Origin of the sequence: Winogradskyella undariae, assembly GCF_013285155.1 — a bacterium.
Taxonomy (GTDB): Bacteria; Bacteroidota; Bacteroidia; order Flavobacteriales; family Flavobacteriaceae; genus Winogradskyella; species Winogradskyella undariae.
The window spans coordinates 57672-115342 of record NZ_JABTEL010000001.1 but is presented as its reverse complement, the minus strand read 5'-3'; the positions used below and the strand labels follow the sequence as shown (position 1 = coordinate 115342).

The 57671-nt window shown below is 31.7% G+C and carries 53 protein-coding genes and 1 pseudogene (1 of these 54 only partly in view); 31 read left to right on the top strand and 23 right to left on the bottom strand.

Annotated features, from left to right (window positions below; genetic code table 11):
- Positions 1-42 precede the first annotated feature (42 nt).
- The 5 genes from HSX10_RS00490 to HSX10_RS00470 all read left to right on the top strand — a co-directional run bounded on the left by HSX10_RS00490 (position 43) and on the right by HSX10_RS00470 (position 7774).
- A complete protein-coding gene (locus tag HSX10_RS00490) occupies positions 43-1077 on the top strand; it encodes a flavin-containing monooxygenase (RefSeq protein ID WP_173586236.1) in 1035 nt (344 codons plus the stop codon).
- 99 nt (positions 1078-1176) lie between these two features.
- A complete protein-coding gene (locus HSX10_RS00485; RefSeq protein WP_173586235.1) occupies positions 1177-1569 on the top strand; it encodes a hypothetical protein in 393 nt (130 codons plus the stop codon).
- Positions 1570-1640: 71 nt separating this feature from the next.
- Complete coding sequence (locus tag HSX10_RS00480; RefSeq protein WP_173586234.1) at positions 1641-5963, top strand: CusA/CzcA family heavy metal efflux RND transporter; 4323 nt, start codon at positions 1641-1643, stop codon at positions 5961-5963.
- A 2-nt stretch (positions 5964-5965) separates the two neighbouring features.
- The gene (locus HSX10_RS00475) at positions 5966-7114 is read left to right on the top strand and encodes an efflux RND transporter periplasmic adaptor subunit (protein WP_173586233.1); all 1149 of its coding nucleotides are present in this window, start codon (positions 5966-5968) and stop codon (positions 7112-7114) included.
- A gap of 105 nt (positions 7115-7219) precedes the next feature.
- The gene (locus HSX10_RS00470) at positions 7220-7774 is read left to right on the top strand and encodes a DUF3575 domain-containing protein (RefSeq protein WP_173586232.1); all 555 of its coding nucleotides are present in this window, start codon (positions 7220-7222) and stop codon (positions 7772-7774) included.
- Between the two features lie 75 nt (positions 7775-7849).
- Here HSX10_RS00470 and HSX10_RS00465 read toward each other — a convergent pair whose 3' ends face one another.
- The 3 genes from HSX10_RS00465 to HSX10_RS00455 all read right to left on the bottom strand — a co-directional run bounded on the left by HSX10_RS00465 (position 7850) and on the right by HSX10_RS00455 (position 11618).
- Positions 7850-8953: a hypothetical protein gene (locus HSX10_RS00465; protein ID WP_173586231.1), complete on the bottom strand. Its 1104-nt coding sequence runs from the start codon at positions 8951-8953 to the stop codon at positions 7850-7852.
- A 161-nt stretch (positions 8954-9114) separates the two neighbouring features.
- On the bottom strand, positions 9115-10656 hold the full coding sequence (locus tag HSX10_RS00460; RefSeq protein WP_173586230.1) for a glycine--tRNA ligase: 1542 nt from the start codon (positions 10654-10656) through the stop codon (positions 9115-9117).
- A gap of 77 nt (positions 10657-10733) precedes the next feature.
- Positions 10734-11618, bottom strand: a complete 885-nt coding sequence (locus tag HSX10_RS00455; protein WP_173586229.1) for a DUF8428 domain-containing protein — start codon at positions 11616-11618, stop codon at positions 10734-10736.
- Positions 11619-11689: 71 nt separating this feature from the next.
- Between HSX10_RS00455 and HSX10_RS00450 the strand changes: the two genes are divergently transcribed.
- A complete protein-coding gene (locus HSX10_RS00450) occupies positions 11690-12367 on the top strand; it encodes a ComF family protein (protein WP_173586228.1) in 678 nt (225 codons plus the stop codon).
- Between the two features lie 56 nt (positions 12368-12423).
- Positions 12424-14037 (top strand): Ig-like domain-containing domain, encoded by a 1614-nt coding sequence (locus tag HSX10_RS00445; protein ID WP_173586227.1) that lies wholly within the window; start codon positions 12424-12426, stop codon positions 14035-14037.
- Here HSX10_RS00445 and HSX10_RS00440 read toward each other — a convergent pair.
- The 4 genes from HSX10_RS00440 to HSX10_RS00425 all read right to left on the bottom strand — a co-directional run bounded on the left by HSX10_RS00440 (position 14012) and on the right by HSX10_RS00425 (position 17214).
- Positions 14012-14800 carry an amidohydrolase gene (locus HSX10_RS00440; protein WP_173586226.1) on the bottom strand — a complete coding sequence of 263 codons (789 nt, stop codon included), beginning with the start codon at positions 14798-14800 and terminating at the stop codon, positions 14012-14014. The two genes, HSX10_RS00445 and HSX10_RS00440, sit on opposite strands and share 26 nt — an antisense overlap.
- A gap of 2 nt (positions 14801-14802) precedes the next feature.
- Positions 14803-15462, bottom strand: coding sequence for a hypothetical protein (locus tag HSX10_RS00435; protein ID WP_173586225.1), 660 nt, complete (start codon positions 15460-15462; stop codon positions 14803-14805).
- A gap of 5 nt (positions 15463-15467) precedes the next feature.
- Positions 15468-15995 (bottom strand): hypothetical protein, encoded by a 528-nt coding sequence (locus tag HSX10_RS00430; RefSeq protein ID WP_173586224.1) that lies wholly within the window; start codon positions 15993-15995, stop codon positions 15468-15470.
- 76 nt (positions 15996-16071) lie between these two features.
- Entirely contained in the window at positions 16072-17214 is a 1143-nt protein-coding gene (locus HSX10_RS00425; RefSeq protein ID WP_173586223.1) for a methionine aminotransferase, read from the bottom strand.
- An 84-nt stretch (positions 17215-17298) separates the two neighbouring features.
- Between HSX10_RS00425 and HSX10_RS00420 the strand changes: the two genes are divergently transcribed.
- Positions 17299-19431: a S46 family peptidase gene (locus tag HSX10_RS00420; RefSeq protein WP_173586222.1), complete on the top strand. Its 2133-nt coding sequence runs from the start codon at positions 17299-17301 to the stop codon at positions 19429-19431.
- A gap of 693 nt (positions 19432-20124) precedes the next feature.
- Here the strand turns inward: HSX10_RS00420 and ahcY are convergent.
- Complete coding sequence (gene ahcY, locus HSX10_RS00415; protein ID WP_173586221.1) at positions 20125-21441, bottom strand: adenosylhomocysteinase; 1317 nt, start codon at positions 21439-21441, stop codon at positions 20125-20127.
- A 133-nt stretch (positions 21442-21574) separates the two neighbouring features.
- Here ahcY and HSX10_RS00410 point away from each other — a divergent pair, with 133 nt between their 5' ends.
- The 8 genes from HSX10_RS00410 to HSX10_RS00375 all read left to right on the top strand — a co-directional run bounded on the left by HSX10_RS00410 (position 21575) and on the right by HSX10_RS00375 (position 29215).
- Positions 21575-22201, top strand: coding sequence for a 4'-phosphopantetheinyl transferase family protein (locus HSX10_RS00410; RefSeq protein ID WP_173586220.1), 627 nt, complete (start codon positions 21575-21577; stop codon positions 22199-22201).
- A 94-nt stretch (positions 22202-22295) separates the two neighbouring features.
- On the top strand, positions 22296-23036 hold the full coding sequence (locus tag HSX10_RS00405; protein WP_173586219.1) for a phosphoglycerol geranylgeranyltransferase: 741 nt from the start codon (positions 22296-22298) through the stop codon (positions 23034-23036).
- A gap of 31 nt (positions 23037-23067) precedes the next feature.
- Entirely contained in the window at positions 23068-23328 is a 261-nt protein-coding gene (locus tag HSX10_RS00400; RefSeq protein ID WP_173586218.1) for a hypothetical protein, read from the top strand.
- A complete protein-coding gene (gene pnuC, locus HSX10_RS00395) occupies positions 23312-23941 on the top strand; it encodes a nicotinamide riboside transporter PnuC (protein WP_173586217.1) in 630 nt (209 codons plus the stop codon). The genes HSX10_RS00400 and pnuC overlap by 17 nt, the downstream gene beginning before the upstream one ends.
- On the top strand, positions 23902-24468 hold the full coding sequence (locus HSX10_RS00390) for an AAA family ATPase (RefSeq protein WP_173586216.1): 567 nt from the start codon (positions 23902-23904) through the stop codon (positions 24466-24468). The genes pnuC and HSX10_RS00390 overlap by 40 nt, the downstream gene beginning before the upstream one ends.
- Positions 24465-26024: a DUF4301 family protein gene (locus HSX10_RS00385; RefSeq protein WP_173586215.1), complete on the top strand. Its 1560-nt coding sequence runs from the start codon at positions 24465-24467 to the stop codon at positions 26022-26024. Before HSX10_RS00390 ends, HSX10_RS00385 begins: the two co-directional genes overlap by 4 nt.
- A complete protein-coding gene (gene arfB / locus HSX10_RS00380) occupies positions 26024-26428 on the top strand; it encodes an alternative ribosome rescue aminoacyl-tRNA hydrolase ArfB (RefSeq protein WP_173586214.1) in 405 nt (134 codons plus the stop codon). The genes HSX10_RS00385 and arfB overlap by 1 nt, the downstream gene beginning before the upstream one ends.
- 570 nt (positions 26429-26998) lie before the next feature.
- Positions 26999-29215: a TonB-dependent receptor gene (locus HSX10_RS00375; protein WP_173586213.1), complete on the top strand. Its 2217-nt coding sequence runs from the start codon at positions 26999-27001 to the stop codon at positions 29213-29215.
- Here HSX10_RS00375 and HSX10_RS00370 read toward each other — a convergent pair.
- A complete protein-coding gene (locus tag HSX10_RS00370) occupies positions 29212-29643 on the bottom strand; it encodes a hypothetical protein (protein ID WP_173586212.1) in 432 nt (143 codons plus the stop codon). The two genes, HSX10_RS00375 and HSX10_RS00370, sit on opposite strands and share 4 nt — an antisense overlap.
- Positions 29644-30010: 367 nt before the next feature.
- On the opposite strand from HSX10_RS00370, the gene greA reads away from it, so the two are divergent.
- Both greA and HSX10_RS00360 read left to right on the top strand, forming a co-directional pair.
- Entirely contained in the window at positions 30011-30484 is a 474-nt protein-coding gene (greA, locus tag HSX10_RS00365) for a transcription elongation factor GreA (RefSeq protein ID WP_173586211.1), read from the top strand.
- 82 nt (positions 30485-30566) lie between these two features.
- Positions 30567-30956, top strand: a complete 390-nt coding sequence (locus HSX10_RS00360) for an HIT family protein (protein WP_173586210.1) — start codon at positions 30567-30569, stop codon at positions 30954-30956.
- Positions 30957-30958: 2 nt separating this feature from the next.
- Here HSX10_RS00360 and HSX10_RS00355 read toward each other — a convergent pair whose 3' ends face one another.
- Both HSX10_RS00355 and HSX10_RS00350 read right to left on the bottom strand, forming a co-directional pair.
- Positions 30959-31315: a hypothetical protein gene (locus HSX10_RS00355; protein WP_173586209.1), complete on the bottom strand. Its 357-nt coding sequence runs from the start codon at positions 31313-31315 to the stop codon at positions 30959-30961.
- A 253-nt stretch (positions 31316-31568) separates the two neighbouring features.
- The gene (locus HSX10_RS00350; RefSeq protein ID WP_173586208.1) at positions 31569-32723 is read right to left on the bottom strand and encodes a sensor histidine kinase; all 1155 of its coding nucleotides are present in this window, start codon (positions 32721-32723) and stop codon (positions 31569-31571) included.
- 123 nt (positions 32724-32846) lie between these two features.
- On the opposite strand from HSX10_RS00350, the gene HSX10_RS00345 reads away from it, so the two are divergent.
- From HSX10_RS00345 to aat, 3 genes are all read left to right on the top strand, one after another.
- Positions 32847-33716 (top strand): flavin reductase family protein, encoded by an 870-nt coding sequence (locus tag HSX10_RS00345; protein ID WP_173586207.1) that lies wholly within the window; start codon positions 32847-32849, stop codon positions 33714-33716.
- A gap of 45 nt (positions 33717-33761) precedes the next feature.
- Entirely contained in the window at positions 33762-34139 is a 378-nt protein-coding gene (locus tag HSX10_RS00340; RefSeq protein ID WP_173586206.1) for a DUF3127 domain-containing protein, read from the top strand.
- A 213-nt stretch (positions 34140-34352) separates the two neighbouring features.
- The gene (gene aat / locus HSX10_RS00335) at positions 34353-34991 is read left to right on the top strand and encodes a leucyl/phenylalanyl-tRNA--protein transferase (RefSeq protein WP_173586205.1); all 639 of its coding nucleotides are present in this window, start codon (positions 34353-34355) and stop codon (positions 34989-34991) included.
- On the opposite strand, the gene HSX10_RS00330 is transcribed toward aat, so the two are convergent.
- Positions 34972-35535, bottom strand: coding sequence for a DNA-3-methyladenine glycosylase I (locus HSX10_RS00330; protein WP_173586204.1), 564 nt, complete (start codon positions 35533-35535; stop codon positions 34972-34974). The genes aat and HSX10_RS00330 overlap by 20 nt on opposite strands.
- A gap of 78 nt (positions 35536-35613) precedes the next feature.
- Here HSX10_RS00330 and HSX10_RS00325 point away from each other — a divergent pair, with 78 nt between their 5' ends.
- Positions 35614-36228, top strand: a complete 615-nt coding sequence (locus HSX10_RS00325; protein WP_173586203.1) for a thioredoxin family protein — start codon at positions 35614-35616, stop codon at positions 36226-36228.
- A gap of 94 nt (positions 36229-36322) precedes the next feature.
- Here HSX10_RS00325 and HSX10_RS00320 read toward each other — a convergent pair whose 3' ends face one another.
- The 6 genes from HSX10_RS00320 to HSX10_RS00295 form a co-directional block, all read right to left on the bottom strand.
- Positions 36323-36931 (bottom strand): hypothetical protein, encoded by a 609-nt coding sequence (locus HSX10_RS00320; RefSeq protein ID WP_173586202.1) that lies wholly within the window; start codon positions 36929-36931, stop codon positions 36323-36325.
- 189 nt (positions 36932-37120) lie between these two features.
- Entirely contained in the window at positions 37121-37822 is a 702-nt protein-coding gene (gene truB / locus HSX10_RS00315) for a tRNA pseudouridine(55) synthase TruB (protein WP_173586201.1), read from the bottom strand.
- Positions 37822-38613 carry an undecaprenyl-diphosphate phosphatase gene (locus tag HSX10_RS00310; RefSeq protein ID WP_173586200.1) on the bottom strand — a complete coding sequence of 264 codons (792 nt, stop codon included), beginning with the start codon at positions 38611-38613 and terminating at the stop codon, positions 37822-37824. The genes truB and HSX10_RS00310 overlap by 1 nt, the downstream gene beginning before the upstream one ends.
- Before the next feature lie 56 nt (positions 38614-38669).
- Complete coding sequence (locus HSX10_RS00305; RefSeq protein ID WP_173586199.1) at positions 38670-38933, bottom strand: DUF3098 domain-containing protein; 264 nt, start codon at positions 38931-38933, stop codon at positions 38670-38672.
- 94 nt (positions 38934-39027) lie between these two features.
- Positions 39028-40053 carry a TlpA family protein disulfide reductase gene (locus HSX10_RS00300; RefSeq protein WP_173586198.1) on the bottom strand — a complete coding sequence of 342 codons (1026 nt, stop codon included), beginning with the start codon at positions 40051-40053 and terminating at the stop codon, positions 39028-39030.
- An 18-nt stretch (positions 40054-40071) separates the two neighbouring features.
- Positions 40072-40950: a cell division protein FtsX gene (locus HSX10_RS00295; protein ID WP_173586197.1), complete on the bottom strand. Its 879-nt coding sequence runs from the start codon at positions 40948-40950 to the stop codon at positions 40072-40074.
- Between the two features lie 127 nt (positions 40951-41077).
- On the opposite strand from HSX10_RS00295, the gene HSX10_RS00290 reads away from it, so the two are divergent.
- The 5 genes from HSX10_RS00290 to HSX10_RS00270 all read left to right on the top strand — a co-directional run bounded on the left by HSX10_RS00290 (position 41078) and on the right by HSX10_RS00270 (position 47736).
- Entirely contained in the window at positions 41078-44119 is a 3042-nt protein-coding gene (locus HSX10_RS00290; protein WP_173586196.1) for a leucine--tRNA ligase, read from the top strand.
- A gap of 124 nt (positions 44120-44243) precedes the next feature.
- Positions 44244-44666, top strand: a complete 423-nt coding sequence (locus HSX10_RS00285) for an FHA domain-containing protein (protein ID WP_173586195.1) — start codon at positions 44244-44246, stop codon at positions 44664-44666.
- 338 nt (positions 44667-45004) lie between these two features.
- Positions 45005-46105: an alanine dehydrogenase gene (ald, locus tag HSX10_RS00280; RefSeq protein ID WP_173586194.1), complete on the top strand. Its 1101-nt coding sequence runs from the start codon at positions 45005-45007 to the stop codon at positions 46103-46105.
- A 109-nt stretch (positions 46106-46214) separates the two neighbouring features.
- A complete protein-coding gene (locus HSX10_RS00275; protein ID WP_173586589.1) occupies positions 46215-46910 on the top strand; it encodes a zinc metallopeptidase in 696 nt (231 codons plus the stop codon).
- 106 nt (positions 46911-47016) lie between these two features.
- Positions 47017-47736, top strand: coding sequence for a Bax inhibitor-1/YccA family protein (locus HSX10_RS00270; protein WP_173586193.1), 720 nt, complete (start codon positions 47017-47019; stop codon positions 47734-47736).
- A 63-nt stretch (positions 47737-47799) separates the two neighbouring features.
- Here HSX10_RS00270 and HSX10_RS00265 read toward each other — a convergent pair whose 3' ends face one another.
- Together HSX10_RS00265 and HSX10_RS00260 are read right to left on the bottom strand one after the other, a co-directional pair.
- The gene (locus HSX10_RS00265) at positions 47800-49344 is read right to left on the bottom strand and encodes an Rne/Rng family ribonuclease (RefSeq protein WP_173586192.1); all 1545 of its coding nucleotides are present in this window, start codon (positions 49342-49344) and stop codon (positions 47800-47802) included.
- A 471-nt stretch (positions 49345-49815) separates the two neighbouring features.
- Complete coding sequence (locus HSX10_RS00260; protein ID WP_256928803.1) at positions 49816-50133, bottom strand: HU family DNA-binding protein; 318 nt, start codon at positions 50131-50133, stop codon at positions 49816-49818.
- A gap of 109 nt (positions 50134-50242) precedes the next feature.
- Between HSX10_RS00260 and mutY the strand changes: the two genes are divergently transcribed.
- The 4 genes from mutY to gldD all read left to right on the top strand — a co-directional run bounded on the left by mutY (position 50243) and on the right by gldD (position 53824).
- The gene (gene mutY / locus HSX10_RS00255; protein WP_173586191.1) at positions 50243-51283 is read left to right on the top strand and encodes an A/G-specific adenine glycosylase; all 1041 of its coding nucleotides are present in this window, start codon (positions 50243-50245) and stop codon (positions 51281-51283) included.
- 90 nt (positions 51284-51373) lie between these two features.
- Positions 51374-51817: a single-stranded DNA-binding protein gene (locus HSX10_RS00250; RefSeq protein WP_173586190.1), complete on the top strand. Its 444-nt coding sequence runs from the start codon at positions 51374-51376 to the stop codon at positions 51815-51817.
- Between the two features lie 20 nt (positions 51818-51837).
- Positions 51838-53157 carry a gliding motility-associated protein GldE gene (locus HSX10_RS00245; RefSeq protein ID WP_173586189.1) on the top strand — a complete coding sequence of 440 codons (1320 nt, stop codon included), beginning with the start codon at positions 51838-51840 and terminating at the stop codon, positions 53155-53157.
- Between the two features lie 100 nt (positions 53158-53257).
- The gene (gldD, locus tag HSX10_RS00240; RefSeq protein WP_173586188.1) at positions 53258-53824 is read left to right on the top strand and encodes a gliding motility lipoprotein GldD; all 567 of its coding nucleotides are present in this window, start codon (positions 53258-53260) and stop codon (positions 53822-53824) included.
- A 339-nt stretch (positions 53825-54163) separates the two neighbouring features.
- On the opposite strand, the gene HSX10_RS00235 is transcribed toward gldD, so the two are convergent.
- The 3 genes and pseudogenes from HSX10_RS00235 to HSX10_RS00225 form a co-directional block, all read right to left on the bottom strand.
- Positions 54164-56761: a TonB-dependent receptor gene (locus tag HSX10_RS00235; protein WP_173586187.1), complete on the bottom strand. Its 2598-nt coding sequence runs from the start codon at positions 56759-56761 to the stop codon at positions 54164-54166.
- A 162-nt stretch (positions 56762-56923) separates the two neighbouring features.
- Positions 56924-57409 (bottom strand): annotated as a pseudogene (locus tag HSX10_RS00230) (phosphoglucose isomerase-related protein); the annotation flags it as partial.
- Positions 57410-57505: 96 nt separating this feature from the next.
- Positions 57506-57671: the 3' portion of a TonB-dependent receptor gene (locus HSX10_RS00225; protein ID WP_173586186.1), read on the bottom strand. It continues 2495 nt past the right edge of the window; the window shows 166 of its 2661 coding nt (coding positions 2496-2661); the start codon falls outside the window, past its right edge — the gene reads right to left on this strand; its stop codon occupies positions 57506-57508.

Here is a 57671-nt window from a genome sequence, read left to right as displayed (position 1 = left end):
TTTAAAAACGGTATACTGCGTAAAGACCAACAAAACTCATTAATGAAAGACTTTGTAATTGTAGGAGCTGCACAAGCAGGCCTTTCTATGGCTTATTTTCTTAAACAAAAACAGAAAGATTTTTTAATCATTGATAAAGAAAAAGAGGTCGGAGCTTCGTGGCTTAAACGCTGGGATTCTTTAAAACTATTTACACCTACCGAGTTTAACCACTTAATAGGAATGGATTTTCCGGCCGCAAAAGGTCATTATCCAGACAAATATGAAATAGCTTCTTATTTTAAGCAATATGCCGAAAAATTTGAATTCCCTATTCAATTAGAAACTCTAGCTGAAAGTATTGAAAAAATTGATGATGGTTTCCTTATCAAAACCAATCAACAAGAAATCACTTGTAAACAGGTTATCATTGCTACAGGTCCATTTCATATTCCTTTTACACCTAAATTTCACAAAAACCTTTCAGATACTATATACCAAGTTCATAGTAATTATTATAACAGTCCAGAACAATTACAAAAGGGTCCGACTCTTGTTGTTGGTGGCGGAGATAGTGGATTTCAAATTTTAAACGAAATATCGAAGAACACAACCGAAACCACATATTTTTCGGGTAGCACAGACATAAGAACACTTCCTCAGGAGATTTTAGGAAAAACCCTTTGGTGGTGGTTTACTAAAACAGGATTTTTAAGTTTTAGTAAAACATCGTGGATTGGTAAAAAGATCAATCAATCTAAACAACCCATTATAGGAACGGATGTAAAAAGCATTATAAAACGAGATAATGTAGAAGTCGTTGGCCATACACTTGACACGGATGAGAACATTATAAAAACAGCAACCAAAGAACTAAACAATATTAAAAACATTATTTGGGCTACAGGCTACAAACCAAATTTTAAATGGATAAAAAATATTGAACTTTGTAAAAATGGATATCCAATTCACCAAAGAGGAATTAGCACCACAAAGGGACTTTATTTTATTGGTTTACCCTGGTTACACACTAGAGGTTCTGCTACTTTAGGCGGCATAAAAAAAGATGCAACTTATTTAGCGGGTAAGATTTTATAAATAGCTAACAAAATAAAAATATTTAAGACAACTATTTGCTTTAACCCATGTAACCTTTATTACATAAACACGCCTAAAAGTTTGTATCTTCGTGGTGTTATGAGCAAGCTAATCGCTTTTACATACTCACTTTTGATTCTTATTCAAAGTTTCAACATTGGCTTAGAAGATCTTTCTAAGTTCGGTATATTAATGGAGCATGCTGACTATCATAAAGAGTTGTATGGCGACACATTTATACAGTTTTTAGCAGAGCACTATGGTAACGCAATATACCAGCATGATAACGAAGAACACAAAGAGCATAAAAATTTACCTTTTAAAGATGCTCACCACACATGCTCTCATACTCAAATCCCCTTTATAGACTTAACGGTTACTTTAACAATTAATAAACAAGATTTTATAAAAATCCCATTCAATTTTCACTATACAGAATCTCATACAACTTATGAGAAATCTTCTGTTTTTCAACCACCCAAGCACGCATAATTCACTTTAGATTATAATCCTGTTTTTTTTTTACAAAACAGGCATCCATTATTTTTTAATTTTTATGAATTATGTTAGAATACATTATTAAGTTCAGCTTAAAAAACAAGCTGATCATCTTCCTGTTTACAGCATTTATTATTGGGTTTGGATTTTTATCACTCAGTCAAATTCCTATTGGAGCAGTTCCTGATATCACCAACAATCAAGTACAAGTCATTACCACATCTCGCAATTTATCAACGCAAGATGTAGAACAATTTATTACTTATCCGGTAGAATTAGAAATGGCAAATTTACCAGGAGTAGAAGAAATTCGTTCGGTATCAAAATTTGGCTTATCTGTTGTGACTATTGTTTTTGAAGATGATATGGGAACTTTTCTTCCCAGACAACTGATTGCTGAAAAAATAAAATCTGCATCAGAAAAAATCCCTGAAGGTTTTGGTAATCCAGAAATGGGACCTATCACCACAGGTTTAGGAGAAATATATCAATACATTTTAGACGTTAAACCGGGTTATGAAGATCAATATTCGGCAACCGACTTAAGAACCATTCAAGATTGGATTGTAAAGCGTCAACTATCAGGAATACAAGGAGTTGTTGAAATCAATACTTGGGGAGGATTTTTAAAGCAATATGAAGTTGCAATTAATCCAAACAAGCTAAATGCAATGCATATTTCTATATCAGAAATCTACGATGCACTTGAAAAAAATAATAGTGTTGCTGGTGGTGGGTATATTGAAAAAAATAATGAATCCTTTTTTATTAGAGGTGAAGGTTTAGTAAAAACCTTAGACGATATTGAAAACATAGTCGTTAAAAACACCTCAACACCAATTTATATTAAAGATGTTGCTAAAGTCGGATTTGGTAGTGCAACACGCTTTGGTGCTATTACCGGAAATGGTGAAGGCGAAAAAGTTTTAGGTCAAATTATGATGATTAAAGATGGAAATTCTAAAGCCGTCATCGATGCCGTAAAACTACGCATAGAATCCATAAAGCATACTTTGCCAGAAGGTGTATTTATCAATGGCTTTTTAGAACGAAGTGAACTCATTGGAAAAACTACATTTACAGTCTCAGAAAATTTAATCCTTGGCTCTCTCATTGTCATTTTTGTAGTGGTTTTACTACTCGGTAATTTACGCTCTGGATTAGTAGTGGCTTCAGTCATTCCTTTGAGTTTATTATTTGCCATTTCCATGATGAACGTATTTGGAGTCGATGCCAATTTAATGAGTCTTGGCGCCATTGATTTCGGAATCATTATCGATGGAGCTGTCATTATTGTAGAATTTATTGCTTTCAGAATTATCACTCAAAGCGACAAACTAAAAGCACTTAATAAAGAAGAAAAACAGACCGAAATTGACAATATAACCCTAAAAAGTGCTTCAAAAATGATGAATTCAGCCATTTTTGGACAATTAATCATCTTAATTGTTTTTATTCCTATTTTAACTTTAAGTGGTGTAGAAGGTAAAATGTTTAGACCCATGGCACTCACCTTTAGCTTTGCTTTAATTGGCGCCATGATTCTATGTTTAACTTATGTCCCGGTAGTGGCTTCATTGTTTTTAAAACCAAGCCCACCCTCTTCAAAAAATGTATCGGTTAAGCTAATGAATTTTATTAAAAAAAGATACGAACCAATTATCAATTGGGCTTTAAGACACAAGAAAATTGTACTCATTCTCTCTACCGTTTTATTAGCTACGAGTGTTTTTATATTTAGCAGAATGGGCGGTGAATTTGTTCCCACATTAGACGAAGGTGATTTTGTAATACAACCTATATTAAAAACAGGAACTTCTCTCGGAAAAACCATTGAGACAACTACAAAAATAGAACAAATTTTGTTAAATAATTTCCCTGAAGTCGACCAAGTAGTTACGAGAATAGGTGCTGCAGAAGTTCCAACGGACCCAATGTCTATGGAAGAAAGTGATGTTATTATTAAGCTAAAACCTAAAAAAGAATGGGTTTCAGCAAACAGTAAAGATGAATTAGCTAATAAATTTAAAGAAGCATTGTCCATCATCCCTGGTATGGAGGTCGAATTTACCCAACCCATTGAAATGCGATTTAATGAACTTATTACTGGGGTTAGAGCCGATGTTGCTATTAAAATTTTTGGAGAAGATTTATCCATTTTAGCAAAAAAAGCAAATGAAGTAAAAACCTTAATTCAAAATGTGCAAGGTGCTTCGGATATTACGGTAGAAAAAGTGGAAGGTTTACCACAAATGAGCGTTGTTTTCAACCGACATAAAATAGCAAGGTATGGACTCAATATTTCAGATGTAAATCATTTGATTTCAATGGGATTTGCTGGGGAAACGGTTGGAAATGTCTTTGAAGGAGAAAAACGTTTTGACCTCGTTATCCGTTTAGATGAGAATAGCAGAAAAAATCTAGCGAGCCTTCAAAATTTATATATTGATGTTCCAAACGGAACTAAGGTTCCATTAAGCGAATTAGCTGATATCAAATATACCGAAGGACCCGCTCAAATTTCTAGAGATGATACTAAAAGACGAATTGTAGTTGGTATAAATGTTAGAAATCGAGATTTAGAATCGGTTGTAGATGATGTTAGAACAATTCTAGATACCAAATTAAAACTTCCCGTAGGTTATAATATTACTTATGGTGGCCAATTTGAAAATCTACAAAGTGCTAAAGACCGACTTTTAATTGTGGTGCCAATTGCCTTAGCTTTAATTTTTGTGCTATTGTATTTTGCTTTTCATTCGGTAAAAGAAGCTTTAATTGTATATTCTGCAATTCCACTAGCCGCAGTTGGTGGCGTCTTACTGTTATGGTTACGCGACTTACCGTTTAGTATTTCGGCAGGTGTTGGTTTTATTGCACTTTTCGGTATTGCAGTACTTAATGGAATTGTACTCATTGAACACTTTAAATCCTTGCACGATGAAGAGGGTATGAATGATATTGATGCACTTGTAAAACGAGGAACCACAGAACGCTTAAGACCCGTATTATTAACCGCATCTGCTGCTGCCTTAGGGTTTTTACCTATGGCAATCTCTACCAATGCCGGTGCAGAAGTACAACGTCCGTTAGCAACAGTAGTGATTGGCGGTTTATTTACTGCCACCATTTTAACCTTAGTTGTATTACCCGTTTTATATGCTTGGCTTAAAAATAGAACAGCTCCTAAAACGAATAAAACAGCAATAGTAACTATTATCGGTTTTCTATTTATATGGAATAGCAATGCGCAATCACCTCTAACCGTTGAACAAACTTTAGATTTAACAATAGAAAATAACGCGAGTTTAAAGGCTTCAAATTTAAAAATCGAAAAAAGCAATGCATTTGTAGGAAGTGCTTTTAGTTTTGACAAAACAGCTTTGTATTATAATTATGACGAAAGCAACCTCGCTTCAAACAACAAACCTTTAAAGGTGTTTAAAATTGCTCAAGACTTTAAATTTCCAACCGTTTATTTTGCTGATAAAAAAGTAAATAAGGCTTTGGTTAATTTAGAAGAATCTAGATATAATATTCAACTTCAAAAAGTTAAAAAGAAAGTTTATTCTAGCTATTATCAATTGCAATATGCTAAGCAACGTGCAAAAACCTATCGCTTTTTAGACAGTCTTTATAAAGATTTCGCACAGAAATCAGCACGACGTTTTGAACTAGGTGAAACCAATTATTTAGAAACTATTACCGCAGAATCTAAGCAAAAACAAATCCAAACGTTATACAAACAAGCTTTACAAGATATTGAATTTTCTAAAGAACAATTAAAAGCTATCGCTCAAGTCGATACTATTACTATTATAGATCAAGATTTAGAAAAACTTGAATTAAACAGTCCATCTCTTGATGATAATTCAGGATTAAGCTATTATGAAAATGCTAAAAACTATCAAGATGCGCTTTATAAATCTGAAAAGCAAAGTCTTTTACCAGACCTTAGTTTCGAATATTTTCAAGGAACAAATGACCAATTAAATGCGAATCTTAGAGGCTATCAATTTGGACTAAAAATACCGTTGTTATTCTTTGGAAATTCATCAAAAATTAAAGCTTCAAAAATCGCTAAAGAAATTATTACTGAACAGAAACAAGATTATAAAATACAGTTAAATTCTGAATACAAATCGCTTTTAACGACACAAAACAAATATGAAGAAGCCATTAGTTATTACGAAAAGCAAGGCAAGCGTTTAAAAGATGAAATTATAAAAACAGCCAACAGAACCTTTAAAGAAGGAGAAATTGACTTTTTTCAATACATCCAAAGTTTAGAAACAGCAACAGACATTGAGCTAACTTATTTAGACAATCTAAACGCATACAACCAAACTGTTATTAACATTAATCACCTTATTTTAAATATCTTTTAAAGATGAAACATCTATATTTTATAATATTCGCAGTACTTATTACAGCCTGTGGAAACGACAATAACAATACATCGGAACCTATATCAACAGATGAAGGAGATCACGACCATATCTCTATTACAAAAACACAATTTGAAAGTGAAAAAATGGTTTTTGGAAGCTTAACTGAATTAGATTTTAACGAAAGCATAAAAGTTAACGGTATAATTGATGTGCCACCACAAAGTAAATCTAGTATTTCTACTTTTATAAGTGGTTACATTACCAATACACCATTACTTATTGGTAGTGAGGTAAAAAAGGGACAACTTCTAGTAACGCTTCAAAATCCAGAATATATTGAAATTCAACAAAATTATCTCGAAGTTACAGAACAACTAAATTACTTAAAATCGGAATTCAACAGACAAAAAACATTGTTTGACGAACAAATTACCTCTGAGAAAAATTATCTCAAAGCCAAAAGTTTATACAAAAGTAATTTAGCACATTACAATGGCTTGCGTAAAAAACTACAGATGATGAATATTAGTCCTAAACGTGTAGAACAAGGACAAATTTCTTCGACCATAAACTTGTATGCACCAATTTCTGGTACTGTAAGCAAGGTAAATATAAGTAATGGTACCTATGTTTCTCCAAGTGATGTAATTTTAGAACTTGTAAATACAGATCATATTCATCTAGAACTCGCAGTTTTTGAAAAGGATATTATGAACGTTAAAAAAGGACAACAAATCCGTTTCAAAATCCCTGAAGCTTCTAAAGATACTTTTGATGCAGAAATTCATTTAGTCGGTACAACTATTGATGCTGAGACGAGACGTGTACAGGTACATGGACATGTAGAAAATGAAGATAGCAACTTTATTGTAGGCATGTTTGTAGAAGCTGAAATCATTACTGAAAGCACAAAAAAATTAAGCCTCCCAAAAGAAGCTATAATCCCCTTAGAGGACGGAAATTATGTTTTAGTTTTAGATGAAGAAAATGAAGATGAGTTTCATCTAAAAAAAATAAAAGTAAATTTAGGAAAACAAACAGAAGATGCTGCAGAAATTCTAAATACAGACAATTTAAAAAACAAACAAATATTAATAAAAGGTATTGGTATGCTATTGAATGAAAGTGAAGGTGGTCATAGTCATTAATGGATTTAGGTGTTTTTTAGATTCAACTTTTTATTATATTTGATATATCTATATGATACAGTTATCATTATAACCTAGTATTATTAATCAATCTTAAATCAACTTATGAAGAAATCACTTTTTATGCTATTGCTCCTTTTTTCTATTTGTACACTAAGTGCACAACAACAAAACGATAGTATTGCTTCTTTATATGAAAAGCAAAATGAAGTTAAATTAAATGCTGTAATGCTGCTTGCTGGTGTTTTTGAAGCAAGTTATGAAAGAAATCTTAATGAAGAATCTTCTGTTGGTATTTCTTTTTTAACACCATATGACAACGAAAATTCAGATGCTGATATTAATTATTACATTTCTCCTTATTATAGAGTTTTCTTTGGAAAAAAATATGCGGCCGGTTTTTTTATTGAAGGATTTGGAATGTTAAATTCAATAGACCGAGATTATGAAGTTCAAGAATCAGGGATGTACTATACTTATGAAGAAAAAAGTGTTACCGACTTCGCACTTGGCTTTGGCTTAGGTGGTAAGTGGGTTACTAAAAGCGGGTTTGTATTTGAACTTGTTGGAGGAATAGGTAGAAATCTTTTTCAAAATGATTATGATGATTCTCAAATTGTTGGAAAATTCGGATTCAATTTAGGTTACCGTTTTAATTAGATAAAATTATTTATAAAAGTATAATGCCCAAACTTTAATAGTTTGGGCATTTTTAGGTTTTATTGAGTTTAAGCTTCAATAATACTTTATTTTTCTGCTCCACACATATAATGGTTCATCATTAACTATTTTTATAATTTTAATCCAATTACCTTTTTTATCTAAATCATATTTGTAATCAATATTATAAGTTTTTCCTATTTCCTCAATTGTTATGTGAACTATATAATTATCATCATATATTCTAGTTACTGTTTTTTCTTTTCTACCTGAAAATATACTTTCCTCTTTTATTTTTAAGTCTAATTTATTGTATTTAAATATGGCTTTATAATGATAAGAAGTATCTGATGGTGTATTGTAAATAGTTCTTTCAATTATATTATCATTATCATATTTGTAAATAGTCTTACTTCTTATAATATCACGGTCATTATATCTCTCTTCATAAATCAAATTATCATTTACGTCATACTTTAGTTTTTTAATATTTCTCCATGTCCCCGTGGAATCCCTAGCGAATAATCGACTCCCATTTTTATTTTCTCGCCATTTTCTAGGAATGTGTTGAAATTCCCTAATCAATTTATTTTGTTTATTATAGTTTTTATAATCTGAATTTACATACCCAAATGCATCATACCTTGATGTTTTAATTAGATTACCAATGGAATCATATTTAAATAGTAAATAATAAAATAAATCAGTTTCATCACTATATGTAGAAATAGAGCTTCTTAATTTACCATTATAATCATAAGTATACTTAACTAAATTATGCTCATAATCAAAAAATGTTTCTTTTTTTTCTGAAAGATTCCCTTCTTTATTATAGGAATATTCATATTTCATTACAAAATCCTCATCTTTATCTCTCCAAATTTCATTTTTTGGTTTTCCATTTTTTAAAAATTCTTTTTCATAGTTAATATAAGCAACATCAGGGTATTTAAACCAAAATGCATGAAATTTGTCTTTTAAATTTTCTGGCGTAAGAATTGTTGCATGCCCATAATCTCCATCCCCTTCCATAAATGTATAGTTCTGCTTATTCTTTTTTAAAAACTCCACTTTTTCTTTAACATATCTAGGATTACCATAAATGGTATCTATATTTTTTTGAGAATAACAAGTAAACGCAAAAAGAAGAGCTAACAAAGTAACAAAAGATGTTTTCAAAACTTATATTTTAGTATTAAATCAAAAGTATCTATTTTATTTATAAATAAAGAACAACAATGAGTGAGTACAACTTTTCCATGACTAAAAATAAAAAAACGCCCAAACTTAATAGTTTGGGCGTTTTTTGTAAAAGAGATTCCTGCGTTTGCAGTAATCTGTTATTTCATTCTCTGTAGCCAATGCTTTACATCAACCTCAGCTTTAATGATATCTTTTAAATCTTCAATCTTCACACGTTTTTGTTCCATCGTATCTCTATGACGAATTGTAACTGAGTTATCTTCTAAAGTATCGTGATCTACAGTAATACAAAATGGTGTTCCGTTTGCATCTTGTCTTCTGTAACGTCTTCCAACGGTATCTTTTTCTTCGTATGCAACATTAAAGTCCCACTTTAAATCTTCTACAATTTGTTTTGCAACTTCTGGTAAACCATCTTTTGCTAACAAAGGAAATATTGCCGCTTTTACAGGTGCCAATACTGCTGGTAATCTTAAAACAGTACGTGTTTTTCCATCTTCTAGCTCTTCTTCTACTAAAGCGTTAGAAAACACAGCCAAAAACATACGATCTAAACCTATAGAAGTTTCTAAAACGTAAGGTGTATAGCTTTCTTTATCTTCTTGATCAAAATACTGAAGTTTTTTACCAGAAAATTCTTCATGTTGCTTTAAATCGAAATCTGTACGAGAATGAATCCCTTCTAATTCTTTAAACCCAAATGGGAATTTGAATTCGATATCAGTAGCCGCATCTGCGTAATGTGCTAATTTTTCATGATCGTGAAAACGGTAATTATCAGCGCCCATCCCTAGAGATAAATGCCATTTCATACGTGTTTCTTTCCAATGCTCAAACCATTTTTTTTGTGTTCCTGGCTTAATAAAAAACTGCATTTCCATTTGTTCAAACTCACGCATTCTAAAAATAAATTGTCTTGCAACAATCTCATTTCTAAAAGCTTTTCCTGTTTGTGCAATTCCGAAAGGAATCTTTAAACGCCCTGTTTTCTGAACGTTTAAGAAATTCACAAAAATACCTTGTGCTGTTTCTGGTCTTAAATATAAGTCCATTGCAGATTCTGCTGAAGCACCTAATTTAGTTCCGAACATTAAGTTGAATTGCTTAACGTCTGTCCAATTACGACTTCCTGCAACAGGACAAGCAATTTCTAATTCTTCAATTAAAGCTTTTACATCTGCTAAATCTTCATTTTCTAAAGATTGACCCAAACGTTTTAAGATAGAATCAATTTTTTCTTGATAACCAACAACACGTCCGTTAGTCGAAAGAAATTCTTCTTTATTAAAGGCTTCACCAAAGCGTTTTTCTGCTTTTTTAACTTCCTTTTCAATTTTTGCTTCAATTTTTAAGCAATAATCTTCAACTAAGACATCGGCTCTATAACGTTTTTTAGAATCCTTATTATCAATTAAAGGATCACTAAACGCATCTACGTGGCCAGAAGCCTTCCATGTGGTAGGATGCATAAATATTGCGGCATCAAGACCTACAATATTTTCATTCATCTGTACCATGGCTTTCCACCAATAGTCTCTAATATTTTTCTTTAATTCTACTCCATTTTGAGCATAATCGTACACTGCACTAAGTCCATCATAGATTTCACTACTCTGAAACACGTAACCATACTCCTTTGCGTGAGAGATTACTTTTTTAAATTGATCGTCGTTTGCCATAATACTGCAAAAATAGAAAACCGCTCTGATTAACAGAATGGTTTTACAAAAATTATATCGTTAATTATATGTATTTACTATTTTAAAACAAGACTTGTACTCGCGAGCTTAGTATTTTTATGAAAAACATTCACAAAATAATGCCCTTTGGTTAACGGTTTTTCGTTTTCACTGGGTATAATAGCTGTACAAACTTCTAAGTTTTTATTAGCATAGTTAACAACTTCCTTCTTACTATAATTTAAAGTATCATCCCCAAAAACCAATTCTCCTTTATCTGAAACAACATTACCTTGTGGACTTACAATTTGTATGTAAATATCTTTTTCTCCTTTTAGTGTTAAAATATTTTCTGATAACGTAATGCAAACATCGATAGCATTGGCACGTCTTGCCTTTTCCGTTAAACGCTTTTTACCAGACTTAAGTTTATAAGATTGTACACTAACATTACTAGCCTTTAGTACTGCAGCATCATTAATAGATCTATTTAAAACATTATTTGTTTTTTCTAAATCACTAATTGTTGTTGTCTTTTTTTTAATAGTATTTAAAGCGTAGTGTTTCTCTTGTTGCAGTTTTTCATTTTCATAATTTAAAGAATCAATAGTGCTAAGAAGCACTTTGCTTTTAGATTTAAAAACAGCAAGCTGACCTTTAAATTTAGTAATTATAGATAAGTTTCCTCTAAGTAATCTTAGAGAATCTAATGCATTCTTAGTTTCTTGCTTTGCTTGTTGTAGCTGAGCAGACATAAGACTGTAATCTTCACTAAGTTCGTCGTAACTGGATAAAAGCTCTGATAATTCAGTTTCTATTAAAACTTTTTCTTGATTTAAAAAAGTCTCGTAAGATTCAATGGATTTGTATTTATCAAAACTATAGGCTCCTAAAACGGTTAAGACAATTAATAAAGAACTTATAATTAATCTATAATTTAATAGCTGAGGGTTAACTATCATAATTAATTTTATTAATTTGAAGCCAAAATAAAGGTTCTTATAGTGTAATCCTTATTTTAATCGTTTAAGTGATGAAAAACTTGTTAAACTTGTTCTTTCCAATGGTTTGCGAAGCGTGCAACGATGCTTTAAGTGATAACGAAGTACTTTTATGCACTTCATGCAGACATCATTTACCCGTTACTAACTTTCATTTTAATAATGATGAAACCGTTAAAAAAACAGTTTATGGAAGAGTAAAATTAGAAAATGCAACTGCTTTATTACACTTTTCGAAAAAAGGAATTGTACAACAAATACTTCATAATTTAAAATACAGAGGTCATGAAAGTATTGGGGAATTCTTTGGTAAATGGCTTGGTGCCGAATTAGCAACAATAGATGTTTATAAAAATATAGATGTCGTTATACCGGTTCCTTTATACAAGTCTAAGCTAAGAAAACGGGGCTATAATCAAGTTGCTAAATTTAGCCAAGAAATTGCAAAAGCTTTAAATGCAGAATATAATGACAGTGTTTTAATAAAAATAAAATCAACAAAAACACAAGTTTTTAAAGCAAGAACTACACGATGGAAAGATGACGGAGCCTTATTTAATATTTCTGAGAATAAATCTTTAGCTGGCAAACATATTTTATTAGTCGATGATATTATTACAACTGGCGCAACCGTAGAAGCCTGCGCGGCAGTTTTGTTAAAAATTCATAATATAAAGTTAAGTCTCGCCACTTTAGCAATTGCAGATTGATTTTTTCGTTACTTTAATTTATAGTTGTTTCTTTGTATTAAATTATTATAAAATAGATGCGTTTATCTTTTATTCGAATTATAAGTATACTGTTAATTTCAATTAGTATTGTAAGTTGTGCTAATCGCGGTACACCAACTGGTGGAGAAAAAGATATTTTACCTCCTGAAATAATATCATCTAACCCAAAAAATTTCTCAACTAATTTTAAAGGTGATGAGATTATTATACAGTTTAATGAATATGTTCAAATAAAAGATCTTCAGAAACAACTTATTATATCGCCTCCAATGGATAATGCTCCTGTCGTTTCTCCTGCAAGTGGTGCTAGCAAAACAATATCTATCAAAATAAAAGATACGCTAGATGCTAATACTACTTATGCTTTTAATTTTGGAGAAAGTATAGTGGATTATAACGAAAGCAATCCTTATCCTTATTACCGTTATGTGTTTTCTACAGGAAATACTATTGATTCATTATCCGTAAAAGGATTTGTTGAAGATGCTTTAAAAAAAGAGCCCGATACATTTATTTCTGTAATGCTTTATGAAGTAGACTCTACATATTCGGATTCTATCGTTTATAAAGAAAAACCAAGATACATAACGAACACATTAGACAGTCTTACAAGTTTTAGTATCGATAACATCAAAGAAGGTACTTATAAACTAATTGCTTTAAAAGATGAAAATTCGAATTATATCTTTAATCAAAAAGATGATAAAATAGGTTTTAAAGAGGGGTATATTACTGTACCGTCAGATTCGACTTATGGCTTAAAATTATTTAATGAAGACGTAAACTTCAAAGCTATTAAACCAACACAAGATGGTGAAAAACGAATCATTTTCCCATACGAAGGTGATTATGAAGCCATGAGAATTAATGTCCTAGGTGAAACGCCTGAAGGTTATAAAACTAGAATTGTAAAAGACAAAGAAACGGATACTTTGTATTATTGGTATCAACCAAAGTTTGAAATTGATACTACATTTTTCACAGTGACTAATGGAAAAAAAATAGACACTTTTAAACATCGTTTTAGAGCATTAAAAAGCGATTCTTTAAAAATTACAGCTTTAACACAAGGTGCTATTAATTTTGAAGATGAATTTACTCTTGAAGCTAATATACCTTTATCTAAAATTGATACCACAAAAATTAAAGTTATAGACAAAGATTCTTTAGCTGTAACTTATAAGGTTGAATATGATTCAATCTACAATAAATATAGATTTCCCATAGATAAAATAGAAGGTCAAGAATATAATTTCACTTTACTACCAGGTACATTAACTGATTTTTACGAAGATACCAATAAAGACACTCTAAATTTCAAAATTAAAACTAAAATGAAATCTGATTATGGTAACATTAGAGTGAACCTAATTAATGCTAAGCTACCAATGATTGTTCAGCTAATAGATAATAATGATGTGGTTTTATTCGAACGTTATGCTAAAGATATTCCTGTTGTAGATTTCACAAATTTGACTCCAAAAAAATATAAAATGCGAGCTATTTTTGATACTAATGAAAACGGAAAATATGACACAGGTAATTTCTTATTAGGAATTCAACCTGAACGTGTCAGTTATCCAAAAGAAGAATTAGATGACGTGCGTGCTAATTTTGATTTCGTTATTGAATTTGAACTTTTAGACTAAATCCGTCTCCGTCATTTAAAAAGTTTAATTTTTCTCGGTATTTTTTAATAGCGTCTTTATGTAATGTAACGAATTCTATAGTTTCCTCGTTTTCAGAAATATGATCTAATCTATTCCCTAAAACGTCGTAAACCACTGAGTGCCCAGAATGTTCATAATTATTCCCGTCGAGTCCTACTCTATTAACACCAATACAATACGTCATATTCTCTATGGCTCTAGCTTGTAACAAAGCATCCCAAGCTTTAATCCGAACTTTTGGCCAATTGGCAACATATATCAAAAGGTCGTAATCCTCAACATTTCTAGCCCAAACAGGGAAACGTAAATCGTAGCATACCAACGGACAAATTTTCCAACCTTTATAATTGAATATTACTTTTTCTGAACCAGCAGTATATACTTTATCTTCACCTGCTAAAGTGAATGTATGTCGTTTGTCATAAGTCGTAATTTTACCAGAAGGCTCTACACAAACCATACGATTATAGAAATTATTATTTTCAGAAATCACAAGACTCCCCATAATAACTGCGTTTTTTTCTTTTGCTAATTGCTTTAACCATAATATTGTTTCACCATCCATTGGCTCCGCAACTAATTCTGGCTTCATGGTAAAACCAGAAGTAAACATCTCTGGTAAAACAATAAGATCAACACCCGTTATGGTATTGATCTTATCATTTAGTAAACGTCTATTTTCTTTTGGGTTTTCCCAAACTAAAGACGTTTGTATTAAGGCTACGTTTAAAACGTTAGACATATTTATAATTTTCGTTTCGCTTTATTTACTTTGTCAGTAAGCTTCTCTAATTTATCCATCCACTTATTTTCATCGACAGGAGACAATTCACCTTTTCTTTTTAACTTCTCGTATTTTTTTTGAGCTTTGTCTAATTTATCTTCAGCTTTTGCCAAATTAGCTTCTAATTTTTCTTCTTTTTCTAATGCTTTTTCAGCTTTCTTTTCTGCTTTCTCTGCCTTTTTCTCAGCTTTCTCAGCAGCCTTTTTTTCCTTTTCTAACTCCTTAGCAGCATCTTCTTTTTCTTTTACGGCTTTAGCTTCTTCTTTTTCAAGCTTTTTTGCTGCAGCTTCCTTTTTCTTTATCGCTTTTTCTTCTTCTTTTTTCGCTTTAGCATCAGCAACTTTAACCTTCTCTTCTTCAGCTTTTACTTTTGCCGCTTCTTCTTTTGCTTTAGCTTCTTCTAATTTTGCTGCTGCTTCTACTTTAATTTTTTCTGAAATTGTAGCCGCTTCTTTAAAAATAACTGCTTTTTCTTCTAAACTTAAAGTTTCTGTCACATCCTTTCCTTCTAAAAAGATTTTCTCACTTTTAACCTCGTAGATTTTCCCTTCTTTGGTTACTTCTTGCGCGTTTAAAAACAACGCAAATACTAGACTTACACAAGTTAATATATATTTCATAATTTTTATTTATTTAAGTTATTCATTTTTTCTTTTGCTTCTTCAAACTCTTTTTCTAAATCGTCTAATTCTTCAGACCATTTTTCCTCATCATTAGGAGATAGCTTTCCTTTATCTTTTAATTTTTCAAATTTCTTCTGTTTATTATCTAAACTCTTCTTTGCCTTTAAAAAATCTTTACGTGCATCTTCTTTATCTTCAATCTTTTTTTCTAATACCTCTTGTTGCTCCTCTAGTTTTTCTTGTTTTGCTTCCGCCTCTTCTTTTGCTTTTTTCAACTCTTTTTGCTGTGCCTTAAGAGATTCTTGCAACTGCTCTGCTTCTGCTTTAGCTTTATTATTTGCTTTTAGTGTCGCTTCTATTTCTGACTTACGTTCCTCCGATAAAGTTTCTGTAACATCGGCACCATCGTTTTTAATAGAATTACCTTTTATTTCATAAACTTTTCCATCTGTCATAATAACACGATCACTACTACCACAAGACAGCATTAAACTTATTAAAAAGAAAATAAATACATATTGAAATTTCATATTATATATAATTTTTGTTTCTATAATTTAGACACTAAAGAATTGATAGCGTCACTACATTACGAAAGTTTTAACATTAAATCCTATTCAAAATTTCAGCAGCTTGTATTAAAGTTTCTTCTGTTTTTGCAAAACAAAACCGTAACACTTTATCATCCTCATTATTAGTATTAAATACAGACAATGGAATAGCAGCTATTTTAAATTCTTTTGTTAATCGTTTTACAAAATCTACATCATATTCATTTGTAATATCACTATAATCTAATACTTGAAAATAGGTGCCTTTAGAGGCTTGAAATTTAAATCTAGATTCTGAAATTAAATTTAAGAACAAATCTCGTTTACGCTGAAAAAAAATATTCAAACTTAAATAACTTTCTTCATCTTTCATATAATCCGCAATCCCTTTTTGAGACGGATGATGCACTGAAAACACATTAAATTGATGTACTTTTCTAAATTCGGACATTAATTCTTCAGGAGCACAACAATACCCAATTTTCCAACCCGTATTATGAAACGTTTTTCCGAAGGAAGCCGTAATAAAACTACGTTGTTTTAAATCCTTAAATAAACAAACACTCTGATGTTGTTCTGCATCAAATATAATATGTTCATAAACCTCATCACTTAAAACTATAATATTAGTGTTTATAGTTATTTTTTGAAGTTGAAGCATATCCTCTTTAGACCAAATTGTCCCACTTGGATTATGAGGTGAATTGATAATAATCATCTTTGTTTTAGATGTTATTTTTGAAGCAACCTCTTCCCAATTCACTTTATAATTTGGTGCTGATAACTGAATAGCAATTGGTTTCCCTCCATTAATTTCAACTGCAGGCTCATAACAATCATAAGCAGGTTTGAAAATAACTACCTCATCATCTTTTCTAATAAATGTAGAAATAATCGTATAAATAGCTTGTGTTGCTCCTGCTGTTACTGTAATTTCTTTTTCTGGATGGTATTTACTTTTATATAACAACTCATATTTATGAGCAATAGCCAACCGCAAATCTAAATTCCCAGCCATTGGTGCATATTGATTATAGCCTTTATTCATGGCGTCATAAACCAAAGTATTCAGTTTCTGAGAACTAGGATAATTAGGAAAACCTTGCGATAAATTAATTGCATTATACTCTTTAGCCAAAGCACTCATAACAGTAAAAATCGTTGTCCCTGTGTTTGGTAATTTAGATGTGAAATTCATAAAAAAAGTAGGCTTTATGTACAAAAACATTAAAGATATAAAACAAGCTTTTCTATCTTTACAAAAACTAAAAAAATATTGAATATGCGATTTTTTAAAATTCTTTTCTTTTTCGTTGTTTTTCAAGTCTCGGCACAGCAAGGAGGCATGTGGATTCCTTCACTTTTAGAGGGTATGAACGAAGATGAAATGCAAAGTTTGGGCAGTAAATTAACAGCTCAAGATATTTACGATGTTAACAACTCAAGCTTAAAAGATGCCATTGGCCATTTTAATGGTGGCTGTACAAGTGAAGTTATTTCAGACCAAGGTTTAGTACTTACCAATCACCACTGTGGTTTTAGCCAGATACAATCGCACTCTTCTTTAGAAAATGATTATCTAAAAGATGGTTTTTGGGCCATGAATTTAGAAGACGAATTACCAAATGAAGGTTTATTTATTGAGTTTATTGTGAGTATTCATGATGTTTCTGATGTGGTTTTAAAAGGAATTACAGCTAACATGACGGAAACAGAAAAACAATCTATAATTTCTAAAAATAGTAATGCTGCTTTAAAAACTTGGCCAAAAGAAACCTGGCAAGATGTAAAGACAAAAGCATTTTTTGAAGGCAATCAATATTTTCTTTTTGTAACAGAACGTTTTGAAGATATCCGTTTAGTAGGTGCACCACCAACAAGTATTGGTAAATTTGGTAGCGATACTGACAACTGGGTTTTCCCAAGACATACCGGTGATTTTTCTATGTTTCGTATTTATGCAGATGCTAATAACCGTCCTGCAAAATACAGTAAAGACAACCAACCTTACAAGCCTAAACATTTTCTTCCGATCTCTTTAGATGGTGTTGAAGAAGGTGATTTTACGATGGTATTTGGTTTTCCTGGTACAACTAGCGAATATCTACCTGCAGTAGCAATTGAACATATTACAGAGGAATTTAACCCAACAAACATCGCTATTCGTGAAGCGGCTCTAAAAGTTATTGACCAAAAAATGAAAACTAGCGATGATGTGCGTATTAAATACGCTTCTAAACAAGCTAGAATTGCTAATGCTTGGAAAAAGTGGATTGGTGAAAACTTAGGAATTAAGAAAACTAATGCTGTTGAAAAACGCAGAGAATTTGAAGCTACTTTTACCAAAGCTTTAAAAGAAAAAGGACTAGAGGACAAATACGGTCATATCCTTCCTGAATTTGATAAACTATATAAAGATTTTGCACCTATAGATATTAAGAGAAGAAACTTTATTGAAGTCTTTTTCACTACCAATGAATTAATGCAAATGACATTTAGAGCTTACCAAATTGAACAAGCTTTAATTGAAAACCCTGCAATTCTTGAAAACGCTAAAGCAAGTTTAACAGGAACTTTAAAAGGGATTCATAAAAACTACGATGTTGACGTTGACAAAGGAGTCTACCTTAATGTAATGCCGTTGTATAGTAAAGATGTAGATGCTACAATTTATGACAAAACAGCCTTTACTCATTTAGACTCTGCTCTAAAATTATTAGAAGGTGATGCTGATACCGTGATAAAAAACCTTAATAATGATGCCGCTTTTGCTTATGCAAAACCAATGATTACAGAATTTTTTGATTCAATTAATAAAGATTACGAAGCAAAGAATGCACCTATCACAGCTTTACAAACCGAATACATGACTGCATTAATGGAAGCCTTACCTAACGAACGTTATTTCCCTGATGCTAACAGTACGCTGCGTGTTACTTACGGACAAGTTAGAGGTTATTCGCCAAGAGATGCTGTGTATTACAACCCAGTGAGTTATTTAAATGGTGTGATTGAAAAATATATTCCAGGTGATTATGAGTTTGATGTGCCACAAAAACTAATTGAACTTTACGAAGCTAAAGATTACGGGCAATATGCAGATAGCAACGGAAAGGTACCGGTTTGTTTCTTAGGTACGAATCATACCACAGGGGGAAACTCTGGAAGTCCTGCTATTGATGCTGTAGGAAACTTAGTTGGTTTAAACTTTGACCGTGTTTGGGAAGGAACAATGAGTGATATGAATTACGATCCTGAAATTTGCCGAAACATTATGGTCGATTTACGTTACGTACTTTTCATCGTAGATAAATACGCAGGTGCACAACACTTAATTGATGAAATGACCTTAGTACATCCTAAAAAAGATGATTCTAAGAAAAAGAAAAAACGCAAGAACAAAAAGAGAAAGTAGGCCGTAATTAAGTCCTAAGTTAGCAATTGCTAACTCTAAAATATATTAGACCTCACTGATTATTAAAATCTGTGAGGTCTTTTTTATACTTAATAAACACTTCTCGATACGATTTGTCGTGCCTCAAAATCACTCGAAGTGACGATAACAGTAATCATTATAATTCTTGTTTAACGCAAGCCGTCAGTTCAAGTGGAATTGCTTTTTCTGCAATTTTATATCGAGAACTAATCAAATTAAAACTCAACAACTCCTAAAAACTAAAACAACACTTCTCGATACGATTTATCGTACCTCAAAAATCACTCGAAGTGACGAAATAGTAATCACTATAATTCTTATTTCACGCAAACCGTCTGTCCGAGTGGAATTGCTTTTTCTCCAATTTTGTATCGAGAACCAATTAAATTAAAACTCAATAACTCCTAAAAACTAAAACAACACTTCTCAATACGATTTATCGTACCTCAAAAATCACTCGAAGTGACGATAACACTAATCATAATAATTCTTGTTTAACGCAAGACGTCAGTTCGAGTGAAATTGCTTTTTCTGCAATTTTGTATCGAGAACCTTTTTTTAATTTAAAAGAAAAAAAACCCCAAACACTAATGCTTGGGATTTTTAAAAATTCAATTTCAATTAATGAGATTGCTTCATCGCTAAAAAGCGTCTTGCAATGACACTCATTGATTAATATCTGTAATGCTCTGGCTTATAAGGCCCTTCAACTTTTACACCAATATAATCCGCTTGGTATTCTGCTAATTCAGTCAACTCAACACCAATTTTTTCTAAGTGTAATTTTGCTACTTTTTCATCTAAATGCTTTGGCAACATGTACACGTCATTTTCATAACTGAAACTGTTTTTCCAAAGTTCAATTTGCGCTAAAGTTTGGTTTGTAAATGAATTACTCATTACAAAACTTGGGTGACCTGTTGCACAACCTAAGTTTACTAAACGTCCTTCTGCAAGTAAAATAATATCGTTTCCGTTGATGTTATATTTATCAACCTGAGGCTTAATAGTATCTTTAGTATGACCGTGTTTCTCGTTTAACCAACCTACTTGAATCTCATTATCAAAGTGACCAATGTTAGCAACGATAACTTTATCTTTCATTGCTTCAAAATGCTCAGCTCTTACAATATCTTTGTTACCTGTTGTTGTAATAATAATATCAGAATTACCAACTACAGTTTCTAATTTCTTAACTTCAAAACCGTCCATTGCAGCTTGTAATGCACAAATTGGGTCAATTTCAGTAACTGTTACAATAGAACCTGCACCTTTAAAAGAAGCAGCTGTTCCTTTACCAACATCACCATAACCACAAACAGTTACACGCTTACCAGCTAACATAATATCTGTTGCTCTACGAATTGCATCTACTGCAGATTCTTTACAACCGTACTTATTATCAAATTTAGATTTTGTTACAGAATCATTTACGTTAATAGCAGGCATTGTTAATGTACCATTTTTAACACGCTCATAAAGTCTGTGAACCCCTGTTGTAGTTTCTTCAGAAAGACCTTTAATTCCAGCAGATAATTCTGGATACTTATCCAAAACCATGTTCGTTAAATCACCACCGTCATCAAGAATCATGTTTAATGGTTTACGATCTTCACCAAAAAATAAAGTTTGTTCAATACACCAATCAAACTCTTCTTCTGTTAATCCTTTCCATGCATAAACAGCTGTACCAGCTTCAGCAATTGCTGCAGCAGCTTGGTCTTGCGTAGAGAAAATATTACAAGAACTCCAAGTCACTTCAGCACCTAAAGCTTGTAATGTTTCAATTAAAACCGCTGTTTGAATCGTCATATGTAAACAACCTGCAATACGTGCTCCTTTTAAAGGCTGCTCATTTTTATACTCTTCTCTAAGACTCATTAAACCTGGCATTTCTGCTTCAGCCAATTTAATTTCTTTTCTTCCCCATGCCGCAAGCGACATATCTTTTACCTTATTCGGTACGTAAGCAATTGTTTTTGCACTCATATTCTTTTTCTCGTTTTTTATATATTATAAAACGCCTTTGGGTTTAACACTTAAATAGTTAAATTCGCTAATCTAAAAATGTCAAAACAGACATAGGCGATGCAAAGATAATCAATAACATTAAGAATTCTAAATGCCACTTTATAAAACCATTAGTGTTAACTCACAAACTACTGTTAAAATCTGGAAGATCGAAGAATCTTATGATGATTTAATTTCTCCTATTGATTTAAAACCAGACAGTTTAAAACGCGTTTTAGGCATGAAAAGCGAACTACACCAACGTGGTTTTTTAAGTGTGCGTCATCTACTTAGAGCGTTTGGTTATACCGATCAAGATTTATTTTATGACGACAACGGAAAACCACATCTTAAGGATGGAAAGCATATTTCTATTACACATTCGTTTACATTTTCTGGCGTAATAGTTAGTAATAAAGAAGTCGGAATTGATATTGAAAAGCAGCGTGAAAAAATAGGTGTTATCTCTCATAAGTTTGTCGATTATGAAACTAATTATATAAAACCTACTGACCAAGATTACATTAATAGACTGACTATAATCTGGGGAATTAAAGAATCACTTTACAAACTCTTTGCAACTCCAGGTATGTTATTCAAAGAGCATTTTTTGGTCATCCCATTTATGCTTAAAGATGGTAAAACCGTGGCTTGGATAGATTATAAAAATAAAAAATACAGATACGATACGGCCTTTTTAGAATTTGAAGGATTTACTTGTGCTTATGTCGTTCCCTAAAAAAGAACATAGACAAGACAATTACATGCTAGAGTTTAAAAAAGAATCAACTAGGTAAAAAACATTTAAACCTAAAACTCCATTTTTGGAATAAATGAAATACTACAATACTATATTAAAGACAATTAAGACCCATAAGAAAAACTTAGCCGTTCTAATTGATCCTGACAAGATGAAGATTAATTCCGTTTCAAATTTTATTGAAAAGGTGAATCAATCTATCGCTACACATATTTTTGTTGGGGGAAGTGAAGTTAATGAAGGATTAACCGAAGCTTTAGTTATAGAAATAAAAAAGCACTCAACTTTACCTATTATATTGTTTCCTGGAGATATCATTCAAATTACAGATCAAGCAGATGGAATTTTATTTTTATCTTTAATCTCTGGAAGAAACCCTGATTACTTAATTGGCAAACATGTTGAAGCAGTTTCAAAATTAGCCAAAACAGATCTCGAAATTATTCCCACAGGATACTTACTTATTGAAAACGGAAAAGAAACAGCAGTACAACGTGTTAGCGAAACAAAACCAATAAGCAGAAATGCTATAGAAACAATTAAGGATACAGCAAAAGCAGGAGAATTATTGGGCATGAAACTCATTTACCTCGAAGCTGGTAGTGGTGCCACACATGCTATTGAACCTCATATTATTTCAGAAGTTAAACAAAAAATAAATATTCCATTAATTGTTGGTGGCGGCATAAGAACTAAAACAGAACTAGAATCAGCTTACAATGCTGGTGCCGATTTAGTAGTTATAGGAACCGCTTTTGAAGATGACGAAACATTTTTTGATGATTTAAAAAAAATCACTAAAACATATAATTAATTATAAATTCACCGCCTTTGCGGCAATCACAATGAAAATATCTATAGAATTACAATTATCACCATTAAAAGACGATTACGAACCACACATTATTGATTTTATTAAGCATTTAAGAGCTTCAGAATTCACAGTTTTAGAAAACCCTTTAAGCACACAAATCTATGGTGATTTCGATACCTTAATGCCTTTTCTAACGCAAGAAATAAAACGATCATTTGCTGATATAGATATTGCAGTATTGCAAATGAAAATCGTAAAAACGGATAGGAGTGACTATGAACCACATTTTTGATTTTTTTTTAGAACCCTATCGTACAGCAACAACTCTTAATATTATCATTGAAATAATTGCTGTTGTTTTTGGTATAGCAAGTGTTTGGTATGCTCAAAAAGAAAATATTTTGGTGTTTCCAACCGGGATTATTAGCACCATTCTATTTGTTTATTTGTGTTATATATTTACACTTTACGGCGATTTAACAATCAACATTTACTACACATTAATGAGTATTTATGGTTGGTATATGTGGAAATATTCTGATAATGGCAACGAATTAGCCGTCACAAAATCATCCATAAAAGACTGGGTAAAAGCCGGATCAATTTTCGTAATAACAATGATTTTTGTAATTTGTGTGTATCTCTATTTTAATCGTTTCGATAGAATTACAGATTATATAGATACTATAACCACAGGTATTTTCTTTGCAGGAATGTGGTTAATGGCCAACAAAAAAATAGAGAATTGGATATTATGGATTATTGCAGATCTTATTTCTATCCCTTTATATTTTGTAAAAGGCTTAGGATTTACTGGAGTTCAATTTATAATATTTTTAATCTTAGCTGTTCAAGGCTATAACGCATGGAAAAAAAGCTTAGACAAGAACCCTCAGACTGTGTAAAAATAGTTTTATTCGGCCCAGAATCAACAGGGAAAACAACGATATCTCGCCAATTAGCAAGACATTACAATTCTATTTGGGTCCCTGAGTATGCTAGAGAATACTTACAAGACAAATGGAACGACGAACGTAAAACTTGCGAACCAAAAGACCTACTTCCAATTGCAATAGGGCAAATTAAATTAGAGAATGAGTTAAGCAAAAAAACAAATTCTGTTTTAATTTGCGATACAGATTTACTAGAAACAAAAGTTTATAGTGAAGCCTATTACCAAGGAAGTTGCGACCCCATTTTAGACAAGTATGCTAAGAACAATATTTATGATTTATATTTTTTAACTTATATTGACACACCGTGGGAAGCTGATGATCTGCGAGATAAACCCGATGAAAGGGAGCGCATGTTTAAAGCTTTTGAATCCGCATTAAAGAATCACAATAAACCTTATGTGCTTTTAAAAGGAAATGAAAAAGAGCGATTACAATTAGCGGTTAAGCACATAGATGAATTAATAAAGAACAAATGAATTTTACTGATAAAGACCTTAAACAAATAGATACTAATAATTTGACCTTAGCCAAGGTTGAAAAACAAATAGGAATTTTTGAAACCGGAATTCCTTTTACTAATGTCTCTGCTGCAGCAACATTAAACAAAGGTATTATGCCTTTGACAGAATCTGACATGAAAGATTTTGTAGCTCTTTTTGAAGCCGAAAAAGACAACAAATCACTATTAAAATTTGTACCTGCATCTGGTGCAGCAACTAGAATGTTTAAATTTCTCTTTCGGTATATCAGTGAATATAATGAGAATGAACAATCTCTTAATGCGTATATAAATAAGAATAACTTAAGAGAATTATCCTTGTTTATGGTGGGCTTGGAGAAATTCCCGTTTTATAAACAAGTTGCAGGATTATTAAAATCTGAAGGTATAGATTTAGAAACTTTATCTAGTCAAGAAAAAGTATGGCATTTTGCCAAAGCAATGTTAGATAAAAATGAATTAAATTTTGGTAATCAACCCAAAGGATTACTTCCATTTCACTACTATAAAAACGATTACATCGCTACTGCCTTCGAAGAACATCTTTACGAATCAGCCTTATACGCTACAAGTAATAACACAGCAAGATTACACTTTACAATATCAGAGAGTCATGAAGCTAAGTTTACTGAAGAATTTAATAAAATAAAAGATCGTATTGAAGCAGAAAAAGGAGTGAAATTCAATATTTCATTCTCTTATCAACAACATGCCACAGACACTATTGCTGTGACTATGGAAAACAAACCCTTTAAAGAAGCTGACGGTTCGTTATTATTTAGACCTTCTGGACATGGAGCACTTCTAAAAAACTTAAACGCTATTGATGCAGACGTTATTTTTGTAAAAAACATAGATAATGTTGTCGTTAATAAATACAAGGAAGAATTAGCAGGCTTTAAAAAAGCTTTAGCAGGAATTTTATTAAAACTACAAAGCAAATCATTTGAATACTTACATGATTTAGACGCTAATAAAGTTGACGAAGGAACCTTAGTTGCTATTGAAAATTTTATAACATATAAATTAAGTATTAAAATATCTGATGAGTATTTTAAATATAAAGATTGTTATAAAATTCAATACTTAAAAGAAAAACTAAACCGTCCAATCCGCGTCTGCGGAATGGTAAGAAATGAAGGCGAACCAGGAGGTGGTCCTTTTTGGGTAAAGGATGAAAAATCTAATCAATCACTTCAAATTGTAGAATCTGCTCAGATTAATTTAAAAGACTCAAAACAAGAAGAAATCCTTAAAAACGCAACACATTTTAATCCTGTAGATTTAATTTGTGGAATTAAAAATTACAAGGGCGAAAAATTTGATTTAGAAAACTACGTCGATCATAATGCTGCTTTTATAACCAAAAAAACAAAAAATGGTAAAGCATTAAAAGCGCTAGAATTACCAGGGCTTTGGAACGGAAGTATGGCACATTGGAATACTATTTTTGTAGAAGTACCTATCAGTACTTTCAATCCTGTAAAAACGGTTAATGATTTGCTTAAGCCACCACATCAAATAAAAGCATAGTGAATATTCAAATTTTAAAATCTGAATTAAACTATAAGTACGTCCGAAGCTCAGGAAGTGGAGGTCAACATGTAAACAAGGTATCATCTAAAGCCGAATTATATTTTGACCTTAACAATTCTGTAGTTTTTAGCGATGAAAAAAAGCAAAAGCTTTCTGAGTATTTTGGTAACCGATTAACAAAAGATGGAATCTTAATTCTAGCCTGTGATGAAAGTCGAAGCCAATTTAGAAATAAAGCTTTGGTAACCCAACGCTTTATAGCATTAATTGAAGAAGGGTTAAAGAAACAAAAACTACGTATTAAAACAAGAGTTCCTAGAGGCGTAAAAAAGAGACGTTTAAAAAACAAACGTATTAATGCTGATAAAAAAGCAAATAGAAAAACACCTAATATAGAATAGCAAATAAAGAGATCATTTTCAATTAATTACTAAGACTTAAAATTGCATTTTCAAACCTAATCTAAACCTTTATCGAAAAAAACAAAAAAACTCACTCTAACTGATATAAGCTTCGTATTCAATATCAACCTCAGTGTTTTTACATTTAAAAAAAATCATAAATCATAATTCTAAAATCATAAATCCTTTCTATCTTTGCCGCGTTCTCAAAAAAGGGGTGCTAAAATTAGTTGGCAATCACAGTAAAAAGTTAAACGTAATTATAAATAACGATTATCTTTCTACACAAGACCACTAACTTTTCAAGCTGAGATCATACCCATTGAACCTAGAACAGGTAATGCTGTTTAGGAAACGAGCATAAAGAAAATATCATATCGCTATTTTTGGCAAATGCTATACGGTTATCAATGTCTATTTTACTTCTGATTTCTAAGCGACATTTGTTTTATGTGCTTAATTTCAAAATAAAATAACATTTTCCATATTGCAGGAATCTAAAGCTCAACATAACTAATTATTAACCAAGAATAATGACCTCTTTTTATTCGATTATAATACTATAGTCGTATGAAATTTTTATTCAACAATCTCTCAAAAATAAATAGACAGAGATTATCAATTTCCATTTTTTTATTAAGTATTTGTTCTATTTATGGACAAGAAAAACCACAAGACTCTACTAAAGTCGAAAAACTAGATGAAGTTCTAGTAAAGGCTGTTAGAGTAGATGCTAAATCACCAATTACACACTCTAACATTAACAAAGAAGCATTAGCTAAACGAAATTTAGGGCAAGACATTCCTATGTTACTTAACTTTCTACCTTCAGTTGTTACCACTACGGATGCTGGTGCAGGTGTAGGCTATACGAGCATAAGAGTAAGAGGTGTTAGCTCACAATCTACCAACGTTACTATTAACGGAATCCCTTATAATGATGCGGAGTCTTTAGGGACATTTTGGGTGAATTTAAGCGATTTTGCTTCTTCTACCGAAAGTTTACAATTGCAACGAGGAGTCGGAACGTCTACCAATGGTTCTGGTGCTTTTGGTGCAAGTATTAATATACTTACAGACGCAATATCTAAGGAAGCTTCTGGTGAAATCTCAAATTCTTACGGAAGTTATAACACCAGAAAACATACCGTAAAATTTAGTACAGGACTTATGAATGATCATTTTGAAATTGCTGGTCGTTTATCTAATATCGCTTCTGACGGTTATATAGATCGTGCATCATCGGATTTAAAATCTTACTTTTTGCAAGGCTCTTATGTAGATGACAACACCTTAATTAAAGCCATTGCTTTTGGAGGAAAAGAAGTGACATATCAATCTTGGAATGGGTTAGAAGATTTAGATAAGCTAGAAAATGATAGAACTTATAACTCAGCCGGAGAATATGACGATGCTAATGGCGATCCTCAATTTTATGATAATGAAGTAGATTATTACAATCAAGATCATTACCAATTGCATTGGAACCAACGTTACAACAGCCAATGGTCAACTACAGTAGGCTTAAATTACACTTATGGACGCGGTTATTTTGAGCAATATAAAGAAAACGAAGATTTTGAAACTTATGGTTTACAACCTCTAGATTTTGGATCAGAAACCGTAAACACAACAGATTTAATCCGTAGACGTTGGTTAGATAATGATTATTATGTAGCTAATGTAAATGCGAATTATAAAGATGATAATCTAAATTTAATTTTTGGAGGTTCATTTAGTCATTATGATGGTGATCATTTTGGTGAAATTATTTGGGCTGAATTTGCAAGTCAATCTGAAATCAGAGACCGTTATTATGATGGTAATAGTTTAAAAAATGACTTATCCTTTTTTGCAAAAGCGAATTACCGTTTAAATGAAAAAATAAGTTTATACGGGGATTTGCAAACGAGAAATGTATCTTATAAAACCTACGGAAACACATCTGACCTTGTAGATTTTGAAATCGATAAAACCTTTTCTTTTTTCAATCCAAAAGCTGGTATTACTTACGATGTAAATACAGATAACAGTCTATATTTTTCATATGCTAGAGCAAACAGAGAAGCAAACAGAACGGATTTTGAAAACAATAGCGATATAAAACCAGAACAACTTAATGATTTTGAATTAGGCTGGAGACATAACAAAAACAACTTCACATTTAATGCTAATGTATATTACATGCAGTATAACCAACAATTGGTTTTATCTGGCCAATTAGATGATGTAGGAAACCCTATTAGAACTAATAGTGGTAAAAGTTACCGTTTAGGTTTAGAATTAGAAGCTATAATCCCAGTAACTTCAAAGTTAACATTACAGCCCAACGCAACATTAAGCACTAATAAAAATAATGAAACTGTTATTTCTTTTGATGGAGTAGCACAAAATTTAGGTGAAACAGATATTTCATTCTCGCCTAGTTTAGTTGCCGCTAATGCAATTGTTTTTCAACCTATTAAAAACCTTCAAATGTCTTGGCTAAGCAAATTTGTTGGCGAACAATATATGGGAAACACTGAAGCAGATCGTTCTAAATTAGATAGTTTCTTCACTAATGATTTCAACATTAACTATACTTTAAAAACAGAATCTATTTTTGACTCTATTGTTTTTTCAGGCTTAGTTAACAACATCTTTAACGTAGAATATGTATCTAACGGATATTACTATACTTATGATGACGACTGGTCTAACCCAGGAAGCATTACAACTATAGAAGGAGCAGGTTTCTACCCACAAGCAACCACAAATTTTTTAGTTGGTGTTACAATGAATTTTTAATTACTAATTAAATAAACATTATCACTGATGGTTTCAACTCTGTATGGTTTTAACGTACAGGGTTGAGGATCATCATTAAGTGCCGTACCCGTAATTAAACTATATTCATTACCATCACCACAACCACAAACGGCATTTAAACCTACAATTTCTAAAGTAGAACATGAAGAAGACACATGGTTAGGATCTGCACCATCCCATGCTAAAAGTGAATTACTCCCCGCTCTTACCAAAATAATACCATCATTACCATAATTTGATACTCTAACAGCATTAACAGGAAACAATAGTTGGTTATACTGAGGAAGATTAAGATTCACCGTTAAATTAACACCAACATCTAACAAATAATTACAATTATAATCCGTGTCATTTTGGCTACAGCCTAAAACAACCACACTAACGAGTATTAAAAATATTTTTTTCACAGGTTTAATTTATTTTATTAAGGATTTGAAATTTAATGACTTAAAAATAAAAATATTTAAAAGCCGCAAGAACACTAACATCCCACTTTATTTTTTGACGTATTCATATTTATTATGAATTTCACCTTAAAATTCCAAGTGGCAATTTACTATTAATTCAACAATACCGTAAATATTTTATATATTTGCATAGTAATCTCGTCAGCGCGAGGTTTTTTTTATGCTAACATTATAATTATATTATAACAAACTTCTAAGAAGAATATTATTTCTACTTCTATTTTAGAGCCTGTCTGCTTTCCAGACAGGCTCTAAAATAATAAAGAATTCACCTTTTAGAATTTGTTATACTTAAAACGATTAAATTATGAGTAAAGTATCTTATTACACAGCTGAAGGTTTAAAAAAATTTAGAGATGAGTTAAACCAACTTAAAGATGTGGAACGCCCAAAGGCATCTCAAGATATTGCAGACGCAAGAGACAAAGGAGATTTAAGTGAAAATGCAGAGTACGATGCTGCAAAAGAAGCACAAGGTATGTTAGAAATGAAAATTTCTAAAATGGAAGAAATTTTATCTGGTGCAAGAGTTATAGATGAGTCTCAGTTAGATTTAACTAAAGCTTTGGCACTTTCAAAAGTTAAAATTAAAAACCAGACTAACGGCATGGAAATGACCTATACTTTAGTTGCGGAAAGTGAAGCTAACTTAGCCTCAGGTCGAATTTCTATAAATTCACCAATCGGAAAAGGGTTACTAGGAAAATCAGTAGGAGATGTTGCTGAAATAAAAGTCCCAAACGGTGTAATGAAATTTGATATATTAGAAATTTCTAGATAACAAAAACTAAAGTTATAATACAAAAAGATTCCTGTTTTTCAGGAATCTTTTTATATTTATAGAACTTAATATTGATTAGGATATGGCTACAATTTTTACAAAAATAATCTCAGGAGAAATCCCTTCGTATAAAATCGCAGAAACTGAAGAATTCTATGCGTTTTTAGATATTAACCCTAACTCTAAAGGCCATACGCTTTGTATCCCTAAAAAGGAGGTTAACAAAATTTTTGATTTAGATGAAGCGACCTATATCGGTTTAATGAAATTTTCTCATCGTATAGCTATAGCTTTAGAAAAAGCAATTCCTTGCAAACGAATTGGAATGACTGTTATTGGACTAGAAGTACCGCATGCACATGTTCATCTAATTCCATTACACGCTATGGAAGACGCACTTTTTTCTAATAAACAAAAATTAGAGTCTGAAGAATTTGAGGCTATTGCAAAGAAAATCTCTTCTTTCTTATAATTTTAGATTGAAATAATTTTTGCTACAAATAAGATTGTTGTAATCAACAAAACAACACCTAAAACAATTAAACCCCAAGCAATAGGTTTTAGCTTTGTAGATTTAGGTCTAATTTTAAGTCCTCTTTTGTGGTAATCTACCACGCGTTCTATATCCTCAGTCCATCGTATGGGAAAAATTGGCATTTCACAATTAAGACATCGTATATCACTAGTCGTTTCGTCTGTAAGCGCTTTATAGAATTGAGTTTCAATTAGCTTTTGTTTTAACGTGAGCACTAGGCTATCGTTAGAATAACATTCAGGACAGTTATTACCTATCCTAGCTTCTTTTAAAGTGAAATATTTTGACGAATTCATGCCCCAAATTTAAACTAAATTTTGAATTATTCTAGTTTAAAAACTTTCATCTACTTAAGCAATAGCGAGCATTCTGTAAGTATCCCTTTCAATTCTATAAATCCATATTCACTGATAACCAACGTCATTATTAAAGAATTTAAACATCTTTGACTTCTGTCTTAAAATGATTTTCCTTGATTATTTTTTTTGAAAAAAATGTTAAGATCAATTAATTTAAAAACCACAAGTCCTTTTCTAATTAAAAAATGAATTAAACCTGCTTTAGTATTATTTGCATAGTGGTTCCCTTCCCTATTTCGGAAGTCAAAACTTTTATTTTACCATTGTGGTAATCTTCAATAATTCGTCTAGATAATGACAAACCAAGTCCCCAACCTCTTTTTTTGGTGGTAAAGCCAGGTTCAAATATTTTATTAAAAGATGATTTAGCAATCCCTTTTCCGGTATCAGAAATATTAATGAAAATTTGTCGTTCAAGCTGTGTAAGTTCTACTTTTAAATCCCCTTTGCCCTTCATGGCATCAATGGCATTTTTCACTAAATTCTCTATCGTCCAACTAAAAAGTTGTTCATTTAGATTCACTTCTATTTTTCGCTCAGGAATTACTATTTCAAAATTAATTAACTTAGAAGATCTTGATTTTAAATACTCGTAAGAAGACTGAGTAACTTCTACAATATCAACATTTTTAAGCTTAGGAATAGAACCTATTTTACTAAAGCGTTCTGTAATTGTTTGAAGACGGTCAATATCCTTTTCAATTTCTAAAATATACTCGGGATTAACATTTTCCATCTTTAAAATTTCTGTCCATCCCACAAGTGAAGACAAAGGTGTTCCTATTTGGTGCGCCGTTTCCTTAGCCATACCTGTCCAAAGTTTATTTTGTTCTGCTATTTTAGAACTACGATAAAAGAAATAGACAACGGCTGCAAAAAGTAAAATGATTAATAATAAAGCTAAAGGATAATATTTTAGTTTATTTAACAATGGTGAATTTCCGTAATAAATGAGTTGTTTAGAATCAGAATCCATATTGACTTCAATAGGCGTATTTTCATTTTTAAACTGATCTACCAATCGTTTCACATCTAAAGAATCTTTCAACAAAGATTCGTCAATATTAATAGAAGTACTTAAATCTCCGTTTTCATCAATAACTAATACAGGCGTATTTATTATTGTTTCTGTAATAACATGATCTGTAACTATGTTTACTTCATCATTTAATTTAGGTGTCCCAATATCGCTAACTGCAACAGACCAAGTATTCATTTTAGAGCGCTCTTCAACTTTAAAATTTTGAAAAAACGTATAAGTATTCAAAAGAATTAGAGAAATAATAACAAAAGAAGACCCTATTATAACCCAACGGATTACATTTCGGTTTAAACTAAAATTCATTGATTAAGTTTATTTTAATATTAAATATAATGCAAAAGTGTTGAAAATATTGTGCCCTATTCTCTTTAAATACTTTTGCTGAAAATTGATTATACTTATATTTACTGAAAATCAGACAAGTACATGATATCATTAAACCCAAAGCATCTTAAAACAGATGTCTTACAAAGCTACTTATTAAGTGCGGTTTCACCAAGGCCTATTGCTTTTGCGAGTACTATAGATGCAAATGGTAATGCTAATTTATCGCCATTTAGCTTTTTTAATGTCTTTAGTACTAATCCTCCAATTTTAATATTTTCTCCGGCTAGACGCGTTAGAGACAACACTACAAAACATACTCTACATAATGTTGAAGCCACAAAAGAGGTTGTTATCAACGTGGTAAATTATGATATTGTACAGCAAATGTCATTAAGTAGCACAGAATACCCTGAAGGAATAAATGAGTTTGAAAAAGCAGGTTTAACCATGTTGCCTTCAGATAATGTAAAACCTTTTAGAGTTGCAGAATCTCCAGTACAATTTGAATGTAAAGTCAATGAAATTATTGAACTAGGAACTGAAGGAGGAGCTGGTAATTTAGTGATTTGCGAAGTGGTAAAACTTCACATTGCAGAAGAAGTTTTAAATGAAGACAAAACCATAAACCAAGAAGCTTTAGATTTAGTTGCAAGAGCAGGTGGTAGCTACTACAGTAGAGCTAAAAATGGTTTTTTTGAGATACCAAGACCGTTATCAGACATGGGCATTGGCGTTGATAATCTGCCACATAACATAAAAAACAGTATCATTTTAACAGGCAATGATTTAGGGATGCTTGCCAATGTAAAAGGATTACCTAATACCAACGATGTTAATAAGTTTATTAACAGCATAAGTGACAGGTATCCAAACATAAAAACAGCATCTAATAGAGAAAAACACAAATTAGCACAAAATTATTTGAGCTATGGAGACGTAGAAAGTGCTTGGAAGTTATTACTTTTGTAGCCTCAAAATATTTAAGGATTATAATAAATTATAGATTAAGAAGAAATGGAAGTACAAGGACGAATTAAAATGGTAGGAGAGACTCAAACCTTTGGTAGCAATGGGTTTAGAAAAAGAGAAATTGTTGTAACTACAGATGAACAGTACCCACAGCATATTATGGTGGAATTTGTTCAAGATAAAACAGATTTATTAAATAGCTACCAAGTTGGTCAACAAGTTAAAATTAGCATTAACTTAAGAGGAAGAGAATGGGTCAACCCACAAGGTGAAACTAAATATTTTAACTCTATTCAAGGTTGGAGAATTGAAGCTGCACAAGCTGAAGCTGCAAGCGGAAACATGCCTCCTGTACCTCCAACAGAAGCTTTTGAACCTGTAAAAGATTTAGAAGAAAGTGATAACGACGATTTACCTTTCTAAACGAAAGGATTAAACACATATAAAAAAGACTTGTTTTTCTATAAAACAAGTCTTTTTCTGTTATATAAATTAATAGAAAACAATCTAGATGATTCATAAAGACTTAAAAGTTGGATTTTAAATTTGATTATTATTCTAAGAAAGAATCAACAAAATTCTTTTAACATCAAGATCTAAACTATTAATTTTAAACATCATTACTTATTTTCGATTATGCACTTTTTAACTCATAAAATTGAATTCCCAGATGTTTCTGAAGCTTCGGAAGATGGTCTCTTAGCTGTGGGAGGAGATTTAACTTCAGAACGTCTAATACATGCTTATTCTAATGGTATATTTCCATGGTATCAAGATGAAGAGCCTATACTTTGGTGGTCACCAGATCCTCGATTTGTTTTACTTCCTAAAGATTTAAAAATCTCTAAAAGCATGAAGCAAATTCTAAAAAAAGAAACATTTAAAGTTACCGAAAACAAAGCTTTTAGAGAAGTTTTAGAAAATTGTGCAGCCACAAAACGAGTAGGTCAAGACGGAACATGGATAACCGAAGATATGATTAAAGCTTACGTTAAACTACATCAATTAGGTTATGCTAAATCTGTAGAAGTTTGGCAAGATGATGTTTTAGTTGGAGGTCTATACGGTATTGCAATTAACGACAAGGTGTTCTGTGGAGAAAGCATGTTTGCTAAAGTTAGTAATGCAAGTAAAGTGGGGTTTATCACTTTTATAAAAAACACGAATTACAAATTAATTGACTGCCAAATTTACACCAACCACCTTGAAAGTTTAGGTGCTAAAGATATGCCAAGAGCTCAATTTATGGAATATCTTAAACCTCTTGATATCTAAAACAAGATACTTCATGATCGTTAACCATACCTGTAGCCTGCATTTGTGCATAAATCACAGTAGAACCTACAAATTTAAAACCACGTTTCTTTAAATCTTTACTGATTTTATCACTTAATTCCGTGTTGCTTGGAGAATCCTTAAAACTTTCAAAGCTATTTTTTATAGGTTTACCATCAACAAAAGCCCAAATGTATTTAGAAAATGAACCAAATTCTTTTTGAATTTCCATAAAAGCCTGCGCATTACTAATCGTTGCTTTTATTTTTAACTTATTTCTAATAATTCCTGCATTTTGCAATAACTCTTCTTCTTTTGAAGCTTTATAGGTTGCTATTTTTTTATAATCAAAATTATCAAAAGCTTTCCTGAAATTTTCACGCTTCCGTAAAATTGTAATCCAACTTAAACCTGCCTGAAAGGTTTCTAAAATTAAAAATTCAAATAATGACTTGTCATCAAAAACAGGAACACCCCATTCTTCATCATGATAGGCTTCATATAACGTATCACCAACACACCATCCACATCTGCTTTTACTCATCTTGTAAGGAATTAAATTTAGAGCTACTAATGTAACAACTGTTGCACAAAAATAGCAACATATTATTATTTTTGTTATATGGATACAGACACACTTACTTTAAACAATATTATTTCAGAAAGTCTAAAAAATAGTATGACTTATGCTGAATACAGAACTTTAGTAACTTCTTTAGTTGACGAAAAATCAAACACCGGAAGTGAAAAAACAGAAGCATTAGCTGAATACACCCAACTTAATGACAGACGTATGAGACGTTGGGATAAAACAGGAAAAGTTTCTGAAGAAATGAAAAGTAAAATTCAAGATTCTGACAAGAAAATAACTTGGTTAGTTATTTCGGAAAGCTGGTGTGGTGATGCGGCTCATATAATGCCAATTATCAATAAAGTTGCAGAATTAAATGACGCTATTGATTATAAAGTTGTGCTTAGAGACGAAAACGAAGCACTTATGGATCAGTTTTTAACTAATGGTGGTAAATCTATCCCGAAGCTTGTTATGTTAGATTCTGAAACAAATGAAGTATTAAACACATTTGGACCAAGACCAACAGTTGCTACAAAATTGGTACAAGATTATAAAGCAGAACATGGTAAATTAACTCCTGAATTTAAAGAAGATTTACAACGTTGGTACAATAAAGATAAAGGACAATCTACAATTGAAGATTTAGTTCATCTGTTAGGTTAATAAACCTTCGAGTATAAAGTAATTAAGCTATTGTTGGTGTTTTTTCAATTTTATATAAATGAATACCGACAATAGTTCCATAAAATAATGACTATTATTTTCCCTTAAATAAAAATGTAATGGTTCCTAATTGCTCATTACGATCTGAAGCATTAAACTGCACAGATTCTGCATACGCAATTGCATGCTCTACTAAACATTTGTTATTGGAGTTAGACGAGCCGTTAACTTTGGCATCAAAAACATTACCTACTTCATTTACTTTAATGTTTACAACAATTTTACCACCAACTTCACACAGATAGCGTGGAATTTTATAATGTGATAAAACTCTACCTTTTAAAGAATAAGTAAGTGTACCCTTAGTTTTAGCATGCTCATCTGCCGCTCTTTTATTATCAAGACGTTGTTTTAATTCCTTTTGTAATTTTTTATAAGATTCTGTTTCTTCTGAATTTAAAGCGTAGTCCTTACCATTCTCGTAAGATTTAGAATAGTTTGTCTCCACCAATACCTCTTTACTTGCTTTAGCCGCTTCCATGGCCTTAGTGGTACGTTCAAAATCATTAGTGCTAACCGATTTAAAGTTACGCATCATCTCTTTGTACTCTTGATCTTCGTTAAAGGCTTTATTTGTAGATTCTGAATTTTGCTCTTCTATTTTCTGAAGGTCTTCTTTAGTTGTTTCAGGCTCGGGATCCATGAGATAATAACTTTCTGTTATTAAATCTTGATGACGTTTAATCTGAAAACTAAACAGGCCAAGAACTACAATTCCCGCTAAGAGAAATGTAATTAATGCTGCTTTATGTTGTTCTATGAAATTCAGTACAAAAAGTTTTAGGCTACTAATATATACGAAAAGAATGAAGAAATAGTCTAAGACAACCTCTTAAACCCCTTTAGAAGGTAAACTTGCAATAAAATCTTCAGGAGTAAGTGCGTCTTCAACTTTAAAATCACCAATACGAGTACGGCGTAATTCAGATAAATGTCCACCAGAATTTAAAGCTTTTCCAAAATCATTTGCTAAAGACCTAATGTAAGTTCCTTTACTACAAACGACTCTAAATTTCAACTCTAAACCATTGATTTCTGTAATCTCAAATTCAGTAATTTCAACTTGTCTTGGTTTAATTTCAACCTCTTCACCTGCTCTTGCAAATTCATATAAACGTTTTCCATCTTTCTTAATGGCAGAAAACACCGGTGGATATTGTTCTATCTTACCTATAAATTGTGGAATTGCATTTTGAATTAATTCCTCTGTAATATGATCTGTGGGGAATGTTTCATTCACTTCTGTTTCTAAATCAAAAGAAGGTGTTGTTCCTCCTATAACAAAAGTTCCTGTATATTCCTTTTCCTGACCTTGAAAAATATTGATTTGCTTAGTCATTTTACCTGTACAGATCACAAGTAAACCTGTTGCTAAAGGATCTAAAGTCCCCGCATGACCCACTTTAATTTTCTTAATACTAAAGGCTTGCCGTATAGACCAACGCAACTTATTAACCGCTTGAAACGATGTCCAAGTTAATGGTTTGTCTATTAATAAAACTTGTCCGTTTTTAAAATCTTCTTCCGTTTGCATTAGCTTAATGACCAGATTATAGCTGCAGTACCAGCAATGACACAATAAATCGCAAAATAACTTAATTTACTCTTCTTTACTAGTGCTATCATCCAAGTACAAGCAAATAAACCTGCTACAAACGCAGCAATAAAACCGACGCTTAAAGCCGTAAAATTAGAACTATCAAAAGTTAATTCTCCTCCTAAAAGATCTTTAGCCATTTTACCAAAAATTAAAGGCACCACCATTAAAAATGAAAAACGCGCCGCTTTTGTTTTATCATTTCCTAATAAAACTGAGGTAGAAATTGTAGCTCCAGAGCGCGAGATACCAGGTAACATTGCAATGGCTTGAGATACACCAATGATAAAAGCGTTAGAAAACGAGACTTTCTTTTGGGTATCCTTTGCTTTATCTGCTAAGAAAAGTAAAACGGCTGTTACGATAAGCATACAACCTACAAGTAGAATATTGCCATTAAAAAGTTGTTCTAATTCCTCTTCAAAAAAGAGACCAACAATAACTGCTGGCAACATGGATAAAGCAATTTTAGAAATAAACTGAAGATCTTCATTCCATTCAAATTTCAAAATACCTTTTACAATATCAAAAATATCTTTTCTAAAAATCACCATTGTACTTAATGCCGTAGCAAAATGAAGTACAACCGTAAATAATAAGCTTTCTTTTGGCACAGAATGATCACCAAGTATAGCTTTTCCGATTTCTAAGTGACCACTCGATGATACTGGTAAAAACTCAGTAAGACCTTGAATGATTCCTAAAACAACAGCGTCTATAATTTCCATGAAGCAAAAATATCAAATAAGCGCAGTTTACGCTTTAGAAGTAGATAAAATATGGATTATTTCTCCGATTTTTTATTCGGGTTTAAAAGAATAGCATACACTTGTATACCAAACCCAATTAACACTAAAGTTGGCGCTAAACGAATACGTCTCCAACTGTAAATAGATTCATCAAAGACATTAGGATCATCGCTACCACCACCAGACATAAGGATAAAGCCTATAACAATACATGCCAAGCCTATAAATAAGAATTTATAATTTTTCTTCCCGAAAATAAATTCAGATTTAGAATCGTCCTTACGTTTTTGTTCTCCCATGGTCTTTCTGTTCTACTTTAGTATGCTGCAAAGTAACAGTTTTATTTATAATTGCAGCGTTAAGAGTTTGTGAATTTAATAACGATAAAATAATTTATAGTTTACTGTAATAGCTTTCTAATTCTTCAAATGAATAAAACTTAGTTTTAACTTCTCCTTTTTCACTGATTAATATATAAGTTGGAAATTCCCATACATCTAATGCATCAATTAAATCATTCCCTTTTCTAAGTTCCCTATAATTCTGCCAATTATAATCATGACTCACTAAGTAATCTAACCATTTATCCCTTTCTGTATCAATAGAAACACCTACTAATTCAACATTATGATTACTAAACATCTCTAAATTGGCTCCTATTTTTTTATGATCACGAACACATGGCGGACAATGTACAAACCAAAAATCTAAAAGATAATCTCCTTTATGGCTTAAATCTATTTTAGATACATTTCCGTTTTTATTATAAAATTGAAACGCAGAAAGATCTAAATATTCTTCTTTAATTAAATTATCTAAAGTTCTACTAACACTAAGCGTGTGTCCTTTTAAATCTTCAGATTGTCCTTTTAATGCAGATTTAAGATTTACTAACTGAGCTTTATAATTTTTATTTCGCTCGATATAAATAGTGCTTATTTCGTGAGAAAACGGATGATTTAAGTTATCCTTAATATTTTGTAATAAAAATTTATTTATACCAGCATCATCAACCTTATCAGATTCTAACTGATGTAATGTTTTATAGAAATCAACAGATTTATAATAGATTTCAGAACCTATTACAGTATCAATTTTAAAAACTCCTGAGTCTAATTCAGCTTGAATTTTCAAATCCTCACCATTAAGAAATATCTTTTTCGAAGATTTTTTACCATCCTTAAAAACATCAATAACATAAGCATCATTAATGGTGTCGCTAAAATTAAAATGATAAGGGTTTCCTGTTTTCGCAATAATGACTTCAGAATTATTATAGCTTACAATTTTAATACTATCAGCTTCTACTCCTTCTTTTATTTCAATAGAAATACGATTAGGATTCCCTTTTTTAAGAGGGTTACAAGAACTGAATAAACAGATTGAAATTATAGAAATAACAAAAAAATAAATCTTCATAAATTGATTATTTATCCCTTAATAATACAACTGATCTGTCTTTAAGTTCAAGAAACGTTGTGTTGCTATAAACGTACTAATCCAAGTAATTACAATACCTAAAAGGAAAATACCTAGAAAAAGCGCTGCGATAGATATCGTATTTTTCAGTAATTCTAATTCTGGAAATGTAAGATCTAAATAGTATAGAACAATCGCCATACCTGCTAAAGCAACTAATGCTCCAATAATACCAAGCTGTACACTTTTCCAAACAAATGGTCTTCTGATAAAACGTTTTGTTGCACCAACCATTTGCATCGTTTTAATGATAAATCTTTTAGAGTAGACGGCTAAACGGATAGAACTATTAATTAATAAAACAGCAATTAAGGTAAATAACCCGCTAATAATCAAAACCCAGAAAGTAATTTTCTTAACATTATCATTCATTAATTCTACCAAATCATTATCGTATCTAATCTCTTCAATAAATACTTTATTAGAAAGGCTCTCGGTAATTTCTGCTAACTGTTCTGTAGTTACAAAATCTGCTTTTAAATGAACATCAATCGAATTCTTTAAAGGATTATAGCCTACAAAGTCCATAAAATCCTCACCAGTTTCAGCCTTCATAAATTCCGCAGCTTCTTCTTTAGAAACATAAAGTGCATCTTTGGTGTAATCGGCCATCGCTAAACTCTTTTTTAGCTGATTAACCTCTACTTCTTTAGCTGTATCATTCAAATAAATAGTCATCACCACTTGTTCTTTAAAGTGATCCGCAACTTTTTTAGAATTGATAACCAAAAGCCCTAAACAGCCTAAAAGAAACAGTACCAAAGCAATACTTATCACCACAGAAACGTAAGACGATATCAGTTTACGTTTTTGATATTTATCAAAAGATGATGCCATAAATGAATTTGAATTTAAGATGTAAAAATAATAAAGAATTTGCTTATGTTGAACATTACAACGTTTAGTTTTTTATTGTGTTGTAATACTGTTAAATTTGTAGCTTCATTACAAGGAAAACAAGACAATGACATACGATTTTAACAGCATAGAAAAAAAGTGGCAAGACTACTGGGCAAAAAACGAAACGTTTAAAGCCTCAAACAACAGTGATAAACCAAAATATTACGTTTTAGATATGTTCCCTTATCCTTCAGGAGCAGGTTTACATGTTGGCCACCCACTAGGTTATATTGCTAGTGATATCTATGCGCGTTACAAACGTCATAAAGGTTTTAATGTACTACACCCCCAAGGTTACGATAGTTTTGGTTTACCTGCAGAACAGTATGCTATTCAAACAGGGCAACATCCGGCGGTTACTACAGAAACGAACATTAAGACCTACAGAAGACAGTTAGACCAAATTGGTTTTTCTTTCGATTGGAGTCGTGAAGTACGCACCTCTAATCCTGAATATTACAAATGGACACAGTGGATTTTTATTCAATTATTTGAGTCTTGGTATAATAATGACACAAATAAATCTGAAGCGATTGACACCTTAATTTCAAAATTTGAAGTAGAAGGAAATGCTACAGTAAATGCAGCTTGTGATGATAATATTGAGCCTTTTACAGCTGAAGAATGGAATAATTACACCTCAGAAGAACAACAAAGCATTCTTTTAAAATACAGATTAACATATTTAGCCGAAACGGAAGTGAACTGGTGTCCTGCATTAGGAACTGTTTTAGCAAATGACGAAATAGTAAATGGCGTTTCCGAACGTGGTGGACATCCTGTTGTTCGTAAAAAAATGACACAATGGAGTATGCGAATTTCTGCTTATGCAGAACGTTTACTACAAGGTTTAGATACAATTGATTGGACAGATTCTTTAAAAGAAAGTCAACGTAATTGGATTGGTAAATCCGTTGGAGCATCAGTATCATTCAACGTAAATGGTCATGATGATATTATTGATGTCTTCACTACAAGACCAGATACTATTTTTGGTGTGTCTTTTATGACCTTAGCACCAGAGCACGAATTAGTTTCTAAAATTACAACAACAGAACAAAAAGAAGCGGTTGAAGCTTATATTGAAAAAACAGCAAAACGTAGCGAACGCGATCGTATGGCCGATGTAAAAACCATTTCTGGTGTATTTACTGGCGCCTATGCAGAACATCCGTTTTCTAAAGAACCTATTCCGATCTGGATTGGCGATTACGTGTTAGCAAGCTACGGAACAGGTGCCGTTATGGCGGTTCCTTGTGGTGACCAACGTGATTACGATTTTGCAAAGCATTTTGATATTGCCATTCCAAATATATTTGAAGGTGCAGATATTTCTGAAGAAGCTTATGCCTCTAAAGACAATGTAAAAATTACAAATAGTGATTTCCTTAACGGCATGAACTACAAAAAAGCCTCTAAACTGGCCATTTACCAATTAGAGCAATTAGGACAAGGAGAAGGAAAAACAAATTACCGTTTACGTGATGCTGTTTTTTCTCGTCAACGTTATTGGGGTGAACCTTTCCCAGTGTATTATGTAAACGACAAACCTCAAATGATTGATGCGGCGCATTTACCAATTAGACTTCCTGAAGTTGAAAAGTATTTACCAACCGAAGAAGGCGAACCACCTTTAGGACGTGCAGATGTTTGGGCTTGGGATACGGAAACCAATACTGTAGTTTCTAATGATAAAATTAACAATACAACCATTCATCCTTTAGAGCTTAATACCATGCCAGGTTGGGCAGGGAGTTCTTGGTATTTCTTCCGTTATATGGAAGATGCAGCTAATAGAGATGGTGTTTTTGCAAGTGAAGACGCGCTTAAGTATTGGGAAAATGTAGATTTATATATTGGTGGTAGCGAACATGCTACAGGTCACCTACTTTATTCGCGTTTTTGGGTGAAATTACTAAAAGATAGAGGTTTTGTAAATGTTGAAGAGCCTTTTAAAAAGTTGATTAACCAAGGGATGATACTTGGGACCAGTGCTTTTGTTTATAGAGTTAAACTAAATGCAAACCCTTTAGGAACATATGAACGTGGAGATGATAAAAAAACGAAGAAATATACTGAAGAAATTAACAAGTTATTACCTTCAATATATATATCTAAAGATCTTTTTGAAGGAAAATCTCTAAGCGAGTTTAGCGACTATTTTAAAGAAAACTACTCAAAAACATATCTAACTAAAGAAGTATTAGAAAAAATTGAATTATTAAAAGAAAATGATAGTTCATTAACACTAATTAGTATCCATATTCAAAACGTTGATAAATTGCACGTTAAAGTCCAATATGTTAATGCTTCAGATGAATTAGATATTGAAGGTTTAAAAAATGACGGAGAATTTGGCGAAGATTTTAAAGATGCAGAATTTATTCTTGAACAAGGCGTTTATAAAGTAGGAAGAGATGTTGAAAAAATGTCGAAATCTAAATACAACGTTGTAAACCCAGATAGTATTTGTGAAGATTACGGTGCAGATAGCTTAAGACTTTACGAAATGTTTCTAGGTCCTTTAGAACAATACAAGCCTTGGAATACAGCTGGTATTACAGGAGCACATAATTTCCTAAAAAAATTATGGAAGTTATATGCAAATGATAATGGTTTAAAAGTGAATGACACAAAACCAACTGCAGACAACTTAAAAACATTACATAAAACCATTAAAAAAGTAGAAGCAGATATTGAGAGTTTCTCATTTAACACCTCAGTTTCTACATTTATGATTGCTGTAAATGAGTTAACCACTCAAAAATGTACAAGCAAAGATATTTTAGAACCTTTATTGGTTTTAATTTCGCCTTATGCGCCACATATTGCAGAGGAATTATGGTCACAATTAGGACATACTGAATCTATCTCAACAGCTCCTTTTCCTAAATTTGACGCAAGTCATTTAATAGAAAGCAGTAAAGAATATCCTATCTCTTTTAATGGTAAAATGCGTTTTACCTTAGAATTGCCAATGGACATGAGCAAAGATGATATTGAAAAAACCGTTATGGCTCACGAAAAAACAATTGCACAATTAGATGGTAGAACACCTAAAAAAGTCATTGTGGTTCCTGGCAAAATTGTAAATATTGTTGGGTAAACCTATAAAACATACCATCATAACTTTAATGCCAATTTTAGGTTAATTTTAAAGTTATGATGGTTATGTAACCAACTACCAACAGATTTATTTAATTCGATAATTTAAATAAAAGACTCATACCATGTTTTTAGACCAACCATTACCTAAAAAGAAGCGTAAAAGTCTTAAGGATTATTTTGATTTTCGTAATAATCAAACAAATCAAATTGGCTTAATATTCTTTTCTGCTTTTGTTATTAGCACCTCTTTACATTTCTTTTTTGAAAACCGCTTTACTGAAGAACAATGGAAAACAAAACCAATGACACGAAGCAAAATTGTAGATGATCTTATTGAGTCGCAGATTTTATTGTACGAATCGAAATCTAATGTTATAAAACGACTAGGTGAACCCGATAGAGTTTTAACAACCGAAAAAGACATTATACTCTACGAACTTGGTCTAGCACCACAACACTACAACAACCAAGCAGAACATTTGTACATTGAGTTTATTAATGAAACCGTTTCTAAAGTATCTATAGCAATGTATGAATATAAATAAGTTTGATAAAAGACCTTAGTTAAAATTCTGTAGCCATAATTTTACAATCCCACTTTCTTCTTAATATTTTATTATTAACAGAATATCATATTGCCTTCAAAATCAAACTGATTTTTAATAGTTTTTAAAATAAAAGCTTCATAATATTAATTCAGTAAAAGTGATTTCAAATTAACTATCAAATTTGGAACAACAGCTTTATTAATAGTAATTTTCGAAAGCTATTATTCATAAAATCTACAAAACAATGAAATGAGCTTAATTAAAAAGTGGATTCATATCTATATTTTTATTAGCAAATTTCATTTAACAGATTTAATAAATTAAAAAATATAAAAATGAAAATCGGAGTTCCAAAGGAAATCAAAAACAATGAAAACAGAGTCGGTATGACACCTTCTGGAGTTTTCGAATTAACCAAAAACAAACATATTGTATATGTTCAAAAAGATGCAGGTTGTGGTAGTGGTTTCTCGGATTTAGATTATATAAATGCTGGTGGTATTATTTTAGATACTATAATAGACGTTTATGCTTCTAGCGATATGATTGTAAAAGTAAAAGAACCTATTGCGGAAGAATATCCATTAATACAAGCACATCATGTTGTGTTTACTTATTTTCATTTTGCTTCTAGCGAGCCTTTAACTAAAGCGATGTTAAAAAGCCAATCTGTTTGTATTGCTTACGAAACAGTTGAGGACAAAGATGGTTCTTTACCATTATTAACACCAATGTCTGAGGTTGCAGGAAGAATGGCAATTCAGCAAGGTGCAAAATATTTAGAAAAACCTATTAAAGGTCGTGGTGTATTATTAGGAGGCGTTCCAGGTGTACCTCCTGGCAAAGTATTAATTTTAGGTGCTGGCGTTGTTGGTGTTCAGGCAGCAAAAATGGCTGCTGGTTTAGGCGCTCAGGTTACCGTTATGGATATAAACATGAAACAATTACGTTATGTAAATGATGTAATGCCTAGCCATGTTGTTACAGAGTTTTCAAGTGAATATAACATTAGAAAACGTATTAAAGATCATGATTTAATTATTGGTGGTGTTTTAGTTAGGGGTGCAATTGCTCCAAAATTAATCACTAGAGATATGTTAAAAGACATGCGCCCAGGAACTGTTTTAGTTGATGTTGCTGTAGATCAAGGTGGCTGTATTGAAACCACTAAAGCAACGACTCACGAAGATCCTACTTTTATTATTGATGATGTAGTACATTACTGTGTTGCAAATATGCCCGGTGCCGTACCTTATACTTCTACTTTAGCATTAACAAACGTTACATTACCTTACGTATTACGTTTGGCAAATGAAGGATGGGAAAAAGCCTGTAAACATGACAAGACATTAGCTAAAGGACTTAACATTGTTAAAGGAAAAATTGTTTATGAAGAAATAGCCGAAGCTTTTAATTGGTCTATTGACGCTATGTAACACAAGCAATTACGTTTTACTGACAAAATTTCTTAACTCAAATTTGGCTTACTATTTGCTATTCATTTATTAAATTTACATGAATTAAAAATTTCAGATTATGAGTGGAATGATGGGATATTATATATTAATTGGTGCAATTGCATTAGTAAGTTGGTTAGTAAGTAACCAACTAAAACGCAAATTCGCTAAGTATTCTAAAGTGCAATTGAGAAATGGATTATCAGGAAGAGAGATTGCAGAAAAAATGTTAGCTGATAATGGTATATATGATGTGCAAGTAATTTCTACACCAGGACAATTAACAGATCATTATAACCCAAAAAATAAAACAGTGAACTTAAGTGAATCTGTATATAACAAAAGAAATGCGGCTTCAGCAGCAGTTGCAGCGCACGAATGTGGACACGCTGTACAACATGCACAAGCTTATAGCGCATTAGGTATGCGTTCTGCGTTAGTACCAATTGTAAGCGTAACATCAGGAATGTCGCAATGGCTTGTTATTGGTGGTTTAATCTTAGTTTCTGCTCTAGGAGTAGGATTAGGCTATTGGGTTGCAGTTGCCGGTTTAGTGTTTATGGGATTTGCTACGTTATTTAGTTTTATTACTTTACCCGTAGAATACGATGCAAGTAATAGAGCATTAGCATGGTTAAAAAACAAGAATATGCTAACACCAGACGAATATAAAGGTTCTGAAGACGCACTTAAATGGGCTGCAAGAACTTATTTAGTTGCTGCTATTGGTGCATTAGCATCTTTATTATATTGGGCACTACAAGTATTTGGTGGCAGAGATTAATTTTACAAATACAATTATAATAAAAGAGCTTTGAGGAATCAAAGCTCTTTTTATTTGAAATACAAAAGAAAATATTTATCTTGAAAATCTCAAATTAAATTAAACTATGGACAATCAATTCCCTTACCAATCATCAGAAAAAATAATGCTAAGTAATATTTCTGAAGTTGAACGTGTTGCATTTTATAAAAAGACTTATGGACACGTAGCAGGAGGTGTATTAGCATTTATTTTATTCGAATACCTATTACTACAAAGTGAAACCGTAGTGAGTTTTATGCTGTCTATGACACAAGGCTATAAGTGGTTACTCTTACTTGGTGGTTTTATGGTAGCTACAAATTTCGCAGAAGGGATGGCTATGAAAACTTCAGATAAAAACACACAGTACTTAGCTTACGGTATTTATATCTTTTTTGAAGCATTAATTTTTGTACCTATGCTGTATATAGTAACACAATTAATGGGATCTTCTGGTACAGACATTCTTTATCAGGCCTCTATTGTTACTTTAGCATTGTTCACAGGACTAACAGCTGTTGTTTTATTGACTAAAAAAGACTTTTCATTCTTAAAAACAGGATTAACCATTGGGTTCTTTATTGCTATTGGTTTAATTATAGCAGGAACAATTTTTGGGTTTAACTTAGGCTTATGGTTTTCTGTAGGAATGTGTTTATTAGCAGGAGGATCTATTTTATATCAAACCTCTAACCTTGTAAAGAAATATGGTGTTGAAGATTATATCCCAGCAGCACTAGGTTTATTTGCTTCTTTAATGTTATTATTCTGGTATATACTTAGAATATTTATGTCTAGAGATTAGTCCTTAATTATATAAAAAACAAAAGCCCAACTGAAAATTTCAGTTGGGCTTTTTTAATAGATATTATTTGATTTTGTCACCATTTTCATCAAAAAAATGATATTCAAGATAAGTGTAAGCATCTCTAGGTAATATTTTTACCCATTTTTTGTGTTCAATAAACCACTTTGAACGAACTGATGGAAACCCTTTGGTTAAAAAGGCAGCAATAAAAGGGTGAATATTAAGAGTCACCTTTTTATGATCTTTTTTGAAAATTCGCTGAAGGTCTTGATTAATACGTTCCACCACTTTAATTGGTGCTTCGATTTCATCTCCTCCTATATTGTCCGGATTTTCTTCTTTTGTTTTAATATTACGTTCTGGCCTAACGCGCTGTCTGGTTATTTGCACTAATCCAAACTTACTCGGCGGTAATATTTTATGTTTTGCTTTATCATCTTTCATCTCATCTCTAAGATAATTGAAAAGCTTTTTTCTGTTCTCAGCAACTCCCATATCGATAAAATCGACAACTATTATGCCTCCCATATCACGTAAACGTAATTGTCTGGCAATTTCTTGGGCTGAGATCATGTTGACTTCTAAGGCTGTATCTTCTTGGTTTTTTTCTTTGTTAGAACGGTTTCCACTATTAACATCTACAACGTGTAGTGCTTCAGTGTGCTCTATTACCAAGTAAGCACCTTTTGCCATAGATACAGTTCTACCAAATGATGTTTTAATTTGACGTTCTATGCCAAATTTTTCAAAGATTGGAACATCATTTTTATAGTACTTCACTATTGATTCTTTATTTGGTGCAATTTGCTGCACGTAATCTTTTACCTGTACATACATTTCTTCATCATCCACAACAACACCAGAGAATGAATCATTAAAAATATCTCTCAAAATTGAGGATGCTTTGTTCATTTCTCCCAATACTTTAGTTGGGTGATTTGCTTTGTACAATTTTTTACACATTGCTGTCCATCGACCCAGCAAGTTCTGTAAATCACTATCTAGCTCGGCAACTTTTTTGCCTTCTGCTACAGTACGAATAATAACTCCAAATCCCTTAGGTGTGATACTTTTTACAAGTCTTTTTAAGCGATCTTTTTCTTCTTGAGAGTCAATTTTTTGTGAAATTGAAATTCGGTTAGAAAAAGGCACCAAGACAATATATCTTCCTGCAATAGACAATTCTGAACTAATGCGGGGTCCTTTTGTAGAGATTGGTTCTTTTACTACTTGTACTAATATGGATTGGTTAGATTTTATGGCATTTGCAATAGTACCATTTTTATCTAAATCCTTTTCCATAGGAAAATCCTTAAGGGTATAATCCTTTAGTTTCCCTGTGCTTACACGTTTAATGAATTTTAAAAGCGATGGCAATTGCGGTCCTAGATCATGATAGTGTAAAAAACCATCTTTCTCATACCCTACGTTAACAAACGCAGCGTTTAAACCTGGCATAACCTTACGTATTTTGGCAATAAAAATATCACCTACAGCAAAGTTATTGTCATCATCGTCTTTATGTAATTCAATAAGTTTTCCATCTTTTAATAAGGCAAAATCAACAATATCAGAACTCGATCTAACGATTAATTCATTGTTCATAATGTCAATTTAAATCTAACTCTTAATTGAGATAGATAGATGTTACTAAATTATTTGACACAGGATGTAATATCCAATAAATTTAGAAACACTCTATTAAATGCTTTCTAAATTCTATATCAAAGAACGTTTCTTTTTAAATAAAACTCATATTAAGTTTCTCAATCACCTTAAAATAATATAAAGCGATAATCATAAAACAGTTTTCTTACTTACAGCTAGGCCATAACTTTTGAAAAAATCTATAAGAATACCTATTTAATTTCTTTTAGGGTAAAGGAAAAAATCAATATGAGTCAAAACTGAAAAAAGTAGTTTCAGAACTACTTTTTTCAATTTATTTCTTTTTATGACGATTAGCGCGTCTACGTTTTTTACGCTTGTGAGTCGCTACCTTGTGTCTTTTTCTTTTTTTACCACTTGGCATAATAAATAATGCTTTTTAAATTAATATTTTGTTTAAATGCTCTCTTAGTTTACCTCAACATTAGATTTAACGCCTTCTAAAAATACTTTAGCAGGTTTAAATGCAGGGATGTTGTGTGCAGGAATTTTTATTGTAGTATTTTTTGAAATATTACGACCTGTTTTTTCAGCTCTTGTTTTAATAATAAAACTTCCGAAACCTCTTAAATAAACGTTATCTCCGCTTTCTAAAGACGTTTTAACTTCCTCCATGAAAGTTTCAACAGTGGCTTGAACGTCACCTTTTTCTATACCTAATTTATCAGATATTTTCGCTACCAAATCAGCTTTTGTCATTTTTGTTACTAGTTTTAAGGTTACTATAAATTCTAAGGGATGCAAATATAGGCAATTTAATTTCAATTCATCAAGCGTAATTAATTAAAATTTAACACAATAAACATTTAGTTTTGCTTTTCATTAAAAAAGCGTAATGGAATTCAAAAACGAACTAATTAATTGGTACTCAACAAATAAAAGAGATTTACCATGGCGAGAAACCAACAACCCCTACTACATTTGGCTATCAGAAATTATTTTACAACAGACACAAATTAAGCAAGGGTTGCCTTATTATGAAGAATTTGTTACCCAATATCCAACAATTTCTAACCTTTCGAATGCTTCGGAAACCTCAATTTTAAAATTATGGCAAGGTTTAGGCTATTATTCTAGAGCTAGAAATCTTCATGCAGCAGCAAAATATATTGTTAATGAACTTAAAGGGGAGTTTCCCAATAATTATAAAGACTTATTAAAATTAAAAGGCGTTGGTGATTATACGGCAAGCGCCATTGCTTCTATCGCATTTAATGAAGTTGCGGCTGTGGTAGACGGGAATGTTTATCGTGTATTATCACGTTATTTTGGTATTAAAACCGCAATCAATTCAACTTTAGGAATTAAAGAATTTAAAGCCTTAGCAACTTCTTTAATAGACAAAGAACAACCTGCAACTTATAATCAAGCCATAATGGAGTTTGGCGCATTACAATGCAAACCTAAAAATCCAGATTGCAAAACTTGCCCACTTAAAGATAGCTGTGTTGCACTACAGCAAGATTTAATAGGTGAGTTACCGTTAAAACTAAAGAAAACGAAAGTCACTACTAAGTATTTTAATTTTATGGTTTGTATTGACAATCATAAACGAACTTTAATTGAAAAACGAACACATAAAGGTATTTGGCATAATCTTTATCAATTCCCTTTAATTGAATCTGATAAAAGTTTAACCCCAGAGGAGTTTCATCTATTAAATACTAAGAATACTTTTTTAGAAACCATAGAGTTTGATTATTCCTTATATAATGAAATAGATATTGTACATAAACTATCGCATCAGCACCTTCATACTAAATTTTGGATTATTGAAACAAATTCAGCTCCAGAAGGCGCGATATCTATAGATTCTTTAACAGAATATCCTGTTCCTGCACTTATAAATGACTTTATAATTCGGTTCAAATTTTAGAAACTTAAAGAAATCACATTTTTTTAGTACTTTTAGTCTAAGAGTTACGCAATTGAGTAACTTTGTAGATTATTTAAAAAACGAATTATTATGTCTGGAACCTTAAATAAAGTGATGCTGATTGGAAACTTAGGAGACGAAGTTAAAATGCACTATTTTGATGATAAAAATTGCGTAGGTCGTTTTCCTATTGCTACCAGCGAAAGCTACACAAGTAAGCAAACAAACGAACGTATTACAAATACTGAATGGCACAATATCGTTGTTAGGAATAAAGCTGCAGAAATTTGTGAAAAATATCTTTCTAAAGGTGACAAGATCTATATTGAAGGCCGTATTAAAACTAGAAAATGGACAGATGATAAAGGTATGGAGCGCTATTCTGTCGAGATTCAATGTGACGACTTTACTTTTTTAACACCAAAAGGAGAGCAACAGCAGCCTAAAAATCCCTCGACACCAAATGCAAAACCTCAACCTCAAGCCTCTACAACTAAAAGTGTAGAACCTGATGCTGACGATTTGCCATTCTAATCACTAAATATAACATCATATTGGACGCAGAACCCACGGTTTTATTTTCAACTTTACTCATAACTGACACTTCTTTTATTACTAGTATACTTATACTAATCGTTTTACTAACGTGTTCTGCTTTAATATCAGGAGCAGAAGTTGCTGTATTTTCCCTAACCAAATCTGATTTAGATGAGGGTTTAGAAAATAAATCTCCGGCAATGCAAATTATCGCATCACTATTAGAGCGTCCAAAAAAACTATTGGCGACTATTTTAGTTGCTAACAACTTTATAAATATAGCTGTCGTTTTATTATTCTCTTATATAGGAGAAACTCTATTTTTAAATATCACAAACAACCTTATTAGATTTCTTTTAGAGGTTGTCTCTGCTACATTTTTAATCTTATTATTTGGAGAAATAATCCCTAAAATCTATGCCAACAGAAATAGTGTAAAGTTTTCATCTTTTATGGCGCGACCATTACTCGTTCTAGATGTTATTTTCTCTCCTTTAAGCTTACCAATGCGCTTTGTTACAATCCAAATTCATAAGAAATTTGGCAAACAACGTTCTAATCTTAGTGTCGATCAGTTATCTCAAGCATTAAAATTAACAAATAACCAAGATACCACACAAGAAGAACAAAAGCTACTACAGGGTATTGTATCTTTTGGTAATACAGATACAAAACAAGTAATGCGACCAAGAATCGATTTATTTGCCTTAAAAATAGATACACCTTACGAAACTATTATAAAAGAAATCATTGAAAATGGATATTCTAGAATCCCTGTTTACGAAGAAAGCATAGATACTATAATAGGCGTACTTTACGCTAAGGATTTATTACCACACTTGAACAAAAAGACCTTTGACTGGACGACTATTTTAAAAGAACCTTTCTTTGTTCCTGAAAATAAAAAATTAGATGATTTAATGGTGGAATTTCAAACCAAAAAAGTTCATTTAGCTGTTGTAGTAGATGAATATGGAGGAACCTCTGGATTGGTTTCACTTGAAGATATTATTGAAGAAATTGTTGGTGATATTAGTGATGAATATGACGATGATGATTTAGTTTATACCAAACTAAACAACAATAATTATAGTTTTGAAGGAAAAACACCTCTAAAAGATGTCTATAAAATTGTTAATATTGGAAATGATTCCGAACTTTTTGAAACGCAAAAAGGTGAAGCTGAAACACTAGCTGGTTTTGTTTTAGAAATCTCAGGTGGGTTTCCAAGAATAGGAAGTAAAATAAATTTTGAAAATTATGTTTTTACCATTGAAGCCTTAGAGCGTAAACGTATAAAGCAAATTAAGCTGACTTTATTAGATAGACAAGCATAAGTAAACATCCTAAAAGTGAATATCACTTAGAAGAATAATTAACAGCAAACCACATCACTTTAGATTGATAGTAAGTTTGCCAAAACAATACATAAAACACATGAAACGAATAGCTATACCAATTCTAAGCCTATTTTTACTAGGTTGCGGTAATGACACTTTACCAAAACCAAAAGGTTACTTAAGACTAGAATATCCAAAAGCTATTTATGAAGAAACTATTGTACCCTTACCTTTTACTTTTGAAAAAAATAAACTTTCAGATCCTATTAAAACGGTAAAATCGACAAAGACCACAAATGGTATTGATATCAATTACTCCAGCTTAAAAGCAACTATTTACCTTACCTATAAAGATGTAAATGGTAACATAGATAGTTTACTAAGAGACGCACAAAACCTCACGCAAAAGCACACGATTAAAGCAGATGAAATCTCTCAAAGGCCTTTTGTAGTTAAAGAGCACAATGTTTACGGAATGCTATATGAAATAGGAGGTAACGCTGCATCTCAATCTCAATTTTATGTTACAGACAGTACAAAACACTTTTTAAGTGGCTCACTTTATTTCTATGCCAAACCTAATTACGACTCTATTTATCCTGCTGCAGAATACTTAAAGAAAGATATTAAGCGTATTATGGAAACAGTACGCTGGAAGGAATAAACATCATACAAATAACATCTTTTTCTTTTTACTCCACTTATTTCTTGTAACTATTATAGGAGACTAGATTGCTGTGAATTATCCCAAAAGACAAAAACAGCCTTTCTTTACGCGGTTTTCTTAATCAGTAATCTAACAAGAGCTTACTTACAAAACTTCTTACTTCACTTATACTGTACGAGCTAAGCATACTCATTAAACTTTATATAAGACCTACTGAGTCCTTAAATTAAGAATATAGCATCCGCACTATATAGTAAAATGAGTGTTAAATATATTTCATAAAAAAAGACTGTCTTTTCAGACAGCCTTTTATATATAATTTAAATGATCTTAGATTTAGAATACAAATCTGATTCCAAAGTTCCAAGTTCTTAAGTTTCCAAAATACACTTGGTTAGTTTGATTAATTCCTAAATAAGTTTCATCTCCAGCTTCAACTTTGTTAGCTGTACTAGACTGAGAGATATACTCTTCGTTTAATAAGTTATTTACGTTAAATCTGAAGTTTACAGAATTAGTTTTATCTTTTCCTACTAACATTTTATAAGAAAGACCTAAATCCATAACACCAAAGTTAGGTAGCTCTAAATTTTCTTTAATAGCTCCAACATCAGCATATAATTTGTCATAATATCTGTAATCTGCATCAATAGACAATCCTTTAACAATTGTATAATCAGCTCCTAAACCAAAAGTTGTTTGAGCAGCACCTCCTACTTCACCACCATCAACATCTTCAAGTTCAACTGATAACGTTTCAAGAGCTTCATTTCTGATAGTTGTTTGAGAATCACCTACGTATTCCCACTGACCAACTGAAGCAAAACCTTTAATTCTAAGAGCATCAAAAGGCTTGTAGCTTAATTGAAGTTCAGCTCCTGAGTGTAATTGCTCAACACCTTCGTTAGTTCTGTAAAGTAATTCATTAGTATCTTCATCCGTATAAGAAGAAGACTCAACACGATCTTTCCAGTTTGTTCTGTATAAATCTAAAGCGACAGAGAATGCAGATGATGTGTATGTGTACCCAACTTCTAAACCAAGTATTTTTTCATTTTCAGTTAATGGGTTAACCTCATTAGTAAAGTTTAAGTAAATATTATCATGGTAAGGTTGACGTGAGTAATAACCTCCATTTACATATATTTTACTATTATTACCAATAGCATAACTACCACCAGCTTTAACATTGAAACCTGTATTGTTAATTGTTTCAGATTCCTCATTAGCCTCGTCATAGTTAAATCTATCCCATCTTACGTGACTTTGATTAGAAACTGCTCCTTGAAAAAATGTAGAAAAATTATCTGTAGCATACTCTAATTGACCAAATACACCACCATAGTTTATACGCTCATCATAATCATAATCAATTCTTTGATCTTCGTCTGCAAAATTAAATACTGTAGACCAAGGGTCAATACTATTAGTTGAACTAACTATATAACTATCTGGATACTGTGCGCTAGTTGGTCCCTCTTCAATACCATTAAGACCTAATAAATCTACTAGTTGTCTAAAGTGAGTACCTTTATATGTACGTAAATCAGCACCTAAATTCATGCTAATATTATCTGTAAGTTCAGTTTCGTAATTAGTCACTAAACCATACCAAGCATGGTTATTCATAGAAGCACGTATTGCTGTACCTACGTAAGGACCACTTCCGTTACCAATACCACCAGCTACAGATTGATTAGCTGCTATTGTAGCATCCCAATCAACATGACCGTCATCAGTAGATGCCGTGTAAGCTCCGTAACCTCCGGTTCCACCTCCACGTCCCCATGAAGCATAAAGTACAGTAGATAAACTAGATTTTTCACTGATATTCCAATCCCAGTTTAAGTTAGTCACTGGTTTGTGGTAAAAGTTAGTTCTTAAACTAAGGTATTCACCATTACGGTAACCATAGTTATAGTTATATTTTTTACCATATTGTAAATACTGAGAAATAGATTTTCTATAGTTTTGATCATGTTGTTGAGGCGCACCTGTAACTAAAAAGTTTAAGTTATGCTTTTCATTTATTTTATAACCAAATGAAATAAAATAAGTTTGTCCTTCACCTTGAGTACCTAAGTTATACCCATCACCTTGCCAATGAGACAACATAACCGTTGCACCAAATCCTTTTTCATTAAGTCCTGTACTATAACCTAAAGAAGTTTTAAGGTAATTATTGTAACCTGTAGTTACAGCAGCAAAACCACCTTCTCTTTTATCTGTAGCTTTAGTAACAAAGTTTACAGTACCACCAACAGAAGAAATTGCTAATTTAGAAGATCCTAAACCCCTTTGAATTTGTACTGCACTAGCAATATCTGAAATACCAGACCAGTTAGACCAATACATTTTACCATCTTCCATACCATTAATTGGTTGTCCATTTAATAAGAACGCTGTATTATCTTGGTCAAAACCACGAACACGTATGTTAGAATCACCAAAACCACTTTCTCCTCCTGCAACATAAACAGATGGTGTATTCACTAAAGTTGTAGTTACATCTCCAGCACCAATTTTTTGCTGAATTTCAGATGCCTTAATTGTAGACACAGCAACGGGTGTATCTCTACCGTCAGCTAAATCAATAATACCTGTACCAACAACAACAACTTCATCTAAGCTGCTATCTGGACTTAATACAATAGTTCCTAAATCAATATTACCACTAAAAGCAAATGTTTGAGAAGTAAAACCTACATAAGAAATTACAACTTCTCCAGTTGAAGATGATGTTGATATAGAAAATTTACCATCAAAATCAGTTGTTGCACCATCTGTTGTTCCTTTTACAACAGCATTAGCTCCTGGGAGCGGTGAATTCATTTCACTATCCACTATTTTACCAGTGATAGTGGTTTGAGCATACATTGCTGATGACACGAGGGCAAAAACAGCAATAAATAAAAATTGATTAAATTTTTTCATCTTAAAATTTAAGTTAATTGGTTTTTAATTAGCGCAAAATTACGCAATACAACAGCTATAACATTAACTTAATGTTAACAATTGAGTATTGTGAAGATAAATTATAGAATCAACAAAAATTATAGAAACTCAATCAATTTTACGAAAACTTTTTAACAATTATTAACAATTATTCATACAAAAAGCCAATAAATTTTGCGTAGATGCATCATGATCGGCGTCTTTACTCGCTTTTTTAAGCTCATCTAAGATAGATTTTGCAAGTTATTTACCTAACTCAACACCAAACTGATCGTAGCTATAAATGTTCAAAATTATGCCTTGAACGAAGATTTTATGCTCATACATAGCAATTAATTTCCCTAAACTCTCCGGTGTTAGTTTCTGAATCAACAAAGAAGTTGTTGGTTTTTTCCTTCAAAAACTTTAAAAGGAACCAATGTAGATATCGCTTCTTTAGACATAGACTTACCTTCAAATTCAGCTAAAACTTCAGCTTCTGTTTTACCATTGATTAAAGCTACTGTTTGCGCAAAGTAATTAGACATCAATTTATCATGATGATCTTTATTACCATATACATGGCTCTACATATCCAATAAAATCTGTTTGAATTAGTTTAGTCTCTTTATATATGAGTATAAAAAATATTTAGCGAAAGAATAATTATTTCATTTAAAAACTTTTTACAAAAAAAAAGGTAGCCATGTGGCTACCTTTTTTTAATATGTTGTAGTAAATAGGTTAGAAATTATAACGTAAACTTGCGTTAAATGTTCTTCCTATTCCTAAATAATACCCAAAAGCATCTTTTTGATTAATATAAGACTCATCAAGTAGATTATAAATATTAGCTCTGAAAGTTAAAGGATTATCACCTAAAGTAAATCTATATGTTAAACCTGCATCT

Excerpts from the sequence above, each read along its gene's own strand:
- HSX10_RS00350 (WP_173586208.1), bottom strand. The coding sequence starts at position 32,723 with ATGAATTTTAGTTTAAACCGAAATGTAATCCGTTGGGTTATAATAGGG.
- HSX10_RS00345 (WP_173586207.1), top strand. The coding sequence starts at position 32,847 with ATGATATCATTAAACCCAAAGCATCTTAAAACAGATGTCTTACAAAGC.
- HSX10_RS00470 (WP_173586232.1), top strand. The coding sequence starts at position 7,220 with ATGAAGAAATCACTTTTTATGCTATTGCTCCTTTTTTCTATTTGTACA.
- gldD (WP_173586188.1), top strand. The coding sequence starts at position 53,258 with ATGAAACGAATAGCTATACCAATTCTAAGCCTATTTTTACTAGGTTGC.
- HSX10_RS00425 (WP_173586223.1), bottom strand. The coding sequence starts at position 17,214 with ATGAATTTCACATCTAAATTACCAAACACAGGGACAACGATTTTTACT.
- HSX10_RS00460 (WP_173586230.1), bottom strand. The coding sequence starts at position 10,656 with ATGGCAAACGACGATCAATTTAAAAAAGTAATCTCTCACGCAAAGGAG.
- HSX10_RS00385 (WP_173586215.1), top strand. The coding sequence starts at position 24,465 with ATGAATTTTACTGATAAAGACCTTAAACAAATAGATACTAATAATTTG.
- HSX10_RS00405 (WP_173586219.1), top strand. The coding sequence starts at position 22,296 with ATGAAATACTACAATACTATATTAAAGACAATTAAGACCCATAAGAAA.
- HSX10_RS00310 (WP_173586200.1), bottom strand. The coding sequence starts at position 38,613 with ATGGAAATTATAGACGCTGTTGTTTTAGGAATCATTCAAGGTCTTACT.
- HSX10_RS00480 (WP_173586234.1), top strand. The coding sequence starts at position 1,641 with ATGTTAGAATACATTATTAAGTTCAGCTTAAAAAACAAGCTGATCATC.
- HSX10_RS00485 (WP_173586235.1), top strand. The coding sequence starts at position 1,177 with ATGAGCAAGCTAATCGCTTTTACATACTCACTTTTGATTCTTATTCAA.
- HSX10_RS00340 (WP_173586206.1), top strand. The coding sequence starts at position 33,762 with ATGGAAGTACAAGGACGAATTAAAATGGTAGGAGAGACTCAAACCTTT.
- HSX10_RS00265 (WP_173586192.1), bottom strand. The coding sequence starts at position 49,344 with ATGAACAATGAATTAATCGTTAGATCGAGTTCTGATATTGTTGATTTT.
- HSX10_RS00490 (WP_173586236.1), top strand. The coding sequence starts at position 43 with ATGAAAGACTTTGTAATTGTAGGAGCTGCACAAGCAGGCCTTTCTATG.
- HSX10_RS00305 (WP_173586199.1), bottom strand. The coding sequence starts at position 38,933 with ATGGGAGAACAAAAACGTAAGGACGATTCTAAATCTGAATTTATTTTC.
- HSX10_RS00235 (WP_173586187.1), bottom strand. The coding sequence starts at position 56,761 with ATGAAAAAATTTAATCAATTTTTATTTATTGCTGTTTTTGCCCTCGTG.
- HSX10_RS00375 (WP_173586213.1), top strand. The coding sequence starts at position 26,999 with ATGAAATTTTTATTCAACAATCTCTCAAAAATAAATAGACAGAGATTA.
- ald (WP_173586194.1), top strand. The coding sequence starts at position 45,005 with ATGAAAATCGGAGTTCCAAAGGAAATCAAAAACAATGAAAACAGAGTC.
- HSX10_RS00295 (WP_173586197.1), bottom strand. The coding sequence starts at position 40,950 with ATGGCATCATCTTTTGATAAATATCAAAAACGTAAACTGATATCGTCT.
- aat (WP_173586205.1), top strand. The coding sequence starts at position 34,353 with ATGCACTTTTTAACTCATAAAATTGAATTCCCAGATGTTTCTGAAGCT.
- HSX10_RS00360 (WP_173586210.1), top strand. The coding sequence starts at position 30,567 with ATGGCTACAATTTTTACAAAAATAATCTCAGGAGAAATCCCTTCGTAT.
- truB (WP_173586201.1), bottom strand. The coding sequence starts at position 37,822 with ATGCAAACGGAAGAAGATTTTAAAAACGGACAAGTTTTATTAATAGAC.
- HSX10_RS00440 (WP_173586226.1), bottom strand. The coding sequence starts at position 14,800 with ATGTCTAACGTTTTAAACGTAGCCTTAATACAAACGTCTTTAGTTTGG.
- HSX10_RS00445 (WP_173586227.1), top strand. The coding sequence starts at position 12,424 with ATGCGTTTATCTTTTATTCGAATTATAAGTATACTGTTAATTTCAATT.
- ahcY (WP_173586221.1), bottom strand. The coding sequence starts at position 21,441 with ATGAGTGCAAAAACAATTGCTTACGTACCGAATAAGGTAAAAGATATG.
- HSX10_RS00420 (WP_173586222.1), top strand. The coding sequence starts at position 17,299 with ATGCGATTTTTTAAAATTCTTTTCTTTTTCGTTGTTTTTCAAGTCTCG.
- HSX10_RS00435 (WP_173586225.1), bottom strand. The coding sequence starts at position 15,462 with ATGAAATATATATTAACTTGTGTAAGTCTAGTATTTGCGTTGTTTTTA.
- mutY (WP_173586191.1), top strand. The coding sequence starts at position 50,243 with ATGGAATTCAAAAACGAACTAATTAATTGGTACTCAACAAATAAAAGA.
- HSX10_RS00455 (WP_173586229.1), bottom strand. The coding sequence starts at position 11,618 with ATGATAGTTAACCCTCAGCTATTAAATTATAGATTAATTATAAGTTCT.
- HSX10_RS00400 (WP_173586218.1), top strand. The coding sequence starts at position 23,068 with ATGAAAATATCTATAGAATTACAATTATCACCATTAAAAGACGATTAC.
- HSX10_RS00390 (WP_173586216.1), top strand. The coding sequence starts at position 23,902 with ATGGAAAAAAAGCTTAGACAAGAACCCTCAGACTGTGTAAAAATAGTT.
- HSX10_RS00300 (WP_173586198.1), bottom strand. The coding sequence starts at position 40,053 with ATGAAGATTTATTTTTTTGTTATTTCTATAATTTCAATCTGTTTATTC.
- HSX10_RS00320 (WP_173586202.1), bottom strand. The coding sequence starts at position 36,931 with ATGGATCCCGAGCCTGAAACAACTAAAGAAGACCTTCAGAAAATAGAA.
- HSX10_RS00410 (WP_173586220.1), top strand. The coding sequence starts at position 21,575 with ATGCCACTTTATAAAACCATTAGTGTTAACTCACAAACTACTGTTAAA.
- HSX10_RS00330 (WP_173586204.1), bottom strand. The coding sequence starts at position 35,535 with ATGAGTAAAAGCAGATGTGGATGGTGTGTTGGTGATACGTTATATGAA.
- HSX10_RS00250 (WP_173586190.1), top strand. The coding sequence starts at position 51,374 with ATGTCTGGAACCTTAAATAAAGTGATGCTGATTGGAAACTTAGGAGAC.
- HSX10_RS00430 (WP_173586224.1), bottom strand. The coding sequence starts at position 15,995 with ATGAAATTTCAATATGTATTTATTTTCTTTTTAATAAGTTTAATGCTG.
- HSX10_RS00285 (WP_173586195.1), top strand. The coding sequence starts at position 44,244 with ATGTTTTTAGACCAACCATTACCTAAAAAGAAGCGTAAAAGTCTTAAG.
- HSX10_RS00450 (WP_173586228.1), top strand. The coding sequence starts at position 11,690 with ATGAAAAACTTGTTAAACTTGTTCTTTCCAATGGTTTGCGAAGCGTGC.
- HSX10_RS00290 (WP_173586196.1), top strand. The coding sequence starts at position 41,078 with ATGACATACGATTTTAACAGCATAGAAAAAAAGTGGCAAGACTACTGG.
- HSX10_RS00270 (WP_173586193.1), top strand. The coding sequence starts at position 47,017 with ATGGACAATCAATTCCCTTACCAATCATCAGAAAAAATAATGCTAAGT.
- HSX10_RS00475 (WP_173586233.1), top strand. The coding sequence starts at position 5,966 with ATGAAACATCTATATTTTATAATATTCGCAGTACTTATTACAGCCTGT.
- HSX10_RS00325 (WP_173586203.1), top strand. The coding sequence starts at position 35,614 with ATGGATACAGACACACTTACTTTAAACAATATTATTTCAGAAAGTCTA.
- greA (WP_173586211.1), top strand. The coding sequence starts at position 30,011 with ATGAGTAAAGTATCTTATTACACAGCTGAAGGTTTAAAAAAATTTAGA.
- HSX10_RS00355 (WP_173586209.1), bottom strand. The coding sequence starts at position 31,315 with ATGAATTCGTCAAAATATTTCACTTTAAAAGAAGCTAGGATAGGTAAT.
- HSX10_RS00275 (WP_173586589.1), top strand. The coding sequence starts at position 46,215 with ATGATGGGATATTATATATTAATTGGTGCAATTGCATTAGTAAGTTGG.
- pnuC (WP_173586217.1), top strand. The coding sequence starts at position 23,312 with ATGAACCACATTTTTGATTTTTTTTTAGAACCCTATCGTACAGCAACA.